Annotated in this window: 42 protein-coding genes and 1 tRNA gene (1 of these 43 only partly in view); 32 read left to right on the plus strand and 11 right to left on the minus strand. The window is 59.4% G+C overall.

What is annotated here, in order from left to right; translation table 11 throughout:
- The 4 genes from HMPREF2604_RS03680 to HMPREF2604_RS03695 form a co-directional block, all read right to left on the minus strand.
- Window positions 1-262: the start of an ABC transporter substrate-binding protein gene (locus tag HMPREF2604_RS03680; RefSeq protein WP_070563306.1), read on the minus strand. Its footprint begins 620 nt before the window's first position; only the first 262 of its 882 coding nucleotides appear in the window; the start codon lies at window positions 260-262; the stop codon falls past the left edge of the window.
- Window positions 263-265: 3 nt separating this feature from the next.
- Window positions 266-1081: a DUF368 domain-containing protein gene (locus HMPREF2604_RS03685; RefSeq protein WP_070563069.1), complete on the minus strand. Its 816-nt coding sequence runs from the start codon at window positions 1079-1081 to the stop codon at window positions 266-268.
- A gap of 136 nt (window positions 1082-1217) precedes the next feature.
- Window positions 1218-1493, minus strand: coding sequence for a hypothetical protein (locus HMPREF2604_RS03690; RefSeq protein ID WP_070529889.1), 276 nt, complete (start codon window positions 1491-1493; stop codon window positions 1218-1220).
- A gap of 67 nt (window positions 1494-1560) precedes the next feature.
- Window positions 1561-1634, minus strand: a tRNA-Leu gene (locus tag HMPREF2604_RS03695).
- A 91-nt stretch (window positions 1635-1725) separates the two neighbouring features.
- Between HMPREF2604_RS03695 and polA the strand changes: the two genes are divergently transcribed.
- On the plus strand, window positions 1726-4377 hold the full coding sequence (gene polA / locus HMPREF2604_RS03700) for a DNA polymerase I (protein ID WP_070563309.1): 2652 nt from the start codon (window positions 1726-1728) through the stop codon (window positions 4375-4377).
- Between the two features lie 3 nt (window positions 4378-4380).
- Here the strand turns inward: polA and HMPREF2604_RS03705 are convergent, their stop codons facing one another.
- Both HMPREF2604_RS03705 and HMPREF2604_RS03710 read right to left on the minus strand, forming a co-directional pair.
- The gene (locus HMPREF2604_RS03705) at window positions 4381-4851 is read right to left on the minus strand and encodes an RDD family protein (protein WP_070563312.1); all 471 of its coding nucleotides are present in this window, start codon (window positions 4849-4851) and stop codon (window positions 4381-4383) included.
- A gap of 61 nt (window positions 4852-4912) precedes the next feature.
- Complete coding sequence (locus HMPREF2604_RS03710; RefSeq protein WP_070563315.1) at window positions 4913-5653, minus strand: class I SAM-dependent DNA methyltransferase; 741 nt, start codon at window positions 5651-5653, stop codon at window positions 4913-4915.
- A 241-nt stretch (window positions 5654-5894) separates the two neighbouring features.
- Between HMPREF2604_RS03710 and rpsA the strand changes: the two genes are divergently transcribed.
- Complete coding sequence (gene rpsA / locus HMPREF2604_RS03715; RefSeq protein ID WP_010190105.1) at window positions 5895-7355, plus strand: 30S ribosomal protein S1; 1461 nt, start codon at window positions 5895-5897, stop codon at window positions 7353-7355.
- A gap of 115 nt (window positions 7356-7470) precedes the next feature.
- Entirely contained in the window at window positions 7471-8073 is a 603-nt protein-coding gene (coaE, locus tag HMPREF2604_RS03720) for a dephospho-CoA kinase (RefSeq protein WP_070563081.1), read from the plus strand.
- 39 nt (window positions 8074-8112) lie between these two features.
- Here the strand turns inward: coaE and HMPREF2604_RS03725 are convergent, their stop codons facing one another.
- Window positions 8113-9489: a DUF4185 domain-containing protein gene (locus HMPREF2604_RS03725; protein ID WP_070563084.1), complete on the minus strand. Its 1377-nt coding sequence runs from the start codon at window positions 9487-9489 to the stop codon at window positions 8113-8115.
- 104 nt (window positions 9490-9593) lie between these two features.
- On the opposite strand from HMPREF2604_RS03725, the gene HMPREF2604_RS03730 reads away from it, so the two are divergent.
- The 4 genes from HMPREF2604_RS03730 to HMPREF2604_RS03745 all read left to right on the plus strand — a co-directional run bounded on the left by HMPREF2604_RS03730 (window position 9594) and on the right by HMPREF2604_RS03745 (window position 13282).
- Entirely contained in the window at window positions 9594-9956 is a 363-nt protein-coding gene (locus tag HMPREF2604_RS03730) for a DUF4259 domain-containing protein (protein WP_141746419.1), read from the plus strand.
- 88 nt (window positions 9957-10044) lie between these two features.
- A complete protein-coding gene (uvrB, locus tag HMPREF2604_RS03735; RefSeq protein WP_070529903.1) occupies window positions 10045-12138 on the plus strand; it encodes an excinuclease ABC subunit UvrB in 2094 nt (697 codons plus the stop codon).
- A 114-nt stretch (window positions 12139-12252) separates the two neighbouring features.
- Window positions 12253-12699 carry a universal stress protein gene (locus tag HMPREF2604_RS03740; protein ID WP_070523204.1) on the plus strand — a complete coding sequence of 149 codons (447 nt, stop codon included), beginning with the start codon at window positions 12253-12255 and terminating at the stop codon, window positions 12697-12699.
- Between the two features lie 142 nt (window positions 12700-12841).
- Window positions 12842-13282, plus strand: a complete 441-nt coding sequence (locus tag HMPREF2604_RS03745) for a universal stress protein (RefSeq protein WP_010190091.1) — start codon at window positions 12842-12844, stop codon at window positions 13280-13282.
- 85 nt (window positions 13283-13367) lie between these two features.
- Here HMPREF2604_RS03745 and HMPREF2604_RS03750 read toward each other — a convergent pair whose 3' ends face one another.
- From HMPREF2604_RS03750 to HMPREF2604_RS03765, 4 genes are all read right to left on the minus strand, one after another.
- On the minus strand, window positions 13368-14384 hold the full coding sequence (locus tag HMPREF2604_RS03750; RefSeq protein ID WP_070563090.1) for an App1 family protein: 1017 nt from the start codon (window positions 14382-14384) through the stop codon (window positions 13368-13370).
- Between the two features lie 10 nt (window positions 14385-14394).
- On the minus strand, window positions 14395-16635 hold the full coding sequence (locus HMPREF2604_RS03755; protein ID WP_070563094.1) for a HelD family protein: 2241 nt from the start codon (window positions 16633-16635) through the stop codon (window positions 14395-14397).
- Between the two features lie 141 nt (window positions 16636-16776).
- Window positions 16777-17700, minus strand: coding sequence for a DoxX family protein (locus tag HMPREF2604_RS03760; RefSeq protein WP_070563097.1), 924 nt, complete (start codon window positions 17698-17700; stop codon window positions 16777-16779).
- Window positions 17701-17795: 95 nt separating this feature from the next.
- Window positions 17796-18398, minus strand: a complete 603-nt coding sequence (locus tag HMPREF2604_RS03765) for an MBL fold metallo-hydrolase (RefSeq protein WP_070529910.1) — start codon at window positions 18396-18398, stop codon at window positions 17796-17798.
- A gap of 76 nt (window positions 18399-18474) precedes the next feature.
- Between HMPREF2604_RS03765 and uvrA the strand changes: the two genes are divergently transcribed.
- From uvrA to tyrS, 25 genes are all read left to right on the plus strand, one after another.
- Window positions 18475-21312, plus strand: coding sequence for an excinuclease ABC subunit UvrA (gene uvrA, locus HMPREF2604_RS03770; RefSeq protein ID WP_070563100.1), 2838 nt, complete (start codon window positions 18475-18477; stop codon window positions 21310-21312).
- Window positions 21312-22292: a serine hydrolase gene (locus tag HMPREF2604_RS03775; protein ID WP_246818364.1), complete on the plus strand. Its 981-nt coding sequence runs from the start codon at window positions 21312-21314 to the stop codon at window positions 22290-22292. Before uvrA ends, HMPREF2604_RS03775 begins: the two co-directional genes overlap by 1 nt.
- 206 nt (window positions 22293-22498) lie before the next feature.
- Complete coding sequence (gene infC / locus HMPREF2604_RS03780; protein ID WP_083299163.1) at window positions 22499-23068, plus strand: translation initiation factor IF-3; 570 nt, start codon at window positions 22499-22501, stop codon at window positions 23066-23068.
- 36 nt (window positions 23069-23104) lie between these two features.
- Window positions 23105-23299: a 50S ribosomal protein L35 gene (gene rpmI / locus HMPREF2604_RS03785; protein WP_010190075.1), complete on the plus strand. Its 195-nt coding sequence runs from the start codon at window positions 23105-23107 to the stop codon at window positions 23297-23299.
- A gap of 56 nt (window positions 23300-23355) precedes the next feature.
- Window positions 23356-23739, plus strand: coding sequence for a 50S ribosomal protein L20 (rplT, locus tag HMPREF2604_RS03790; protein ID WP_005323264.1), 384 nt, complete (start codon window positions 23356-23358; stop codon window positions 23737-23739).
- A gap of 205 nt (window positions 23740-23944) precedes the next feature.
- Window positions 23945-24421, plus strand: a complete 477-nt coding sequence (locus tag HMPREF2604_RS03795; RefSeq protein ID WP_070563108.1) for a TM2 domain-containing protein — start codon at window positions 23945-23947, stop codon at window positions 24419-24421.
- 124 nt (window positions 24422-24545) lie between these two features.
- Window positions 24546-25346, plus strand: a complete 801-nt coding sequence (locus HMPREF2604_RS03800) for a TrmH family RNA methyltransferase (protein WP_070563113.1) — start codon at window positions 24546-24548, stop codon at window positions 25344-25346.
- A 97-nt stretch (window positions 25347-25443) separates the two neighbouring features.
- On the plus strand, window positions 25444-26490 hold the full coding sequence (pheS, locus tag HMPREF2604_RS03805; RefSeq protein WP_070523173.1) for a phenylalanine--tRNA ligase subunit alpha: 1047 nt from the start codon (window positions 25444-25446) through the stop codon (window positions 26488-26490).
- A gap of 29 nt (window positions 26491-26519) precedes the next feature.
- Entirely contained in the window at window positions 26520-29036 is a 2517-nt protein-coding gene (gene pheT, locus HMPREF2604_RS03810) for a phenylalanine--tRNA ligase subunit beta (RefSeq protein WP_070563116.1), read from the plus strand.
- A 173-nt stretch (window positions 29037-29209) separates the two neighbouring features.
- Window positions 29210-29662, plus strand: a complete 453-nt coding sequence (locus tag HMPREF2604_RS03815) for a hypothetical protein (RefSeq protein WP_070529922.1) — start codon at window positions 29210-29212, stop codon at window positions 29660-29662.
- A gap of 193 nt (window positions 29663-29855) precedes the next feature.
- On the plus strand, window positions 29856-30899 hold the full coding sequence (gene argC, locus HMPREF2604_RS03820; RefSeq protein ID WP_070563324.1) for an N-acetyl-gamma-glutamyl-phosphate reductase: 1044 nt from the start codon (window positions 29856-29858) through the stop codon (window positions 30897-30899).
- An 84-nt stretch (window positions 30900-30983) separates the two neighbouring features.
- Window positions 30984-32141 (plus strand): bifunctional glutamate N-acetyltransferase/amino-acid acetyltransferase ArgJ, encoded by a 1158-nt coding sequence (gene argJ, locus HMPREF2604_RS03825; RefSeq protein WP_070523160.1) that lies wholly within the window; start codon window positions 30984-30986, stop codon window positions 32139-32141.
- Between the two features lie 18 nt (window positions 32142-32159).
- Complete coding sequence (gene argB / locus HMPREF2604_RS03830; protein ID WP_070523157.1) at window positions 32160-33095, plus strand: acetylglutamate kinase; 936 nt, start codon at window positions 32160-32162, stop codon at window positions 33093-33095.
- The gene (locus HMPREF2604_RS03835) at window positions 33092-34270 is read left to right on the plus strand and encodes an acetylornithine transaminase (RefSeq protein WP_070523154.1); all 1179 of its coding nucleotides are present in this window, start codon (window positions 33092-33094) and stop codon (window positions 34268-34270) included. The genes argB and HMPREF2604_RS03835 overlap by 4 nt, the downstream gene beginning before the upstream one ends.
- A complete protein-coding gene (argF, locus tag HMPREF2604_RS03840) occupies window positions 34267-35184 on the plus strand; it encodes an ornithine carbamoyltransferase (RefSeq protein ID WP_070563327.1) in 918 nt (305 codons plus the stop codon). The genes HMPREF2604_RS03835 and argF overlap by 4 nt, the downstream gene beginning before the upstream one ends.
- Window positions 35185-35188: 4 nt before the next feature.
- The gene (locus HMPREF2604_RS03845) at window positions 35189-35674 is read left to right on the plus strand and encodes an arginine repressor (RefSeq protein WP_010190051.1); all 486 of its coding nucleotides are present in this window, start codon (window positions 35189-35191) and stop codon (window positions 35672-35674) included.
- A 75-nt stretch (window positions 35675-35749) separates the two neighbouring features.
- The gene (locus HMPREF2604_RS03850) at window positions 35750-36964 is read left to right on the plus strand and encodes an argininosuccinate synthase (RefSeq protein WP_010190050.1); all 1215 of its coding nucleotides are present in this window, start codon (window positions 35750-35752) and stop codon (window positions 36962-36964) included.
- 32 nt (window positions 36965-36996) lie between these two features.
- A complete protein-coding gene (argH, locus tag HMPREF2604_RS03855; protein WP_010190047.1) occupies window positions 36997-38421 on the plus strand; it encodes an argininosuccinate lyase in 1425 nt (474 codons plus the stop codon).
- 213 nt (window positions 38422-38634) lie between these two features.
- Window positions 38635-40152: an amino acid permease gene (locus HMPREF2604_RS03860; protein ID WP_070563330.1), complete on the plus strand. Its 1518-nt coding sequence runs from the start codon at window positions 38635-38637 to the stop codon at window positions 40150-40152.
- A 26-nt stretch (window positions 40153-40178) separates the two neighbouring features.
- Entirely contained in the window at window positions 40179-41216 is a 1038-nt protein-coding gene (locus HMPREF2604_RS03865; protein WP_070563332.1) for an ornithine cyclodeaminase, read from the plus strand.
- 173 nt (window positions 41217-41389) lie between these two features.
- A complete protein-coding gene (locus HMPREF2604_RS03870; RefSeq protein ID WP_070523136.1) occupies window positions 41390-42544 on the plus strand; it encodes a hypothetical protein in 1155 nt (384 codons plus the stop codon).
- Complete coding sequence (locus tag HMPREF2604_RS03875) at window positions 42545-44113, plus strand: vWA domain-containing protein (protein ID WP_070563335.1); 1569 nt, start codon at window positions 42545-42547, stop codon at window positions 44111-44113.
- Window positions 44114-44148: 35 nt separating this feature from the next.
- Entirely contained in the window at window positions 44149-44748 is a 600-nt protein-coding gene (locus tag HMPREF2604_RS03880; RefSeq protein WP_070523128.1) for a hypothetical protein, read from the plus strand.
- A gap of 11 nt (window positions 44749-44759) precedes the next feature.
- Window positions 44760-44948, plus strand: a complete 189-nt coding sequence (locus tag HMPREF2604_RS03885; protein WP_070523125.1) for a Trm112 family protein — start codon at window positions 44760-44762, stop codon at window positions 44946-44948.
- A 75-nt stretch (window positions 44949-45023) separates the two neighbouring features.
- Window positions 45024-46283 (plus strand): tyrosine--tRNA ligase, encoded by a 1260-nt coding sequence (gene tyrS / locus HMPREF2604_RS03890; RefSeq protein ID WP_070523122.1) that lies wholly within the window; start codon window positions 45024-45026, stop codon window positions 46281-46283.
- Window positions 46284-46600: the final 317 nt, after the last annotated feature.

The following is a 46600-nucleotide window of genomic DNA, read 5'->3' on the forward strand; positions in this document are numbered from 1 at the left end:
CGACTGCATTGGCCAAGTCCATTTCAAGACCGATGAGTGAACCATCGGAATCCTTGAACTCGAAAGGCGCAAACGGTGGGTTTGTGCCTACGGTGAGGACCCCATCTGCGTCCTGGTACATCGCGGCGATCTCGGGTACTTCGTCCACGTTAGGCTCTGACCAGCCTTCTGGCAGCGCCGGCTCCTCGTTGGTGACGCAACCGGAGAGGGCAACAGAGGCCAGCGCCCCGACGGCGCCCACGACGGCCTTCTTCTTATTCATGCTTTAACTCTCTTGATAACTTGCGGCTTTGCGCCTATCCACGACGATGAAAATGGCGACGATAATGCCGCCGAGCGCGAACATGAGCAGGATAAGCGGTGTGGAAGCATCCTGGTCCGCGCCCCACGGCCACAATGCGCGAAGTGAGCCCAGCATAAAGCCGGCCATGGCGGCGAGGGTCGGATCGCGGTGGGTATCGAGTAGGTAATTCAAAATCTTGACGAACGCGGCAAGGCCGCACACCGCGCCGAGGGCGAAGACGCCTACGACGGTCATGTTCCGGTCAGAGACCGCGCCGATGACCGGCTGGTAGAGGCCCATTGTCAGCAAGATGAGTGAGCCCGAAACGCCTGGGAGAACGAGCGCGCAGACGGCCACCATGGCCGCCAAGAACACCACAATCAGGCTGGGGTCTTCGACGGGAGTTGAAGTAAAGCCGGTAACGAAGAAGATCGCGACGGTAGCGATGATGAATGCAGCGATGGACGCGGGGGTAAACCGCGACATCATGCTAATTGGAACGATGATGGACACGGCGACCATGCCGAGGAACAATGCGCGGGACAAGGACACTTGCCCTTCCACAAAGTTGTGGAGCAACGTGGAAAAACCGAAGACGGCAAGGAACATGCCGGCGGCGACTGAGACGAGGAAGCCCCATTCAACCTTTTTGAAACGGCCGGAAATGAGATCATTGGCGTTGTGCAAAGCGCGTTCATAGATGCCTACGATGAGCGCGACGGTGCCTCCGGAAATTCCGGGGACCAGCTCGGCCATGCCAATGAGGGCGCCGCGAATGGCGTTAAGAATATAGTGCATAAACCGAAAGTAACGTTGACAGTCTCCTCGGTGGGGATGCCGTGCCGAGGGAGAGGAATGAGCAGATGACTCCTTATTCTCTCATTGTGCGACGTGCTTATGCAAACTATTCAGACCATAGAAGGTTATACGTTGACTACATCGGCAAGCGCTTTGCTACTTCGCCATAGATTGAGCCCAAGATGGCGAAGGCGGCGAGTCCTACGAGACCGTCGAGAAGCACGGTGTAGAAGGTATTCAACTGCGGGTCATCGGAGGAGGCTGCGGACTTGCGCAGCTCCTGGTAATAAGAGGAGCCTTCCACCTTGGAAGAAACTTCCTTGTCGGTGCTGGATTCCGCAGCGGTAGCAACAGTGGTACCGCCCAGAGTAAGGGCGGCTGCGGTGCTCAAGGCAATGATCGTGCGACGCATGATGACGGGTTCCTTTCGGTTGAAAACACTAATACCCCACAACATTCTCTGTTGCGGGGTGGAATTGTGCCCCTGGTGAGACTCGAACTCACACTACACGGGTTTTGAATCCGTTGCCTCTGCCAATTGGGCTACAGGGGCGCACAAGCAACGATACTAGCGCAGCTGACCAATGGGAACCTAATTGCCTGCCTAAGGGCAGCGTCGGTGCTGATTGGCGCAACACGTTAGGATGGGCCGGGTGACTACTTCTCAGCCCCGACTCTTGCTCATCGACGGCCACTCCATGGCCTTCCGCGCATTTTATGCACTGCCCGCGGAGAACTTTTCTACCTCGGGCGGGCAGCATACGAATGCGGTCTACGGATTCCTTTCCATGCTGGCGAATATCTTGGCGGAGGAGAAGCCGGACTTCGTCGCGGTAGCCTTCGACGTGGGCCGCAAGACCTTCCGCACGGAGATGTTCCCCGACTACAAGGCACAGCGCGAAGCCGCCCCGGAAGAGTTCCGGGGGCAGGTTGAGCTCATCCGTGAGGTTTTGGAGACGCTGGGAATCACTACGCTGTCGCGCGAGAACTTCGAGGCCGATGACATCGTGGCTACGTTGTCCACGCAGGCGGGCGCGGACTATGAGACCTTCCTGGTCACCGGTGACCGCGACTATTTGCAGCTTGTCGACGACTCCACGACCGTCCTCTATCCCATGCGCGGGGTGTCCAAGCTGCATCGCTTTACTCCAGAGGCAGTGGAGGAGAAGTACGGTCTGAGCCCGCAGCAGTACCCAGACTTCGCGGCCCTGCGTGGTGACCCCTCCGATAACTTGCCCTCCGTGCCAAAGGTGGGGGAGAAGACCGCCACGAAATGGATTACCCAGTATGGCTCCCTCGATAGCCTTATCGAGCATGCCGAGGAGATCAAGGGAGTGGCGGGCCAGAACTTCCGCGACCGCATCGAACAGGTCAAGCTCAACCGACAGCTCACTCAAATGGTGACGGATATGGACCTGGAGGTGGGCCCTGCGGATCTGGAGTTTAAGGGAGCAGTCGCTAGCGAGGTCGCGGCTCGCTTCGACGAGCTGGAATTCGGCACCAACCTGCGCGAGCGGGTCCTCAACGCCGTCCCGCACGACGCCGCCGCGGAAGCCGCTGCGGCTGAGGAAACCCCGGACGTGACGGTGACCGTGGTGGACACACCGCTGGCTGAATGGCTCGAGGGTAAGGAAGACGTAGCAGTCTTCGTACAAGGTGATGGGACCCCGGGCGCGGGTGATGCTGCAGCACTGGCACTGGTCGATTCCTCCTTTGAGGGGCGCCAGATTGAGTTAGCAGATCTCGATGCTAAGGACGACGCCGCGCTGGCCGCGTGGCTGTCATCAGACGCGCCGAAATACCTACACGAGGCAAAGGCCGCCTGGCACATGCTGGCCGGCCGGGGGATTAAACTGCGCGGAATTGCACACGACACCGCCCTTGCCGCTTACCTCTTGCGTCCGGGTCAGCGCACGTATGCGTTGACGGACGTGTACCAGCGCCACCTACAGAAGTCCCTCGGCGCGGCCACGGAGCAGCTCTCCATCCTTGATGAGAACCCTCTGGTGGATCAGGCTGCTGCCATTATGGAGTTAGCGGCAGAACTAACGCGTCAACTCCAGGAGATTGACTCCTTCGAGCTCTATACCGACCTGGAGTTGCCGCTGGTCAACATCCTTGCCCGCATGGAGGCCGCCGGTATTGCAGTCGACAGGGATGTCTTAGAAACTCAGCGCGATGCTTTCATTGAGCAGGTCAATGAACAGGAACGCGCCGCCCGCGAGCTGGCCGGTGATGATTCTCTCAACCTGAATTCCCCGAAGCAGCTGCAGTCGGTGCTCTTCGATACCTTTGACATGCCGAAGACGAAGAAGACCAAGACCGGCTATTCCACCGCGGCTAAGGAAATTGAGCAGCTTGCTGCAACTCATCCGCACCCCTTCTTGGATCACCTGCTGGCCCACCGCGAGTATCAGAAGATGAAGACAACGCTGGAAGGTCTCATTAAGACCATTCAGCCGGATGGCCGCATCCACACCACGTTTAACCAAACGGTGACTTCGACGGGCCGTCTGTCTTCGACGGAACCGAACCTGCAGAATATTCCGGTGCGCACTGAGGCAGGACGCCAGATCCGTTCGGCTTTTGTGGTCGGCGAAGGCTTTGAGTCCTTGATTACGGCCGACTACTCCCAGATTGAGATGCGTGTCATGGCGCATCTCTCCGCAGACCCCGGGCTCATCGAGGCCTACCGCGAAGGCGAGGACCTGCATAACTACGTCGGATCCAAGGTTTTCGATGTACCGGTGGATGAGGTCACCTCGGAGCTGCGCCGCCGAGTCAAGGCTATGTCCTATGGCTTGGTCTATGGACTTTCCGCTTTTGGCCTATCGCAGCAGTTGGGTATCCCAGCGCGTGAGGCTAAGGAGATTATGGAGAGCTACTTTGAGCGTTTCGGCGGCGTGAAGCGCTACCTCGACGAGGTGGTGGCGCAGGCCCGAAAGGATGGCTATACCTCCACGGTCTTCGGGCGCCGCCGCTACCTACCGGAGCTGAACTCCGATAATCGTGTTGCCCGTGAAAATGCGGAGCGAGCAGCTTTGAACGCACCCATCCAGGGGACCGCAGCAGACATCATCAAGGTTGCCATGATCCGCGTGGATAAGGCCCTTGAAGGCATGGCCTCGCGCGTGCTGCTCCAGGTCCACGATGAGCTTGTCGTGGAGGTGGCTCCCGGGGAGGCAGAAGACGTACAGCGCATCCTAGAGCGCGAAATGGACAAGGCTATCGAGTTGACTGTTCCGCTCGAGGTGTCCGTTGGCGTGGGCAAGAACTGGGATGCCGCAGCGCACTAGAGGTTAGGTCAAGCCCACCGCGCGCTCGTCCTCGGTGGGCGTGCGGCGCTCGACCAAACACCCGGCGAGTAGGTCGAAGGGGGTTTGGCCCAGCACAAGGACGCTGAGGCCAAGGATGGCCAAGATGGTTGCCTCAACATAGGGGAGCCCTGTCAGTGCAACAAGAGTAAGGAGTAGCCAGCTGTTGCGAATTGCTGCGCTGGCGATTCCGGGATGCTCAGCAATGACTTCTAGCTTCAACGACCACTTGCCCAGAGAAGTGTGCTTAATTGACTCCGCCCACACCCGGTAGACGTAGAAGACGAGGGCGAGCGCGATGATGTCGTAGATAGCTCCTGCTCTGCCGCTCAATACTCCGTCGGTGCTGAGGTTGATTGCCCATTTGATCACCACGATGACAGCGGCGGCAAGGAAGGCGTCAATCCACCAGGCCACCGTGCGGCGCAGAAAAATCCCGAGGCGTTCTAAAAGCATGGCTGCCAGCTTAGTTCGCTGCGGGCGGCACACTCCGCACCAGGGTGGGCAGGCGTCCGGGCTATCGTGCTTCGCACACGAAGATGGCGGTGCCGGGGAAAATTACACCTCGTTCTGGAGACCACTGGCCCCACGTGATGTCGAGGCCCTCTGGCCACTCGGGTTCGATGAGGTTGCAAATCTCGAAGGAACCGCGAACCTGTAGTGCTCGCACCCAATCACCCATCGTGCGGTGAAACTCGGCATAGCTAAGCTCACCGTTGGCATCCTGTTCGAGGTAGGCGCGCTCAAAATAGGACAGCTCTGCTGTGAGGTTCTGGGGATCGTCGGGGAAGACCCAGCGCATTGGGTGCGGCACAGAAAAGACAAAGCGTCCACGTGGGCGCAGGACACGGTGGACCTCGCGCAGCGCCGCGTCCAGGTCTCCTACGAAGGGCAAGGCTCCGAAGGCGGAGAAGACGACGTCAAAGGACCCGTCGCGATAGGGAAGCGCTAGGGCATCAGCTTGGGCTAGCGGTAGCTCGGGCGCGGCATGGGAGAGCATTCCCGACGAGAGATCGAAACCCGTCGCAAAGCGCGTGCGTCCTTGCAGCCATTGCGTGCACGGCGCGGAGCCGCAACCGAGCTCGAGAACGGTGGCGAAGGAGACGTCGCCAAGCAGCTGCGCCTCAGCCTCATGCAGCATTTCCGGGCACCAGTAGAAAGAGGATAGGTACTCGGGGTGTTCCGCGTGGTAGGAATCGGCGTCACGATCCCAAAAATCGCGGTTGGCAGAGGATGCCGAAAACGCTGCTGCAGACATTCTTCCTTTCCCAATTCTTTTTCCATGGCGCATTTGCCGTTTTAGCTGCGAGGATGTAAGGTTGTACGGGCGTGTCTATGACTCGGGACGCGCTGGGCTACTGTAGGAGAGCTCGGCACGGCTGCGAGTCGGGATTGAAATCCATCTTAAGCCTTGCGCATTCGCGCTGCTTAATGACGCTTTTCAAGAGACGCGTAACTGTCCAATTACGATCTCCTACGTTTATTCGGAGCATAACTACATGCCAACTTCTAACACCCCTCAGGTTGCGATCAACGACATCGGAACCGCAGAGGACTTCCTCGCAGCTGTCGACGCCACCATCAAGTACTTCAACGATGGTGACATCGTCGAGGGCACCGTGGTCAAGGTTGACCACGACGAGGTCCTGCTCGACATCGGTTACAAGACCGAGGGCGTCATCCCGTCCCGCGAGCTCTCCATCAAGCACGACGTCAACCCGGATGAGGTTGTCGAGGTCGGCGACGAGATCGACGCACTTGTTCTCACCAAGGAGGACAAGGAAGGCCGTCTGATCCTGTCCAAGAAGCGCGCACAGTACGAGCGTGCTTGGGGCGCCGTCGAAGAGCTGCACGCCAAGGAAGAGCCGGTCACCGGTACCGTCATCGAGGTTGTCAAGGGTGGTCTCATCCTGGACATCGGCCTCCGTGGCTTCCTTCCGGCATCCCTCGTTGAGATGCGCCGCGTCCGCGACCTGGAGCCGTACATCGGCCAGGAGCTCGAGGCCAAGATTATCGAGCTGGACAAGCAGCGCAACAACGTTGTCCTGTCCCGCCGTGCATACCTCGAGCAGACCCAGTCTGAGGTCCGCTCCGAGTTCCTGCACCAGCTGCAGAAGGGCCAGGTCCGCAAGGGCGTTGTCTCCTCCATCGTCAACTTCGGCGCCTTCGTCGATCTCGGCGGTGTCGACGGCCTGGTTCACGTTTCCGAGCTGTCCTGGAAGCACATCGACCACCCGTCCGAGGTTGTCACCGTGGGCGACGAGGTCACCGTCGAGGTTCTCGACGTCGACCTGGACCGCGAGCGCGTGTCCCTGTCCCTGAAGGCAACCCAGGAAGATCCGTGGCGCGTCTTCGCCCGCACCCACGCTGTGGGCCAGATCGTTCCGGGCAAGGTCACCAAGCTCGTTCCGTTCGGCGCCTTCGTTCGCGTCGAGGAGGGCATCGAGGGCCTCGTCCACATCTCCGAGCTGGCTCAGCGCCACGTGGAGGTTCCGGACCAGGTTGTCAACGTTGGCCAGGAAGTCATGGTCAAGGTCATCGACATCGACCTCGAGCGTCGCCGCATCTCCCTGTCCGTTAAGCAGGCAGACGAGGACTACACCGACGAGTTCGATCCGTCCAAGTACGGCATGGCTGACTCCTACGACGAGCAGGGCAACTACGTGTTCCCGGAGGGCTTCGACCCGGAGACCAACGAGTGGCTCGAGGGCTACGACGAGCAGCGCCAGGCTTGGGAGGCTCGCTACGCAGAGTCCGAGCGTCGCTTCAACCTGCACACCGCTCAGATCGAGCGCAACCGTGCTGCAGCCGCTGAGGCCGCCGAGTCCGCTGCCAACTCCAACTACTCTTCCGAGTCTCAGGATGCAGCTCCGGCATCCGATTCTCAGGCAGAGGTTGGCGGCTCCCTCGCTTCCGACGAGCAGCTTGCTGCTCTGCGCGACAAGCTCGCTGGCAACTAAAAGCTAAGTCCTCTCGGATAGGCTCCGCCGTTTAGTCCGAGACGATCTAGTTCTTGCAGAAAGGCCGCTTCTCCCCGCTGTGGGAGGGGCGGCCTTTCGCGTATCCTAAGCCGGTATGAAACTCATTGGCCTCACTGGCGGAATCGGCAGCGGAAAATCGACTGTAGCGCAGCTTCTCGTGCGCCACGGCTGGGAATTAGTGGATGCCGATCAGATAGCCCGGGACATTGTTGAACCGGGTCAACCAGCGCTCACAGAACTGGCGCAGGCTTTCGGGGAAGACATTCTCCAAGAAGACGGGAGCCTGGACCGGGGGTTGCTAGCTTCCCGTGCCTTCTCTAGTCGCGAGAAGACCGCTGTGCTCAACTCGATTACGCACCCGCGCATTAACGAGGAAACCCAAGCCCGCTTCGACGAAGCGCGGCAAGCCGGTGCGGATTTCGTGGTCTATGACATGCCACTCCTCGTGGACAAAGGACTCCACAAGGATATGGACGCCACCATTGTTGTTGACGTTGACGCAGAGGAGCGTGTGCACCGCCTGGTGGCATACCGCGGGCTGGATGAGGAGGACGCACGCCGCAGGATCGCGGCGCAGATTCCGGACGATGTGCGGCGTGCTGCCGCTGATTTCATCATTGACAACAACGGCCCCCGCGAAGCACTGGATGAGCAGGTCGAGGGGGTCGTCGCCAAGCTCCGCGCCCGCCTAGGTTAGGCACGCAACTTCCTAGCAACAGTTTTCTGGCAGAAGCTCCTAGCGCGTTGCTACGACGTCAGAGACTGCGATGTGGTCGTTGTTTTCCATGTCCTCGCCCACGAAATCAAGGTCAGTGCGCATCAGCATGGTGTTGTAATCGTGCCACGATGTCAGCGTGTAATACAGGTGCTGGTCATCCTGGTCTGGCAGCACGAAGGGCGCGTACGTGTCGTTGAGTGGCTCGCCGCTGACAACCTCGGTGGTCTTCGCGCCCACAAGCATGCGGCGCGGCGACCACGGTCCTTCGGGGCTATCTGCGGTGCGCATGACGATGCCCTCTCCCTCCACTCCATACATGGTGACGTACTTGCCCAAGTAGTGGTTGTAGGCCACGGAAAGCTCGGAGACTTTGCCATCGAGCACCTCGGTGGCCCGCGCGGGATCCTTCACCCATGAGCCATCTGAGTAGTAGCTGAAGGCATCTTCGTTGGGGAATTCAGATTTCAACGCGCGGGATAAATATGCCGGGCCACGGCGGCCGTTTCCGGTGGAGTAACGGTAGATATAGTCGTCGTGCTCGATGAAGGCCGATTGCTGCAGCTTTTCGAACCCTGGGCGGTAGTTTGCGCCGCCGGGAATGGGAGCGTTCGTCCCGTGGCTAGCGTTAGTGCGTGTGGCCTCCGGTACCGCGCGCCACGTGACTCCGCCGTCGGTCGACTTCACGGTCCCACCAAAGTTGGTTGACCAGCCGGTTTTCGGGTCGTGCCAAGAGCGCACGGACATGTAGTCGATGTAGTGCACGCCGTCGACCACGATGCCCGCTGTGGGGATGGTGGTGCGCTCGCCGTTGGTATCTTGATCTCCCACCTTTTGGGAGGGGATGAACTCCTTTGCGCGGCCATTGGCGGACCATCCGGAGTTAGTCAGCGCCTCCTCCAGACGTAGGCCATCACCGTAGTCGTGGTCGCTCGTGCGCAAGAGGAGGTTGGAACGCCACCCATCACCGTCGCTCGAACAATCCATGGAATCGCCGAAGACGTAGTAGGAGCGGCCCGCGTTGTCAGAGTAGGCAATGCCGAGGTCGGTTCCGGAAATGTCGAATTTTTGGTCGGTGCGGTTCGGGGAACCGGAACCGGTGATGAGCTGCATGATTTGTGTCGGTCCGCCGGTGATTTGGCGCTGGTTATAGTTGCTGCGCTGTGGTGCTGCGGAGTCACCTGAACTGCTCGAACGGGAGGAGCTCCCCAGCAGCGCGTCGAGCCCTCCTAGCGAAGAGCCGCCTCCCGGCCCGGAGGCCTCGGGCTTCGACGTGAAGCTACCGGACTTCGAATAGGCCGTACACGGAGAAGCTTGGGCGGTGGGCGTGTGGGACACGATAGCGACGGGCACGAGACCGGCGATGGTCATTGCGCTGGCGAGGGAACGAAACTTCATGCCAGCCGATTCTAAAGGAGAGCGGCAACTTTTAAAGCATATGGTGGCTAAAATTTACCTTGTGCTCGCGCACCGTTCATCTTGAGTGCTTAATCTGCCCCTCCATGGGAACCTGGGACGTTGGGCCTTTTGATAATCACGCCGCGTGCGAAGTGCTCGCGGAAATTCGTGATGGCTCCTTCGACCTCGACACGTTTAAGAAGAGCTGCGTGGATTCTCCCATCGATGTTGACGACGCCGAGGTCGTCATCGCCTTAGGCGCACTGGCGACGTCCCCGGCGGACAAACTTCCCGCTGGAGTCAGTGTCGAATCCGTTAAAGCGCTGCGCACGCCGCAGACTCGGGCCTGGCTGCGCCAGAAAATTAACACAGCGATGGAGCCCAATAATTCCCCGATTTATGCTCTGTGGGAAACCACGGGTGAGTTAGATCTGTGGCTGCGCACGACGCGTGCTGTATTGCCCTAAACCGTTCTCTCTTGCCTCACACAGTGGCTGGGTTGTTGACCTGCCGGGACCTAGCAGGTTTAGGCTTCGGCGCGTTAGACTGGTCGGCATGGCTTTTGCTGCTGAACACCCTATCCTGCCGGTCTCGGAACACCGTCCTGTCGGTGAAATCGAACGGCGCTCGGCCGATTTTCGTGTTGAATCAGAGTACCAGCCCGCCGGCGACCAACCCGCCGCCATCGCGGAACTGGATGAGCGGCTGAGCCGCGGCGAGCGCGACGTCGTCCTCATGGGTGCCACGGGTACCGGTAAATCCGCTACTGCGGCGTGGCTCATCGAAAAGCAGCAGCGCCCGACACTCGTGATGGCGCCGAATAAGACGCTGGCGGCCCAGTTGGCAAATGAGCTGCGCCAGCTCCTCCCGCACAACGCCGTTGAGTACTTCGTTTCTTACTACGATTACTACCAGCCGGAAGCCTATATCGCGCAGACGGATACCTATATTGAGAAGGACTCCTCGATTAATGAGGACGTGGAACGCCTGCGCCACTCCGCCACCTCGGCGCTTCTTTCCCGCCGTGATGTTGTCGTTGTGTCCTCTGTGTCCTGCATCTATGGCTTGGGCACGCCGCAGTCCTACCTCGACCGCTCAGTCGTGCTGGAGGAAGGGGAGGAGATTGACCGCGATCGCTTCCTGCGCCTGCTCGTGGATATCCAGTACGAGCGCAATGACGTGGGTTTTACGCGCGGAACCTTCCGCGTCAAGGGCGATACCGTGGATATCATCCCCGCCTATGAGGAGCGTGCGGTGCGCATCGAATTCTTCGGCGATGACGTGGATGAGCTCTACTACATCCACCCGTTGACGGGCGATGTTCTCGAGCGAGTCGACGAGGTGCGAATCTTCCCCGCGACTCATTACGTGGCGGGTCCAGAGCGCATGGCGCGGGCCATCGAGGACATCAAGGAAGAACTTGCGGAACGCCTCGCCGAGCTGGAGAACCGCGGCAAGTTGCTCGAAGCACAGCGCCTGCGAATGCGCACCGAATACGACCTCGAGATGATCGAGCAGGTGGGCTTTTGCTCCGGCATTGAGAACTATTCGCGCCACGTCGACGGGCGCCCTGCCGGTTCGGCGCCGGCGACACTCTTGGATTATTTCCCGGAGGACTTCCTTACCATCATCGATGAGTCCCACGTGACCGTCCCGCAGATCGGTGGCATGTTTGAGGGTGATATGGCCCGTAAGCGCAACCTCGTGGAGTTTGGCTTCCGTTTGCCGTCTGCCGTAGACAACCGGCCACTCACCTTTGATGAGTTTGAGGAGCGCGTGGGGCAAACCGTCTACATGTCGGCCACGCCTGGTGATTTTGAAATGACGGCCTCCGGCGGCGAGTTCGTCGAACAGGTCATTCGCCCCACCGGCCTGGTGGATCCCAAGGTGACGGTCAAACCCACCAAGGGCCAGATCGATGACCTCATCGATGAGGTCCGCGCCCGCACCGCTAAGCAGGAGCGTGTATTGGTCACCACCTTGACCAAGCGCATGGCAGAAGACCTCACTGATTACCTTCTAGAGCATGGCATCAAGGTGCGCTACCTCCACTCGGATATCGATACGCTGCAGCGCGTGGAGCTACTGCGGCAGCTGCGCTTGGGTGAATTCGATGTGCTCGTTGGTATTAACCTGCTGCGCGAGGGCCTCGACCTTCCCGAAGTCTCACTCGTCGCTATTTTGGACGCAGACAAGGAAGGCTTCCTGCGTTCCACCACTTCGCTCATCCAGACAATCGGCCGCGCCGCCCGAAACGTGTCCGGTGAGGTCATCATGTATGCGGACAAGATTACGGACTCGATGCAGGAAGCCATCGAGGAGACCGAGCGCCGCCGTGAAAAGCAGATTGCCTATAACAAGGAACACGGTATCGACCCGCAGCCATTGCGCAAGAAGATCGCTGACATTTTGGATCAGGTTTACGACAACGCCGATGAGCAGGAGCAGGGGGCGGACCCCACGGCAATCGTCGAGAAGCCCGATGTGTCCTCCATGGCTGCCGACGAGGTGCAGGCGCTTATCGACGACCTGACGACCCAAATGCGCGAAGCCGCCCGAGAGCTTAAATTCGAGCTGGCGGGGCGCTTGCGCGATGAGATCGCGGACCTGAAGAAGGAACAACGTGGACTCAAAGAGGCCGGGATTTAACAGTCTGGGTCGGCGTACTGAAACCTCGTTAGTGCACTGGGCGGGTAACACCACACTCAGTGTGGGCAGCCGTGCCATACTGTTAGGGATTAACCACTAGTTATAAGGAGAATCATGCTGAGCTACAACGTCATCGCCGTGGGAACCGATGGATCACCGACATCCCTGCGTGCCGTCCGTTCTGCCGCATCTATGGCGCGTGCTTATGATGCGACGTTGATCATCGTGTCTGCTTTCTACAACCACTCCGGTTCGATGCTCGGCGCACCGAACGCAGAGGACGCCCGCGTGCCCGTTGTCAGCGAGGAAATGTCAGAGAATTTCCTCAACAATGCCGCGGAGATCGCGCACGGCGAGGGTGCGAAGCGCATCGAGATCATCGCTAAGTCTGGCGACCCTGTGAACTCACTCATCGAGGTGGGCAAGGACTATGATGTCGACTTGTTCGTGGTGGGTAACAAGGGAATCCATTCAGTTCGCGGCCGGGTATTCGGTTCCGTTGCGACGGAGCTAACCCGTAAGGCCCACGCGGATGTTGTGGTGGTCAACACCACTGAGTAAGCGCCGGACCCAGTCGGGTGCACAGCACACGCGCTGATCGACGCGAACACGCCAGCGTTGTTAGACTAGCGGGTGCGCAAAAGCTTTTAGAATTTTGTTTAGCGGTGGCCTCAAGGTTGGGGCCCAGCGAAGAAAGGTCATCATGAGCGATTACAACAAGATCGTGGTCGGTACCGACGGTTCCAAGTCCTCCCTGCTCGCAGTGGAGCGCGCCGCCAAGATCGCCGCAGCCTTCGATGCCACCCTCATCATCGGTTGCGCCTACTACGAGAACCAGGAGCAAGCCTCCAAGACACTGCGCCAGGATTCAGTGACGATTCTCGGTGATGAGAAGGCTCAGGCCAACCTCGCCTCCGGCAAGGAACACGCAGAGAAGTTCGGCGTGACGAAGGTGGAGACCGCTGTGCGTCCGGGCACCCCGGTTCAGGCTCTGATGTCCATCGTCAACGACAACAAGGCTGACCTGCTCATCGTTGGTAACCGCGGAATTAATTCCTTGACCGGCCGTCTGCTCGGTTCGGTTCCGGCGGATGTCGCGCGTCAGTCTGATTGTGACGTCATGATCGTCCACACCGTCAACTAAGCCTTCTCGGGCTACGGTACGCACACGCCCCAGAAACTTCTTCGTCGGAAGTCTCTGGGGCGTGTTTGCGCGTTGTGGTGCTTTTCTAAGAGCCGAACCGAAGCTTGCGATAGGCGCGGGCGAGGGCGTTACCGTCGGCGCCTTGAATAAGCGGGATATCGAAAGAAGACTCTTTGTTGACCTTGACTAAGGGAGCAAGCGAGCCATGGGAGAGCAGCTGCTCTTGTGGCGTGAGGTTGCGTATTGCTAGCGCTGCCACACGGTTGGGATGCTCCGCCGCGGCGTCGGCATAAGTCAGAGGATCGTGTTGCCCATCATCACCGATGAGAAGCCAGCGCAATTTGGGGAAAGCAATGAACAAGTTGCGCAGTTGGACACGCTTGTGTTCTTGGCCATTGCGGAAAAGACCGGTGGGCGTTGGGCCCCAGTCGGTGAGCAACAGTGGGCCACGTGGGAAGCCGTTCTCCGCCATGAAATTGACCAAGGTGTCATAGGTATTCCACGCACCGGTGGAGAGGTAGACGAAGGGAACCTCTGGGTGCTGTTGAGAGATCTCCCGGTAGAAACTGGCCATGCCTTCGACGGGGGTTCGCGTATTGGTGCGCTTTACCCAGGAATTCCACGCTGCAATCATGGCTCGCGGCAGCCAGGTCACCATGATGGTGTCATCGATATCGCTGACCACACCGAATGTCGTGTCTTTGTCCACTATGAGGACTTCTGCGCTCACCTCGTCTGCGCCTTTGGCGCGGATGGTGACGTCGTGCCAGCCAGGTTCTAGCCCGTGGTCATGGACGAGGACATCGATGTAGCCGTTGTCATTCGTGGTGCCCGGCACCGTCTTACCGCCAACTGTTACTTCGACCTCGTGGTGCGTGACCTGGATGGTGAAGAATTGGCGGTATCCGCGTTGGGTCCACGTATCGCGTTCCTCAGCCTTGGGATCGTGCATGAGCACGCGGCCGAGCACGTGGACAAAGTCCTCGTTGCCATAGCCGGCGTAGCCAGTAATGCTGGGTTGCCACCCTTTGCGCGCCGAGTGCTTGAGTGAGAATGCATTCGCGGTGGATTCGACTTTGCGGGCGATATCGGAAAGTGCCATGCGCACCAGACTAACCGAAAACCTCCGCGTAACGGCCGGCGATGGTCAAGGACTGTGTCGCGCGCGTGAGGGCCACATAGAGGTTGTGCAGACCTTGCGGTGATTCTGCCACGATGTCATCCGGGTTGACTACGGTGACGTGGTCAAACTCTAGCCCCTTGGTGTGCTCAACGTTGGCCGCAGTGATCACAGCCCGCAGGCGCCCTTCATCATCCTGGAAGGTAGCTGGCTCAAGGTCGTCCGTATCATCGCGCCAGATGACGTCCACGCCGTCGCGAACAGCGATACCCGGCGTCGCTTCGGGGTTGATGGATTCCAAGAGTTGATTGGCCAATTCGGTAATTGGGCGCGGGGTGCGGTAGTTGACGCTTAACCCGTGAAGCCGAAAGCGCTCGCCGACGAACGGCTCGAGCGTGTCCGCCCAATCATCGACGCCGGCAGGGGCACCGGTCTGGGACGTGTCGCCCACGAGAGTCATCCACCGCGAGGGGCTACGGCGAAAAATCATGCGCCATTCCATCGGGGTGAGTTCTTGGGCCTCGTCGACGATGACGTGCCCGTAGGCCCACGTGTAGTCTTCACGGGCGCGCTGGGCGGTGGTGCGGGAGTCCCGAACCTCGTGGCGTCGAGCGAGGTGCTCGGCGTCGATGACGTCGTGGGCAGAGAGAATCTCCGCTTCGAACATGTCGTCATCGTTGTCGGTGGAATCGGAAGAGCTCAGGATATCGAGTGCGTCTTCTGCCTCTGCGACTTGCTCACGCCATTCTTTTTCTTCGGCGACACGTTCTGCTTCGGGGTCGGGCATGCCGATGAGAACCGCAAGTTCGTCGAGAAGCGCGGCGTCGGAAGGCGCCCAAGCTCGGCCGTCCTCACGGTAGAGCGCACTGCGGGTTTCATTATCATAGTCGCCGGCCGCCGAATCGATGCGTTCGGTGCTGCTGAGGAGATCGGCGAGGACATCGGTGGGTGTCAGGTGGGGCCAGAACTCGTCGATGAGCTCTAGCACCTGGGGTTCTTCCGCGAGGTCGTCGTGGAGCTGATCCACATCCGCGCGGGAGAGCAGGTTGTTGCCGCCGAGAGGGTCAGCGCCAATGCGTTCAGCCATCTGCTGGGCCAGTGACTCGGTGAGGTGTTCCGCAAACGCTGCCTGGGCATCGTTGTGTGGTTTGCGCGAGCGCCGTGCACGCGTCCGTGCTGCCTTGACCATCTGTGGGTCCACGGTGAGCTCGAGCCGATCGATCTCGAGCGTGCGCGATTGTTCCGGCAGGCGTTGATAGTCTTTCACCGCGTTGCCGAGGATCTCCACCATGGCCGCGGAGCCTTTGATTTCGCGCGCGAGCAGGGACTCAGGGTGAGTAGCCTCAATGCCGGGGAAGAGAGAAGAGATGGTAGAAAGCACAACGCCGGTTTCACCAAGCTCCGGAAGCACCCGGGAAATATACTCCAGGAAGGTGGAGTTGGGACCCACGATGAGCACACCCGTGGCGGCCAGTTGTTCGCGGTAGGTGTAGAGCAAATAGGCCACACGGTGCAGTGCCACCGCCGTCTTGCCGGTTCCTGGCCCGCCTTCGACCACCATGACGCCGCGCGTGCTGTCACGGATGATTTCGTCCTGCTCCCTCTGAATGGTTTCCACAATGGAAGGCATGTGCCCAGTGCGGGCCTGTTGCATGACGTGGTGGAGGGCGGACTCACTGGCAACGTCGCTGCTGTCGGTGTGTGACTCGCCTTCGAGGACTTCGTCGCTGATTCCGGTTACCGTGCGCCCAGTAGTCCTGATGTGCCGGCGGACGTGGACTCCCTCGGGGTGCGCGGTGGTGGCAAGGTAGAAAGGTCGCGCCATCGGGGCGCGCCAATCCAGAAGGAGCGTGCGGTAATCCTCCTCGCGGGCATCGAGCCCCATGCGGCCGATATAGCGGCGGTCTAGTCCCTCCGGGGTGGGGTTATCACCGGGCGCATCAATGTCGATGCGCCCAAAAACCAGTCCGAGTTGGGCGATGTTTAGACGGTCCAGCTTGGCCTGCAACCCGTGGTACTCGGTTTCGCGGCGCACCAGAGCATCGGCATCCGGGGTATGCGGATCGACAGCAGCCTGTACCTCATTGAGGCGCTCATTTGCGGCGTGGACCTCGTTATCGAGACGCGCAAAAAGGCCATCGACGTAGGCTTGCTCACTGGCAATCTCGGTGTGCGGATCGTTTGCTTGAGCACTAGGGTTTGCGGTGCGAGGCACGGATGAAGATTCAGACACAAGGCTCCTTGGGCGCGTTTGAAGGCTTCTCCTGGGTGGAAAAGAACAACGGCCCAGCATACTAGCTGAGCCGTTGTTGTCTCCACCGCTTCCATGTATCACGGTGCGTTGCGGGGCTATCCGCAACTTTAGGCGACGTGCTTAGAGGCGGTCACCGAACTTCTTGAATGCCTTATCGAGCTTCTTGGATGCTTCCTTCTGCAGCTTTTCCGCGCGCTTGCGAGCCTTCTTCTGGGCGCGCTTGCTATCAAGCGAATCGGCCTTGGCCAGGGCCGCGTCAGCGCGGTCCTGCGCCTTGCCGGCCGCCTTGACGAGGCCCTTGCGAGCGGTAGCGGAGTTATCACGGGCTGCGTCGAGCCAGTCATCCTTGTTGTCCTCAATGAACTCGCGCGCGGTCTCGGCGGTGTCTTCCATGAAGGTGCGTGCGGACTCGAGGAAATCGCGTCCGGTGGACTCCCAGTCATCGCGGTTGTCCTCGACGTAGTCCTTGGCGGTCTCGAGCCAGTCATTGGCCTTGGCCGTGACATCAGAAGAAATCTCATTGGCGCGGGTGGAGAAGTCCTCCGCAAACTTCTGCTGCTCGGACTTGCCCGGCAGCGCCTGCTGGATCTTCTTGTTCGCGCGCTCGGAAGCCTTGGCAGCGCGCCAACGCACAGATGGCTTACCTTCGGTGTCCTGGGTGACGATGGCCAGGGCGCCGAGCAGAGCGGTGTTGGTAATGAAGCCGTTGCGCTGTGCTTCCTTTTCTTCCTTGGAATCTGCGGTCCAGAAAGCATTTCCAACCAAGTTGGGGACGTGAGTCAGCGCCAGCACAGCAGCGGAGGTGCGCGGTGCCTTGCCCAGCGCCAAGCTGGTGCCCGCGGCGGTCTTTGCGCCGCCGAGCGCGCGGGTAACCAGCTCGGGGTCGTTAGGGATGTAGCCTGCGTACTCGCGCGGCAGCACCTTGCGCAGGCGCTTGAGCACGGACTCGGTGTCCGCGACGTGCTCCGAGGTGTTGCGGAGCGTATCCACACCATCCCAGATGAACACGGAGGCCAGCATAGGACGGGCAAACTTACGAATCATGACGTGCTCCATTCGATAGATCTGTAAAGACGTTCGTCACACCATAGTACGCGGGTTAAACAACTGCTGCTGTGAGGGCAGCAGTTAACACGTCGTTACCAACGGCGCTCCCACCACTCGTCCAGATGCGGGCGCTCTGTGCCAAGCGTTGTGGGCGCTCCGTGTCCAGGGCGGACGATCGCTTCGTCGGGGTAAACATCAAAGAGCCGCTGCGTGACATCCTTGTACAGGCGCACGAAGTCACCTTCCGAGGTGGTTTTCCCCACGCCGCCGGGGAAGAGGGAATCGCCGACGAAGAGGTTGGTGACACCGTCAATCTCCGCTGCAACCGCTGCACCGCCTGGAGTGTGTCCGCGCAAAATGATGACGGGTAGGTCGAAGCCGGCAAAAGGCAGGGTATCGCCATGCTCGAGCTCCACGTCGACGGGCGCGGGCAGGGCAGGGGAGTCGAGGAAAGAGGCATAGTGCACGGCGCCGGTTGTGTCCAAGACTTCTTTCAATGCACGCACGTGGTCCCAGTGGCGGTGGGTGGTAAGCACGGAGGTGATCTTTACTCCGTTATCTGCGGCTAGAGAAAGAAGCGCGGGGGCGTCAGCGGAGGCGTCGATAAGCAGCGCTTCTTCGCCCGCACACAGTAGGTAGCAATTGTTGTTCATGTCGGACACGGAAATTTTATGAAGCTCAAGCGCGTTGTTCATAAGTCCAACCATACGGGTACATTCTGATTGAGAACTCTCTGAACACACATACATTTGTGTAGGAAGGCAGCAACTAGTGGCTGATCGTTTGGTCGTACGAGGTGCGCGTGAGCACAACCTCAAGGGCGTGGATATCGATATTCCGCGCGACAAATTGGTGGTGTTTACCGGCCTATCTGGCTCGGGCAAGTCCTCGCTTGCTTTCGACACCATCTTTGCCGAGGGCCAGCGGCGCTACGTTGAGTCCTTGAGCTCCTATGCGCGCATGTTCCTTGGCCAGATGGATAAGCCGGACGTTGAGTTCATTGATGGGCTTTCTCCGGCGGTGTCCATTGACCAAAAGTCCACCAACCACAACCCGCGCTCAACAGTGGGAACCATCACCGAGATCTATGATTACCTGCGTCTGCTCTTCTCCCGCGCGGGCACGGCGCACTGCCCTCAGTGCGATGCCGTCATTGAGCGTCAAACCCCACAGCAAATCGTGGATGAGGTTTTAAGCCACGAGGAGAAGCTTAAGTTTCAGGTCCTCGCACCGGTTGTGCGCCGCCGTAAAGGCGAGTTCGTTGACCTCTTCGCGGACCTCGCGGCGCAGGGATATTCCCGCGTCCGGGTGGATGGTGAGCTCTACCAACTCAGTGATCCGCCCAAGCTGAAGAAGCAGATTAAGCATGACATCGACGTCGTCGTGGATCGCTTGCAGGTCAAGGCTTCCCAAAAGCAGAGGCTGACGGATTCCGTGGAGACTGCTCTGCGCTTGGCTGATGGCCTGGTAACCCTGGATTTCGTCGACAGGGAGGAGCTCACTCACACCTACTCGGAGAAGGCTGCCTGCCCCAACGGCCATACGCTGACCATTGAGGAATATGAGCCGCGCGCCTTTTCCTTCAACGCACCTTTCGGTTCCTGCCCGGTGTGTGACGGTTTGGGCACCCGCCTTGAGGTTGACGTTGATCTGTTGATCCCAGACCCGGATGCTCCGGCTGTGGAGGCCATCCAACCGTGGACGTCGAGTCCCAATGCGAGGTACTTCGTCAAGCTCGTCGAAGGCCTAGCGAAGGCCCTCGACTTCGATCCCCGCACACCGGTTTCTGAGTTGACTGAGGAGCAGCGTCACGCCTTGATTTATGGCACTGACGTGGAAGTCAGCGTGCGCTACAAGAACCGCTATGGCCGCCAACGCAATTGGTCCGCGCCTTTTGAAGGTGCCATCGGATTCCTGGAGCGCAAGCTTGATCAGGCTGATTCCGAATCGCAGAAGGACCGCCTGCTTCAGTACACCCGTCGCGTTCCTTGTAATGCCTGCAACGGCACGCGCCTCAAGCCCGAAATCCTGGCGGTGCGCTTGGCCTCGACCGCTCACGGTGAGCAGTCCATCGCGGGCCTGACGGCGCTGTCCATCGAGGAGGCAGCAGAGTTCCTCGACTCGCTCGTTCTGGGCCACCGCGAGGAGATCATCGCTGGTGCTGTACTAAAGGAAATCCAGGCGCGCTTGCGCTTTCTTCTCGACGTCGGTCTGAACTACCTCACCCTCGACCGCGGCGCCTCCACGCTGTCCGGTGGTGAAGCGCAGCGCATCCGCCTCGCCACACAGATCGGTTCCGGCCTAGCGGGAGTTCTCTACGTGCTCGATGAGCCCTCCATCGGCCTACACCAACGCGATAACCAGCGCCTCATCGCCACGTTGAAGCGCTTGCGCGATATCGGAAACACCTTGATCGTGGTGGAGCACGATGAAGACACCATTCGGGAGGCGGACTGGCTTGTCGACGTCGGACCGCGCGCCGGCGAGTACGGCGGAACGGTGGTCTATCAGGGTGAACCCGCCGGTATCGAAGCCGTGGAGGAATCGCTCACTGGGCAATACCTCTCGGGCAAGAAGAAGCTCGCTGTCCCCGATACGCGCCGTGCGATCGATCCTGAGCGCATGCTCAAGGTGGTCGGCGCCCGCGAGAATAACCTCAAGGGCATTGACGTGGAGATCCCGCTGGGTGTCCTCGTCTGCGTCACAGGTGTGTCCGGCTCCGGCAAGTCCACCGTGGTCAACCAGATTTTGGCCAAAACCTTGGCCAACAAGCTCAATCGCGCCCGCCAAGTGCCGGGGCGAGCCAAGCGCGTCGAGGGCGTGGAGCACCTAGACAAACTCGTGCAGGTGGACCAGAGCCCTATCGGGCGCACCCCGCGCTCAAACCCAGCGACGTACACAGGGGTCTTCGACAAGATCCGCAACCTCTTCGCGGAAACCCAGGAGGCCAAGGTTCGCGGCTACAAGCCGGGCCGCTTCTCCTTCAACGTCAAGGGCGGACGCTGCGAAGCGTGCCAAGGTGACGGCACCATCAAGATTGAGATGAACTTCCTGCCCGATGTCTACGTGCCCTGTGAAGTATGCGAGGGTGCACGCTACAACCGCGAGACCCTGGAGGTTCTTTTCAAGGGCAAGAACATTGCTGAGGTCCTCAACATGCCGATTTCAGAGGCTGCAGAGTTCTTTGAGCCCATCACCTCCATTCACCGCTACCTCAATACCTTGGTGGAGGTGGGCCTTGGATACGTCCGCCTGGGCCAAGCCGCTACAACACTTTCCGGCGGTGAAGCACAGCGCGTGAAGCTGGCATCTGAGCTACAAAAGCGCACGAATGGGCGCACGGTCTACATCTTGGATGAGCCGACGACGGGCCTGCACTTTGAGGACATCCGCAAGCTCATGCTCGTCATTCAGGGTCTGGTGGATAAGGGCAACTCCGTTATCATCATCGAACACAACCTGGACGTCATTAAGGCCGCGGATTGGATCGTTGACATGGGCCCCGAGGGCGGCTCCGGCGGCGGTACCGTCGTGGCTCAGGGCACACCAGAAGATGTGGCACAGGTGGAAGGCTCCTATACGGGAGGGTTCCTCAAGGAGATGGTGTGATGGTAGGGCAGAAGCTCACGCACGCGGCTGCGCTGACTCTCGGTCTTGCCGTGGCTACAACTGCGGCGGGCTGTTCTGCCCCGGATAGGGACGCAGTGCAGGAAGCTCCAGAAACATCTAGTGAGGGGGTTAAGAACAGCTACGGCCTCGATGCGGAGCTGCGCGCCGTCGTCGCAGACGTCGAAAGTGAGTATGACGTTCAAGCTGGAGTGTCAGTGGCGGATCAACAGGCAACATTCAACGCTGGACTAAGGGGTGAAGAGCCTGCATGGTCAACCGTAAAGGTGCCGATCGCCATCGCGGCTTTGCGCGACGAGGCTAGCCCTGAGCTTGTGGACCTCGCCATTAAGGAATCGGACAACGATGCCGCCTACGCACTGTGGTCCCACGTTCGTTGGACCGAGGGGGACGCGGGAAGCGCAGTCAAGGCTCTCTTGAAGGAATATGACTCATCCGGCGAATTTGAGGAACCATTTGGATATTCCACGTGGTTGCTCGAAGAGCAGGCCAAGTTTGGCGCACACTTGCCGTGTATCCCCGAAGCCGCGCAGGTTTATGACGCGATGGATGACATCGTGGAATGGCAAGACAATGGACTCGACCGCCTCCCGCATACCCGGGCCAAAGGCGGCTGGGGGCTTTCCGAGGAGGACAACGGGTATACCCATCGCCAGATTGGGGTGCGGGAAACCGAGGGGGCCGGTAAGGATGCCGATGGCGCGGTGGGATTGGCCATTGAGGTCACCATGCCCGGCGACTACGCCGAGGAGGCTATACCCGCTCTTAACTTGCTTGCTGCAGGCGTAGACCGTGTTGTCACCGAGGCGCTGGGGGAGGGCGCGCTAAAGCCCTTGGTTGGTTGTGCGCGGCCTGGCGCAGCGCCGAGGGCTGAGGAGGCGTCGGCAAGCGCAGCGTCGAAGAGACAAGGTGCGTCGGCCGAACCAACAACTAACTCACCTGCTCGCCGATTTGGTGATTGATGCATGTGGTGTTAGAGTAGTGCGCACTACCGCCCGTAGCGCCTCCTCCAGGAGGTACTTGGGCCGCAAGCGGAGTTTCTCCCACCTGAGGCCGCGTAGGAATCACCATTCCAACGCAGGATAAAGGTTAAGAGTAGGCGCCACGCGGTGGTGCGTGCTTGAAAAAGAAACTCCCGGATGCCACTGGCGCCGGGATTTATTCGTTTGTGGCCTCGGTAGGCACACTACTAGCCCCACAATCGAGGAGAACCACAATCAGCGCTGAAGCTCGCATTAATGAGCGCATCCGAGTACCCGAGGTCCGTCTTGTTGGCCCCGGTGGTGAACAGGTGGGCATCGTCCGTACTGACGATGCTCGCAAGCTCGCGTACGAAGCGGATCTTGACTTGGTCGAGGTTGCACCGAACGCGAAGCCGCCCGTAGCCAAGATCATGGATTACGGCAAGTTTAAGTACGAGCAGGCCCAGAAGGCCCGCGAGTCCCGTAAGAATCAGCAGCAAACTGTGGTGAAGGAACAGAAGTTCCGTCCGAAGATTGATGATCACGATTACGAGACGAAAAAGGGCAACGTGGTGCGCTTCCTGGAGAAGGGTTCCAAGGTAAAGGTGACCATCATGTTCCGTGGCCGCGAGCAGTCGCGTCCGGAGCTGGGTTTCCGCCTGTTGGAGCGTTTGGCTGACGACGTCGCAGAGGTCGGCGTTGTGGAGTCGCGTCCCAAGCAGGATGGTCGCAACATGACCATGGTTCTTGGACCCGTCCGCAAAGGCAAGAAGTAGACCACGCTCCACTTAGGATTTAAGGATTTAATTCTCATGAAGCAGAAGACTCACAAGGGCACCGCCAAGCGCATCAAGGTGACTGGCTCCGGCAAGCTGCGCCGCGAGCAGGCTAACCGCCGCCACCTCCTGGAGGGCAAGCCGTCCAAGCGCACCCGTCGTCTGAAGGGCACCGAGGACGTCGCCAAGGCAGACACCAAGCGCGTCAAGCGCCTTCTCGGCCGCGCATAGTCAGCGCCGAAACTCCCATCCCCACACACTCACAATCAAGATAAGGAAGTATTACTGTGGCACGAGTAAAGCGCTCAGTTAACGCCAAGAAGAAGCGTCGCGCAATCCTGAAGTCCGCTAAGGGCTACCGCGGCCAGCGCTCCCGCCTTTACCGCAAGGCCAAGGAGCAGTGGCTGCACTCCATGACTTACGCTTACCGCGATCGTCGCGCCCGTAAGTCCGAGTTCCGCAAGCTGTGGATCCAGCGCATCAACGCTGCTGCTCGTATGAACGACATCACCTACAACCGCCTCATCCACGGCCTGCGCCTGGCTGAGATCGAGGTTGACCGCAAGATCCTCGCCGAGCTTGCAGTTAATGACTTCGAGGCTTTCTCCGCACTGTGCGAGGCTGCTAAGGCTGCACTTCCGGAGGACGTCAACGCTCCGAAGGCTGCCTAAGCACCGCGCGTAGACGCCAGATGCACCCACCGCCCCTGATGAAGGGACGGTGGGTTTTGTCGTTGCGGGAGTAATGCCCGCAAGAACCCTTAAGCCCTGCTTCTCCCGAGGGATTGTGTTACATTGCACAGTACTGTCATGAGAGCCGCCTGCCCTTAGTCCTTGGGGCTGGCCAGAGATACATGGTGTGAAGGAGAGAAGAGAAATGACCAACCCGAACAACGCTTATCAGCCCAATGGCGACGCTTTTGACGGCGCTTCTAATGGAGGACAGCCGCAACAGGCAAACCCCTTCGGATCTTCGAGCGACCAGTACGGTTATAGCGCGGCCCCCTATGGTGGTTCGCAGCAGTCCCACAACGTTCCGGCACAGCAGGGCGCTTACCAGTCACACTATGGCCAGCAGCCACAAGCCGCAGGAGAGCAAAAGTCATGGGTAGTAGCACTGCTCTTGTGCTTCTTCTTGGGAGAATTGGGAGTTCATAACTTCTACCTCGGCCGCACGAAGCGCGGTATGTGGCAGCTGGCCCTTGCGATCATCGGCATTATTACCTCCTTCATCATCATTGGTATTTTCCTCGTCGCTGGATTGGTGATCTGGAAGTGGGTCGAGCTGGTGTTCATCGCCGGTGGTTTCTCTAATTACGATAAGGACGCAAACGGCGTACCGCTGAAGAAGTAACCGCGCGCAGAGAGCAGTAACTGCGCGCAGAGAATCGCGGAGAACTCTTATCCCGCTTGCCCGCCCGAACGTGGTGGGCAAGCGGGACTTTTCAATGTGAAGCTCGGTCGGTACCGTCACATACATGGATCTGGATTTCTCCTCTGCTTTTACCGAACGCACGCCGCGCGTAGTCAATGCGGCCAAGCTGCACCGCGCGGCCAACCGTCGTAAGGCGGAGCGCTTCATCATCGAGGGCGAAAACGCTGTGGACGCGGCGGTGTCCACGGGAGCGGCGACCGACGTCTTCGTGACGGAAAGAGCCGCCGAGCGCTTCGCCCACATCGTGCAAGCCTGCGGATATATGGACGTCTATGTCCACCCCATCACGGATAAGGCGGCCAAGCACCTGTCTGATACCGCGACGAGCACCGGGCTCTTCGCCGTGTGCCGCCCCGTCCTGTGGAGCGCCGGCAAGATTCTGGCGGGCAAACCACAGCTGGTCTCAGTCCCAGTGCTGACGTCTGAGCCTGGCAACGCAGGTACCCTGATTAGGACTTCGGACGCCATGGGGGCGGACGGTGTCATCTTCGCCGGTGAGGCGGTCGACCCTTTGGGCTGCAAGGTCGCGCGCGCGTCGGCGGGGTCGCTGTTTCATGTGCCCGTTGCTCGCGATCCCAACATCAAGGACGTCCTGGGCAAGCTGCGCTCTTCCGGGATGCAGGTGCTAGCCACGGCTGCTGATGGTGAAGTAGATCTAGCTGAGGCAGATCTGAGCCAACCCACCGCCTGGTTATTCGGTAACGAAGCACATGGACTGGGCGAGCTCTTGGATGAAGCTGACATGCGTGTGCGCATTCCGATTCTTGGGCGTGCAGAGTCACTCAACCTGGCTACGGCCGCCAGCATTTGTCTTTATGAATCAGCCAAGCAACAGAACAGCTAGCTCTGCTCTGTGACTAGGGCTGGTGGCCACAGTAGTCGTTAAGCACGGTAAGATAGCTCGCGTTAGTTTTTGTGCGAGAAGAAGGTAATCAAGGCACGTGTCCGATACACCTCAGATCGAATTGACCGAAGAGGCCCTGGGGGCCGCCGCGGAGAAGGCCATTGCCGCCTTCGAGGCTGCATCCGACCTCGACGAGCTCACCTCCGCCCGCCGCGAACACCTTGGTGACGGTGGCTATATTCCGCAGGCCCGCCAGTCGCTGGGCCAGTTGCCCAAGGATCAGCGCAAGGACGCCGGTCGTGCCGTAAACATGGCCCGCGGCAAGGTGGAAAAGCGCTTTGCACAGATTCGTGAAGTGCTGGAGCAGGAGGCTCGCGCCGCTCAGCTGAAGGCGGAGAAAGTCGACGTTACCGTCCCCACCACGCGGGCGCAGACTGGTGCTTTGCACCCTATTACCGCGTTGTCGGAGCGCATCGCCGACATCTTCGTGGGCATGGGCTGGGAGATTGCCGACGGCCCGGAGGTTGAGGCCGAGTACTTTAACTTTGATGCGCTGAACTTCAAGCCCGATCACCCTGCGCGTACGTTGCAGGACACTTTCCATGTGGGCAAGGAAGGCTCCAAGCAGGTCTTGCGTACGCATACCTCGCCGGTGCAGGTACGCACGATGCTTGAGCGAGACGTACCGCTGTACATCGCTTGCCCGGGTCGCGTTTTCCGCACCGACGAACTCGATGCCACCCATACTCCGGTCTTCCACCAGGTGGAGGGCCTAGCAGTGGACAAGGGGCTGACCATGGCCCACCTTCGCGGCACCCTGGAGCACCTAGCCAAGGTTCTTTTTGGCCCCGAGACCACCACCCGCATGCGCGTGAACTACTTCCCGTTCACCGAGCCCTCGGCCGAGGTCGATGTGTGGTTCCCGAATAAGAAGGGCGGCGCCGGCTGGATCGAGTGGGGCGGCTGCGGCATGGTCAACCCCAACGTTCTGCGTGCCGTGGGCATCGACCCCGAGGAGTACACAGGTTTCGCCTTCGGCATGGGCCTTGAGCGCACCTTGCAGTTCCGCAATGGTCTGACCGATATGCGTGACATGGTTGAAGGCGATGTTCGCTTCACCCTGCCCTTCGGCGTGCAGGCATAGGAACCCAGAGAAAGGATAGAGAGAAAACAATGCTTATTTCCCAAGACTGGGTTACCCGCATCCTGGGCACCGCGAATTCCGGCTGGAGCGTACCTTCCGAAGAGTTGGACTCCGGCTTTGTTCGCGTTGGTTTTGAAACCGAGGGATTTGAGGCCCTCCCAGAGACGACCGGCCCGCTGGTCATTGGCCAGGTCGTCGAGATTGAAGAGCTCACGCAGTTCAAGAAGCCAATCCGTTATTGCCAGGTCAACGTTGGCCACGCAAATGGCACCGGCGAGCTGCAGGGCATCATCTGTGGTGCCCGCAATTTCCGTCTCAATGACTATGTCGTGGTCTCCCTCCCAGGTGCTGAGCTGCCCGGCGGCTTCAAGATTGCTGCCCGCGAGACCTATGACCACATCTCCAACGGCATGATGTGCTCCGCCGCTGAGCTCGGCTTCGGCGACAAGGCCAACGGCATTATCGTTCTAGGGGACGAGGTGGCGGACAAGGTTGGCGAGGACGCCCGCCCCATCATCGGTCTGGCTGATACCGCCTTCGACGTCAACATCACCCCGGATCGCGGCTACGCCCTCTCCGCGCGTGGTTTGACCCGCGAGGTGGCTTCGGCGTTTGACCTCACCTTCCCGGACGTGGCTCAGGACCCGAGCGCGGCCGGTGTGGATATCTCGGCTGTTCCTCAGGCACAGGGCGCGTTTATCGACGTTGACCTGCGCGAGGAAACCAAAGCCCAGCGCTTCGGTCTGCGCAAGGTCACCGGTATCGACCCCGCTGCCCGAACTCCATTTTGGATGGAGCGCGAGCTCATGTTGTCCGGCCAGCGCAGCGTCAACGTGGCCACCGACGTCACGAACTACGTCATGCTGTTGCTGGGTGCCCCGATGCACGCCTTCGATGCCAATGTGATCAGCGGCAACCTCGTGGTGCGCAATGCCGCAGAAGGGGAGAAGTTCGAGACCCTAGATCACGTCAAGCGTGAGCTGTCGGCTGGTGACGTGGTCATCTGCGATGACAACGGCATTCAGTCCCTCGCCGGTGTCATGGGCGGTACGACCTCAGAGATTTCCGATGAGACCACGGATGTCTACTTCGAGTCCGCCATCTGGGATCCGATCACCGTGGCCCGGACCTCTCGCCGCCACAAGCTCTCCTCTGAGGCGTCCCGCCGCTTCGAGCGCGGCGTCGACCCGGACATTGTTGAGGTCGCCCTCGACGTCGCCTGCGCGCTGCTGCAGCAGATTGCTGGCGGCACCATCGAGGCTGGCAGGACGCTCGTGGGAGACGTCGCCAAGCGCGAGCCCATCACCCTGCGTACCGCCAAGCCCAGCGAATACGCCGGCGTGGAGTACTCCCGCGACACCATTATCCAGCGCCTGCACGAGGTGGGCTGCGACGTCACCGACAACGGTGATGAGCTGCAGGTTACCCCGGCGACGTGGCGCACGGATATCTCCATGGACGTCGACCTCATTGAGGAAGTCCTGCGCCTGGAAGGGCTAGAGGACATTCCCACTATGCTGCCGACCCCGGCAGGCGGTCGCGGTCTGACGCCGGCCCAGAAGCGCCGCCGCGCTATTGGCCACGCTTTGGCCTATGCCGGTTATGCCGAGGTCTTGCCGGCGCCGTTTATCCCGAACGACACCTTTGATACATGGGGCTTGGACAAGGAGGATCCGCGACGTAAGACTGTGGCCGTGCAGAATCCTCTCGAGTCCGACAAGGCCATTCTTTCTACGACGTTGCTCCCGAACCTTCTTGAGGCCATCGCCCGCAACGTGGCCCGTGGCCGAAGCGACCTTGCCCTTTTCGGTCTCCAGCAGGTGGCTTTCAAGCGCGCTGATGCGTCGCCGATGCCTTCGGTGGAGTCCCGCCCGGAGGAGTCCGTCGTGGCTGAGCTTTTGGAGTCCCTGCCTCTGCAGCCGCTGCACGTGGCTACGGTTGCTACCGGCAACATTGAGCACGAAGGTCCGTGGGGGACCGGCCGCGCGTATAGCTACGCAGATGCGATCGAGTCTGCGCGCCAGGTGGCTCGTTCCGCTGGTGTTGACGTTGCAGTTAAGGCAGCCGAACAGCTTCCGTGGCACCCGGGTCGCTGTGCCGCAATTGTCCTCGCCGATGATGAAGAGCAGGTCGTGGGCTATGCGGGTGAGCTGCACCCGCAGGTTCTTGAAGCTTTGGAGCTTCCTGCACGCACGTGTGCAATGGAGCTCGATGTCTCAGCACTGCCGTTGGAGGAGAAGTTCCCGGCACCTGTGTTGTCTTCCTTCCCGGCCCTGCACCAAGACATCGCTTTGGTCGTCGATGATGCCACCCCGGCTGAAGAGGTTCGTAAGGTCGTTGAGGAGGGCGCCGGTGAGCTGCTGGAGTCCGTGGAGCTTTTCGACGTCTTCCGCGGCGAGCAGCTTGGTGAGGGCAAGAAATCCCTTGCCTTCCAGCTTCTTTTCCGCGCTGATGACCGCACACTGACTGATGACGAGGCGAACCAGCATCGTCTGGCCGCTGCGGAGCTGGCTCAGCAGCGTCTCGGCGCACAGATGCGGGCTTAGCCTATCGACATCTCTTAATCCATCAACCCGGTTCACCCCGCAGGTGGGCCGGGTTTCCCTTTGCGCAAGCGTGCGAAGGCGTGGGGAAAGATCCCCCAGCGCTGGTAGGTGTGTGGTTTAGCTCATAGCCTCAGAGGGGCAGCGTTTCCAACCCCGAAAGGATTGTCTACACCATGCGTCTGTTGTCCCGCCTTACCGCCACCGCCGCCGTTGTCGGTGCACTCACGATTGCCCCACATGCCTCCGCCGACCTATCACAAGGCTTCTCCAATGCCGACGGCACCGTCAACTGTGAAAGCGCGAATATCGAAGGAACCTACGTAGCATGTCTGTCCGAAGGCGCACGAGCTACCAGCCCGCAGTGCAACCCGCCAGGCCAACTGGCACCGCGTTTTATTTACCATGCAGGCCGCTCTAAGGCTGACTGCTTTAACCAAGGGCTTACGACCACGAACTTCAAGCGCCTCCAGCCAGGCCAAGTTCACCAATTCAATGAAGTCACCGCTATCGCCGATGCGCAGGGCGGCATCCACTTCGTCGGCCCACAGGGCTACCTAGGCTACGCAGGAAAGAAGGCCGTATCTGGTTCGGAAGGACTGGGGGACGTCTCTTCCCGCGTCATGTAGTCCAAATACAGCCCTCGTTTCATAAAAGGGCCCGGAGTTAGCCGGCCCCGCGTCACTCCTATTTCCTCATCCACAGCTCGGATTCTCGCACTATACCGCGAGAATCCGAGCTTCGTCGTTCATGGAATGAAGAAATATCGCGGCTGTTTTTGAATAACATACGGCCGACTGCATTATTTGCTAGGGTGGCTGCATGAGTATTTCAGTAGCAATCGCCGGAGCCACAGGTTATGCAGGGAGCGAGATTCTACGCCTCTTGCTGTCGCACCCAGCGTACCTTTCAGGTGATCTGCGCATTGGCGCGCTCACGGGGCACTCCAATGCTGGCCAGCGAGTCTCCGAACTCATGTCGCATCTGCCGCAGTTGGCAGACCGTGTCATCGAGGACACCACCCCAGAAGTCCTCGCCGGCCATGACATCGTATTCCTCGGTTTGCCGCACGGGCATTCGGCGGAGATTGGCCGTCAGCTGGGGGAGTCCGTCACCGTCATCGATTGTGCCGCCGATTTCCGCCTCCGCAACAAAGAAGATTGGGATGCATTCTATGGCGGTGAGTATGCCGGCGCGTGGCCCTACGGGATCCCGGAAGTTCCCGGCAACCGCGAGAAGCTCCAGGGCAGCAACCGCGTCGCTGTTCCAGGGTGTTTTCCCACCACGATTACCCTGGGGGCCCTTCCTGCCGTGGCGCAAGGGCTAATTGAGCCGGACCTGTCCGTCATCGCGATTACCGGTGTATCCGGAGCCGGTAAGAAGGCCTCCGTAGCTCAGTTGGGCGCGGAGACAATGGGCAACCTCAAGGCCTACAAGCCGGGTGGCACCCACCGCCACACCCCGGAAGTACTGCAGAACCTGCACCCCTTTACTCAGGAGCCGGTGTCCGTGAGTTTTACTCCAGTGCTTGCCCCTCTGCCGCGCGGCATTTTGGCCACGATTACGGCGCCGCTGAAGGGGGGCGTCGACAAGCGCCGTGTTGCCCAGGCTTTCCGTGAGTTCTACGCCGACGAGCCATTTTGCCTTGTGCTTCCGGAAGGCCAGCAACCGCAAACCCAGAACGTGGTGGGCAGCAACATGGTTCATATTCAGGCACACGTGGATGAGCGCGCTAACCGTCTTGTCATCACTGCGGCTTTAGACAACCTATGCAAGGGCACCGCCGGCGCGGCCGTTCAGTGCATGAACCTCACCTTGGGCTGGGAGGAAACTCTGGGCCTGCCGCAGGCAGCCGTCGCCCCCTAGATAGCCAAATACTCGCCCGCGCGTTCCTCGCGCCACCCAATCCCGCTGGAACTGTAGTTCCGCTAAGACAAGGAGAAACTAGAAATGATTACTGCACCCGCCGGCTTCCTCGCTGGCGCCACGACGGCTGGGATTAAGCCCTCCGGAAAGCCGGATATGGCCCTTGTGGTCAATCAAGGTCCCAACTTTGATGCAGCCGCAGTGTTTACCCGTAACCGCGTGGTGGCCGCTCCCGTGAAGCTTTCCCGTGCAGCAGTAGCGGACGGTGCCATCCAAGCCGTCATTTATAACTCAGGCAACGCGAATGCCTGCAACGGCGTGCAAGGGGACAAGGATGCGGCGGCGATGGTAGCCGCTGTCTCCGAGCACACAGATATCCCCGCAGCCAACATCGCGGCGTGCTCGACGGGTCTTATCGGAGAGCTGCTTCCCATGGAGAAGGCATTGGCCGGTATTGAAGCGGTTGCCGGGGATCTCGGTTCTGATGAATCGCACGGTCAGGCCGCCGCGGAGGCAATCATGACCACCGATACCGTGGTCAAAGAATCGCTCTTTAAGGCCGAGGGCTGGAGCATGGGCGCCATGGGCAAGGGTGTGGGCATGATGGCTCCCTCTCTGGCCACCATGTTGGTATGCGTGACGACGGATGCCGTGGCCTCTCCACAAGCCCTGCACTCCGCCCTGCAGACCGCTAGTGATCAGACCTTCAACACGCTTGACGTTGACGGCTCGACCTCCACCAATGACACGGTCATCATCCTGTCCTCTGGCGCTTCCGATGTTGAGCCTAGCCAGGAAGAGCTGGATGCTGCTGTTCTGGCGGTGTGTTCCGATATCGCGGATCAGCTCCAGGCAGATGCCGAGGGTGTGACCAAGCGCGTGAAGATCACGGTCGAAGGAACCTCCACCGATGAACAGGCGCTGAACGCCGCGCGCACCTTGGGGCGCGACAACCTTTTCAAGTGTGCGATGTTCGGCTCGGATCCCAACTGGGGTCGCGTGCTCGCCGCAGTTGGCATGGCAGAGGCTGATATGGATCCGGAGAACATCTCGGTGTTCTTCAATAACCAGGCTGTGTGCGTTGGGTCCACCGGCGCGCCCGGCGCGCGTGATGTTGACCTTTCCGGGGCTGACATTGACGTACGCGTTGACCTAGGTACTGGTGGAAGCGGTACCGCTTTCGTGCGCACCACCGACTTGTCCCACGACTACGTGGAAATCAACTCCGCGTACAGCTCCTAAGAGAAACAGGGAGGAAAGATGATTCAGGGACTCAGCAATGTAGACCGCGCTACTGTGCTCGCGGAAGCCTTGCCGTGGCTGCAGCACTACCGCGACAAGATCGTCGTCGTGAAGTACGGTGGCAACGCGATGGTGGATGACTCGCTCAAGGCCGCCTTCGCCGCCGACATGGTTTTCCTGCGCACCGTGGGCGCTAAGCCCGTGGTGGTGCACGGCGGGGGCCCGCAGATCAATGAGATGCTGGGCAAGCTGGGCATTGAAGGAGAATTCAAGGGCGGTTTCCGCGTGACCACCCCGGAAATCATGGATGTGGTTCGCATGGTTCTTTTCGGCCAGGTGGGTCGCGGTCTGGTGAATCTCATCAACTCCCACGGTCCCTACGCCGTGGGAACCTCCGGTGAGGACGCGGGTCTGTTTAAAGCCCGCAAGCGGTTTGTCGACGTCGACGGCGAGCCCACCGATATCGGCATGGTGGGAGACATCGTCAGCGTCGATCCCTCCGCCGTCATGGACATCATCGAGGCTGGACGCATTCCAGTGGTCTCGACTATCGCTCCCGGAAATGACGGCGAGGTCTACAACATCAACGCGGATATCGCAGCCGGTGCATTGGCACGAGCACTGGGTGCTGAGCGCCTTGTCATCCTCACCAATGTGGAGGGCCTGTACACCGACTGGCCCAATCGCGATTCACTGGTGTCGAAAATTGAGGTCGACAAACTCAAAGCCCTGCTCCCAGGCCTGGATTCGGGCATGATTCCGAAGATGGAGTCCTGCCTTATGGCTGTCGAGGGAGATGTGAGCGCCGCCCACGTCATCGACGGGCGTATCGCCCACGCCGTGCTACTAGAGCTGCTCACTACGGGCGGCATCGGCACGATGGTGCTGCCCAATGATTACAACCGTGAGGACTACCCAGAAGGCACGATCTTTAGGAAGGACGATAAGAAATGACCGCGCAGACCACACTGACGCAACGGTGGGGAGAGGTGTTAAGCAACACCTACGGCACCCCACCCGTGGCCATCGTGTCCGGCAAGGGCGCCACGGTGACCGATGAAGACGGTAAAGAATACATCGATATGCTCGCCGGCATTGCTGTGAACTCGCTGGGCTATGCCCACCCGGCCATCGTCGAGGCGGTCAGCGCTCAGGTGGCGACCGTTGGGCATGTCTCCAACCTCTTTGCCAGCAAACCCGTCGTCGAGGCTGCGGGCAAACTCCTGGAGAAGGTGGGGGATAGCGACGCCCGTGTCTTCTTCTCCAACTCCGGAGCGGAAGCCAATGAGGCTGCCTTTAAGCTGGCGCGCTTGACCGGCCGCCGCCGCATCCTCGCCGCGCACTACGGTTTCCATGGCAGGACGATGGGCTCTCTCGCTATGACCGGGCAACCTGCCAAGCGCAAGGCCTTCGAACCTTTCCCAGGCGGAGTGGAGTTCTATACCTACGGCGACATTGACTACTTGACCACCTTGGTGGAACAGAACCCGGAGGATACCGCCGCCATCATCTTGGAGCCCATTCAGGGGGAGACTGGTGTGATACCCGCGCCCGATGGATTCCTGCGCGCCGTGCGGGAGCTCTGTACCAAGCACGGGATCCTCATGATTGTCGATGAGGTGCAAACTGGTGTGGGGCGCACCGGTGATTTCTTCGCTTTCCAGCATGAGGGCGTTCTTCCTGACGTCATCACCATGGCTAAGGGCTTGGGCGCGGGTATGCCGATCGGCGCCACCATTGCCCGTGGTCAGGCAAAGGATCTCTTCACCCCGGGTTCCCACGGCACGACCTTCGGCGGCAATCCCGTTTCCTGTGCGGCGGCAGCGACGGTGCTGGAGCTTGTCGACGCCCCCTTCCTCGCCGACGTCGCCCGTAAGGGGGAGTGGCTACGCGCCGAGCTAGCTAAATCTCCGGCTGTGCAGTCTGTGCGTGGCCGAGGGCTTATGCTAGGAGTTGTATTAAATAAATCGGTGGCTAAGGACGTTGTGGCTGCAGGCTTGGACCACGGTCTCATCCTCAACGCCCCAAGCAGCGAGGTCATGCGCTTGACCCCGCCGCTAGTGATCACCGATGAAGAACTCACGCAAGCAATCGATCGCCTGCATAAGGTACTGGAGGAAATAGGATGAGCGTGCGCCATTTCTTGGCAGATGACGACCTCACAGCGGAGGAACAGGCAGAGGTCTTGGACCTTGCCTTGAAGCTGAAGAGGGACCCCTTCTCCGAGCGTCCGCTGGAGGGCCCGAAGTCGGTCGCGGTTCTTTTTGACAAGACGTCGACGCGCACGCGATTCTCCTTCGAGGCGGGAATTGCTCACCTGGGCGGGCACGCCATCGTCACGGAGACAAAGTCCACGCAGATGGGCAAAGGCGAGACGTACCAGGACACCGCTGCTGTTCTCTCCCGGTTTGTCGAGGCAATTGTCTGGCGCACCTACGCGCACCAAAACCTGCTAGAGATGGCTGAAACCGCGACGGTACCCATCGTCAACGCTCTGTCCGATGACCTGCACCCGTGCCAGATCCTGGCGGATTTGGTGACCTGCCGCGAGAATTTCGGTGACCTGGCTGGCCGCAAGGCCGTCTACCTGGGTGATGGCAACAACAACATGGCCAACTCCTATATGTTGGGCTTTGCCACCGCGGGCATGGAGATGACGATCATTGCGCCGGAAGGTTTCCAGCCGCAGCCGGAGTTTGTGGAACGTGCCCGGAAGCGCGGCACGGTGACCGTGACTGATTCTCTCGAGGCCGTCGACGGCGCCGACGTTGTTATCACCGACACGTGGGTTTCCATGGGGCAGGAAGATGACGGCAAGGACCGTCGCACCCCGTTCCTGCCTTACCAGGTCACCCCAGAGGTTATGTCCCGTGCCAAGGAAGAAGCGATCTTCCTGCACTGCTTACCGGCCTACCGCGGCAACGAAGTGACTGCTGAGGTGATTGACGGACCACACTCCCGTGTCTTTGACGAGGCGGAGAACCGTCTCCATGCACAGAAGGCGCTGCTCGTGTGGCTTCTTGCAGCTCAGGAGGAGAACTAAGCGAATGACGACAACCCCAACGACGCGCAATGCCCGCCAAGCAAAGATCTTGGAGATTCTTGACCGCACACGGGTCACGAGCCAAGTCCAGCTCTCCGAGCTCTTGCTCGATGAGGGAATCGACATCACGCAAGCCACCTTGTCGCGTGACCTCGATGAGCTGGGCGCCAAGAAAGTAAAACGCGATGGTGGCCGGTCCTTCTACGTGGTGGGCGGCGAGTTGGAGCAATTCGAAGACCAGCTCAACGGTCCGCGCGAGAAGCTGCGCCGCATGCTCGATGAACTCGTGGTCTCCCACGATTTCTCCGGCAATATCGCGATGCTCCGCACGCCCGCGGGCGCTGCCCAGTACCTAGCATCCTTCATTGATCGTGTGGGCCTGCCAGATGTGGTGGGTTGTATTGCAGGCGATGACACCATCTTTGTCCTAGCGCGTGAAGGACTAGGAGGCCGTGAGCTTGCAGAAAAGCTCACCAGCCGCGGCATTTAACATTTATACGTAAGTCTGTATAATATAAATCAGTTCAATTTTTAGCACCTGTCTGTCTTAAAGGAGCAAACTACTATGACTGCACGCGTTGTGCTTGCCTACTCTGGCGGTCTGGATACTTCCGTCGCCATTCCCTACTTGGCCAAGATGACCGGCGGCGAGGTTATCGCTGTGTCCCTTGACCTTGGTCAGGGCGGCGAGGATATGGAATCTGTGCGCCAGCGTGCTCTCGACTGCGGTGCTGTCGAGTCCATCGTTGTCGACGCAAAAGATGAGTTCGCAGAAGAGTACTGCTTGCCCACCATCAAGGCGAACGGCATGTACATGAAGCAGTACCCGCTGGTGTCTGCTATCTCGCGCCCGCTCATCGTCAAGCACCTTGTAGAGGCCGCTCAGGCCCACGGTGGTACCCATGTTTCGCACGGCTGCACGGGCAAGGGTAACGATCAGGTGCGTTTCGAGGTCTCCTTCCGCGCATTGGATCCGGCACTGGAAATCATTGCGCCGGCGCGTGACTACGCCTGGACCCGCGATAAGGCCATTGCCTTCGCTGAGGAAATCAACCTTCCGATCGAGCAGTCCGCTGCGTCCCCGTTTTCGATTGACCAGAACGTGTGGGGCCGTGCGGTCGAGACCGGCTTCCTGGAAGATCTGTGGAACCCGCCGACAAAGGACCTCTACGCTTATACCGAGCAGCCGGACTTGGGCAATGCCCCGGACGAGGTGACCATCACCTTTGATAAGGGTGTTCCTACTGCGATCGACGGCAAGCCGGTGACCGTCCTTCAGGCCATCGAGGAGCTCAACCGCCGCGCTGGTGCACAGGGCATTGGCCGTCTCGACATGGTGGAGGACCGCCTGGTGGGCATCAAGTCCCGCGAGGTCTACGAAGCTCCTGGCGCCATGGTGCTCATCAAGGCCCACGAGGCGCTGGAAGATGTCACCGTGGAGCGTGAGCTGGCCCGCTACAAGCGCCTCACGGACGCCCGCTGGTCCGAGGAGGTCTACGATGGTCTCTGGTTCTCGCCGCTGAAGCGCTCCCTGGATGCTTTCACCGAGTCCACCCAAGAGAACGTCACCGGCGATATTCGCATGGTTCTGCATGCCGGCACCGCCACCGTCAATGGCCGTCGCTCTGGCCAGTCGTTGTACTCCTTCGACCTGGCCACCTATGACACCGGTGATACCTTCGATCAGACTGCGGCCAAGGGCTTTGTCCAGCTGCACGGTCTGTCGACGCAGATCTCCAACCAGCGTGACCGCGACGGCGGTTTCCCCACAGGCAAGTAAACCAGCACAGCCAAGGTCAAGATAAGGAAACGATGCACAAGACTAACGAGGGCGCGTTGTGGGGAGGCCGCTTTTCGGGCGGCCCTTCCGAGGCGATGTTTGCCCTGTCCGTATCCACCCACTTCGACTGGGTCCTCGCCCCCTATGATGTGCTGGCCTCCAAGGCCCACGCTAAGGTCCTGCACAAGGCTGGACTGCTGTCCGACGCCGACCTGGACACCATGCTCAACGGCCTGAGCGAATTAGGGGAGAAGGTTGCTTCTGGTGAATTCACCCCGCTGCCGACAGACGAGGACGTCCACGGCGCGATGGAGCGCGGGCTCATCGACATTGTTGGCCCCGAGGTTGGTGGACGCCTGCGCGCTGGACGTTCCCGCAACGACCAGGTAGCCACCCTGTTCCGGATGTGGATTCGTGACGCCATCCGCGATATCGCGCTCCAAGTCACCGACTTAGTGGAAGCCCTGGCTGATCAGGCCGAGGCTCACCCGGATGCCATCATGCCGGGCAAGACCCACTCCCAAGCAGCGCAGCCAGTTCTGCTAGCGCACGAGCTGCTCGCACACGCCCAGCCGTTGCTGCGTGATATTGAGCGCCTCCAGGATCTGGACAAGCGCTTAGCCGTGTCTCCTTATGGCTCGGGTGCACTCGCTGGTTCCTCGCTGCACTTGGACCCGGAGGCTATCGCCGAGGAGCTCGGTTTCGACTCCTCCGCAGAGAACTCTCTGGATGGCACGGCAGCACGGGACTTTGCTTCCGAAACGGCCTTCGTCCTTACCCAGATTGCCGTGGACATGTCGCGCCTATCCGAGGAGATCATCTACTGGTGTACTCCAGAGTATGGCTACGTCACCTTGGATGATGCCTGGTCCACGGGCTCGTCGATCATGCCGCAGAAGAAGAACCCGGACGTACCGGAGTTGACCCGCGGCAAGACCGGCCGGCTCATCGGCAACCTTACCGGGCTGCTGGCAACGCTTAAGGCGCAGCCCTTGGCCTACAACCGTGATCTGCAGGAGGATAAGGAGCCCATCGTCGACTCGGTGGCGCAGTTGAACCTCTTGCTGCCGGCGATGACCGGATTGGTCGAAACCCTGACCTTCCACGAAGATCGCATGCGCGAGCTCGCACCGCGCGGTTTCACTTTGGCCACTGATCTGGCTGAGTGGATGGTGCGCCAAGGCGTTCCTTTCCGCGAGGCTCATGAGGCCTCCGGTGCGTGCGTGCAGATTGCAGAGTCCCGCGGCGTTGACCTGGTGGATCTCACTGATGAGGAATTGGCGGGCGTCGACAAGCGCCTGCTCCCAGAGGTTCGCGAGGTGCTGACCATTGATGGGGCAGTGGCGTCGCGCTCCACTAAGGGCGGCACCGCCGGTATCCGCGTGGTGGAACAGCGCGAAAAGGTTCGCGAGCGTGCTCGTGGCGCGCGCGAATGGGCGCAGATTCCGCTGCGCTAAACCCGCCAGCTTCTTAAACCGCATGGTCCTTATGACCATGCGGTTCTTTTCTTATGTGGGGGTGACGCAGAGCGCTCTTTTCCACTGCACATAGTTGTCGTGCACCACAAAACGGGGGTACACGTGAGGTGTGTCTCATAAGGTTCCTATAACGTTTCCTTAGGGAATGCGAAGCTCCATCGCGTTCCGGATTCGGAAAGGACTATTTTCCTTATGACTGAAACACTTCGGCCGCCCAACACGGAGTCTCATGAGAAAGAGAAAGCGGTCTATGCTTCGGAAGACCACGGTCTCCAGAAGGGGATGAGCAACCGTCAGCTGCAGATGATTGCCATTGGCTCTGCCATCGGCACCGGGTTGCTGCTCGGCACCGGCGGGCGCCTACAAACGGCGGGACCGTTCCTCGCCGTCTTGTACTTGGTGTGTGGATTCTTCGGCTACATCATTCTGCGCTCGCTCGGCGAACTCATCGTGTATCGCCCGAGTTCGGGTTCCTTCGTCTCTTATGCGCGTGAGTTCTACGGTGAAAAGACTGCCTTCGTGACGGGCTGGCTTTACTGGGGAAATTGGGCAGCCACCTTGGTGGCGGATGGTACCGCGGTGGCTATCTACATCAAATGGTTTGGGCAATATACCTCGTGGTTGGACGCGGTTCCGCAGTGGCTGCTCGCCCTCGGCGTCGTATGTAGCATCCTTTTGTTCAACATGCTCTCGGTGAAGATCTTTGGCGAACTGGAGTATTGGTTCTCCATGATCAAGATCGTTGCGCTGATCATCTTCATGGTCGTGGCGATCGGTGTGGTCATACTAGGCCACCCCAACGGTGATCCAACCGGGTTCAGCCTTATTACTGATGCCGGTGGTTGGCTTCCTAATGGCCTGTTGCCTGCAGTAATTGTCATCCAGGGCGTTGTCTTTGCCTATGCAGGCATCGAGTTGGTAGGTACCACGTCGGGTGAGACAAAGGACGTCGAAAAGCATATTCCGCGTGCGGTGAATAGTGTTCTATTCCGTATCGTGGTCTTTTATTTCGGCAGCGTGCTGCTGCTGACCCTGGTTTTGCCCTGCACCACCTACGTCACAGAAGTATCGCCATTCGTGACCTTTTTTGAGTCACTTGGCGCAGGTTATGCTGCGCCTATCTTCCAGCTGGTGGTAATCACCGCTGCGATTTCCTCATTGAATGCCGGTCTGTATTCGACGGGCCGCATCATGTACAACATGTCTACTGCTGGCTCCGGGCCCAAATTCGGTGCCCGCATGTCCAAATCTGGCGTTCCTTATGGAGGCATCGTGATGGCCGCCTTCGTCGGTCTCGCTGGTGTGTTTCTTAACTATGTGGTGCCCGAGATGGCTTTCGAGATCGTGTTGAATCTGGCCGCGCTGGGCACGTTGGCGTCGTGGGCCGCCGTGGCCATGTCGCACATCAAATTTGTGCACCTGGCAAAGAAGGGGCGCTATACCCGTCCAAATTATCGCTCGCCCTTCGGCCAAGCAGGTGATTGGTCTGTGCTTGCCTTCATCGCGGTGGTCATTATCCTTATGGCTTTTGACTACCCAATCGGAACCTTCGCTCTGGCCTCTACGCTGCTTCTCATTCCGGTGTTCGCTGCCATGTGGTTTGCCTGGCGTGAGCGTATCTACACCATCGCGGCGGAGAGGAAGGCCAAGCACCTTCCCACCTCACGCTTCCCAGCCGCGCCGCAGACGGACCTTCACCCGAAGAACTAATACAAGAATCAAGATCGGAGATTGCAATGAACCATGCTGTCAAGTTCGTAGATGTAGAGAATATGGCGCGCTGGATACAGCGTGAGGGAGTAGAAAACATCATTATCGGAATGGTGGACTACCTTGAGGCGGACTACCGCGAATGGGAGCGATTCGACAAAATCGCACGCGTGGCTTCTCACACCCCGTTCGGCGTCATCGAACTCATGCCTACCTCCAATGGCAAGGAGTACTCCTTCAAGTACGTCAATGGTCATCCTTCGAACCCCGCACGTGGCTTTCAGACGGTAACTGCTTTTGGCGTGCTTGCTGACGTCGACAACGGTTACCCCACGTTCGAGGCCGAAATGACTTTGCTTACGGCACTGCGCACGGCGGCCACCTCCGCCATGGTGGCAAAGCACCTAGCCAGAAAAGACTCCAAGCGTATGGCCATGGTGGGGGCTGGCTCGCAGTCAGAGTTCCAGGCCCTTGCATTCCGCGGTGTAATGGGGATCGATGACATCGCTATTTATGACATTGACCCGAAGGCAGTAGAAAAGTTCCAGCGAAACTTGGAGCCATTGGGATTCAACATCACAGCTTGCTCAAGTGTTGATGAAGCCGTACAGGGCGCCGACATCATCACCACCTGCACGGCCGATAAAGCCCAGAACCAAATCCTGGCCGAGCATCACGTCACACCTGGCGTGCACCTCAATGCGGTCGGCGGTGACTGCCCGGGCAAGACCGAGCTAGAGAGCTCAATCTTGGACAAGTCCAAGGTCTTTGTTGAGTTCCCAGAACAGACGCGCATCGAGGGCGAGATTCAACAGAAGCCGGCAGACTTTCCAGTGGTCGAGTTCTACCAGGTACTTACTGGGCAGGCGACGGGCCGCGAAAGCGATGACCAGATCACGCTTTTCGACGATGTCGGATTCGCCATCAATGACTTTTCTGCCCTTCGCTACCTTCGTGATTCTGTAAGAGGCACTGACTTGGAGTCAGAGATCGATATCATTGCCAACCCGGAGGATCCTAAGGATCTCTTCTCATTGGTCGCGAACGTGCCTTCGCTTCTTTAGCCCAATGGTCGGGACAGAGTCGCCGCCCTTTTCTCTGTCCCGCTGTGGCCGCATTGATCTCTGCAGTTCTTATTAAGGCAACCGCTTTCGGATAGCAGCAGCGGGGGACTGCATCGGGGGTGCGCGATCGGTAAGTCGAGCACCATGGCGGAGTGCCTTTTATGATTTAGGTCATGAGTAGCGCACAGCCGGGTGGACGAAAGAAGTCAGTTATCGTAGCCCTCGCCTTCCTGGTTGTCGCTATCGTCTCCGTGGTCGTGGGGCGTGGCTGGATTTCGATGCCCAGCTTTAGCTTTCCCAGTTCGCCCTCCTCGCATCGCGACCTCCTCCACGTGAAGGGTGCCATCAGTCCGGAAGATGAGGAGTTTTTTAAAGCCGCGGAGCAGCAACAAGTATTTGCAGAGGTTGGCATCTCGGTGGCGTATGACGTTTTCTCGCCCCAGGACTTGGTAGAGATTGCTAGCAGGCCCGACCCTGACTATGACTTCGTCATGCCCGTCGTGGATGGCGCGGCACGTGTTGCTGAGACGAAAGATAAATTCACGACCATCACTGGGGCCGACCCCGGCTCGGTGGTTGCATTCTCTACGCCACTCATCGCACTGGTCTATACGGATTTGGTGGGTGATATGGAATCTCAAGGCTTGGTGGTTGACAACGGCGGTAACAAGTCCCTCGATCTTGCAAAATTGAACGAGATGTCAAAGGAAGGCACACGCTGGCGCGATATTAGCCCGTCTTTTGGATCTCCTCGCGTTGTCGATGTTGCGGTTCCCAGCCTCCGCGAATCCAATGCAGCTCTGCAGTATGCCGCCCTGATTCGTTCCGTCGGGGGAGGAGCAGGCGGTGATGATGCCATGCAGCGACTACTCGTCGGTCAAGGACACGGAGAGGCTAGCACGCAGGGAATTTTTGATACCTACCTGCGTCTTGGGAAGGGCGAGATGCCCATGGTGTTGGCCACCGAAGCCGAGTACGTAGCCGAACTTATAAAGCAATCAGATTCTGAGGGCAGTACGAAGCTCAAGGACTACACTCCCTTAGCTCTCGTCCCAGGTGCAATGCTGACCTCCACCGTCGTCCCGCAAACGGAGGAAGGTGAGGCTTTCGCCGCCGCCGTGAGTGACCGTTCAATTCAAGGTGTTGCCGCGATGCAGGGATACCGCACGGAGCCGACCAGCATCTTCGACAAGCTGGTCGCCGACGTGGAGTACAGCCCTCTCCCTCTGCCAACTCAACAACCTCCCACGTCTTGGCAAGACTTTGAAGCCATTCAGCAAGAGCTGGGATTAATCACGGGAAACGAACTCCCGGAAAGGATGATGTGAATGTTGCGATCCCTGAAGGCATTCGTCGCCGTGTCGTGCATGATGACTCTTGCTGCTTGTTCCGCTGTCAGTGGAAACAGTTGGCTCGACGACTCAACCTCAAGCGAGCAAGAGCAAGACGGTGACCTGAAGATTGTCGCCGCAACGGAGCTTGCACCGCTGGAGCCGGTCCTGGAACAGGCCTCCGAGGAGCTCGGCTTTGATATCACCATGACCACGGAGTCAGGCACGTTGGAGAACTCCCGTTCGCTGCAACAAGGAACCTTTGACCGTCACTATGACGCCACGTGGTTCGCCACCAACCGCTACGCCCGCATCATTGGTGCCGATAGCAAGTTGGGAAAGGAATTCAGCGTCGCGCGCTCACCTGTGGCGTTGGGCGTGCATAAGGATATCGCACGCAAGCACGGATGGGACACCACGCAGCCGACCTGGCAGGAGATTTCAGATTCAGGTATCACCTTTGGGATGACCGACCCATCAACGTCGAACTCGGGTTTCTCCGCCTTGTCTGCGGCCACCACCGCTTTCGCGGACACTGGCCGAGCGCTAACGGAGGAGGATATCTACAAGGCTTCGGACAAGGTCCAAGACCTGTTTGGTAATCAGACGCTCACCTCTGGCTCCTCGGGGTGGTTGGCGGATCGCTTCCGCGAGCATCCGGAGCAAGCGGACGCGATTATTAACTACGAATCCGTGCTCTATCAGCTCCAGGACGAAGGCGCAGACCTACAAGTGGTCATTCCTTCCGATGGTGTCATTTCCGCGGATTATCCACTCACGGCCCTTCATAGCTCCCCAGACGATGACGCAGAAGCTAAGGTGCAGGCGTTGGCTGATTGGTTGCGTGATTCTTCCCAGCTGCTGAAGAGCTACCACCTGCGTGTGGACAATTCCGATCTGCCGGGCACCATGTTCGAGCTTCCTTATCCCGCTAACGAGAAGACTGCACAGGCGCTGGAGGCCGCATTCGCCCACGAGCTGCGCAAACCCGGCAACACGTCTCTTGTGCTGGATACCTCGGGTTCTATGGAAGGTGAGCGTATCGAGCTTCTCAAGAGCAGCTTGCGCCCGCTTATCGACGGCTCTGCGGACGGCAATACCGCAGAACAAGGCCAGGTTGCCTTCCGTAACCGCGAGCAAATCAAGCTCATGCCGTACTCGTCCGAACCTCAGCCAGTGACCCGCGCGGTGATGGATACCGAAAACATGGGCTCGGTCAAAGAACTGGCGGATCGAGTAGAGGATTTGCAGGCCGACGGAGAAACCGCCACGTTCGACTCAGTGCTTAAAGCCTTTGATGGGCTGAGCACTGGCGACGGCGATATTGGCACCGTGGTGCTCATGACCGACGGTGAGGTCACTCGCGGCCGAACCTTTGCTCAGTTTAAGGAGGCGTATGAACAGCTCCCACCGGACAAGAAGGATATCCCGGTGTTCGTCATCTTGTACGGTGAAGCCAATGTTCAAGAGATGGAGGAGCTAGCCCAACTCACCGGCGGCAAAACCTTCAACGCCATCGACGGTGATCTGGCCGGGGCCTTCGAAGAAATTCGCGCTTATCAGTAAATCACCCTCTCCATTGTCAAGGAAGGCAGGCATCCATGGACGACGTAACCCCTCGCAAGGTAATTGCCGCAGTTGTAGTGACGGTGCTCGTCGCTGCCTTGCACTTCCTCACTGGCGGCGGCCTGGGATTCCTTTGGCCAATCGTGGCGGCCAGCTGCGGCGCGGCAGCCGGATTTCTCATCCCGCCGGAGAGGCAGGGCAAGGAGCTTCCGGCCCCTCCGGTGTCTGAGGCGGACCGGCTGACCACAAGCCTGAAGAGCACTCGCTACAGCCTGCACCACCGAGACATTCCGGCGCCCGTAGATCGCGCGTGGACGGAGTTCGACGCCTCGGCAACGTGGGTGCTCAACAACTGGGACAGGCTCGATGATGCCCCAAGTCAGCAGTCCCTTGTCCGCGACATGATTGAGGAGCACTCGAGCAGTTTGGTGAAGTCCTATTTAGAAGTAACGGAACTCAACGAGCCCGCAGCGGTCAAAGAGGTAACTGAGGCGCTGGGGATACTCAATCGAGAGATGACGGAGATTCGTGACGCCATTGCCCAGAACTCGGTCCGTGGCCTGCAGGATCACTCCATGGCGCTGAAGCTGCAATTTGGTGGGACCACTCCTTCTGCAGATTCCAAGGAGGTGTAGGGTTGGCGGGTATGAGTCTTGATCCGAAGCTGCTCGACATTTTGGTGTGTCCGCAGGACAAAGGCCCGCTGAACTACCTGGAAGAAGAACAGGTACTGGTCAATGACCGGCTAGGGGTGGCCTATCCCATTGAAAACGGTATTCCCGTCATGCTGGCCGATCACGCAACACCGTGGCCGCCAACTGACGACGATGCCTAAGACGCATCCCGCGAATTTAGTGGTCTTTGCGAACACTTATCCCGTCCAGCCGGAATCGAAGTAAAAGGAGCCTCCATGAACATCATTGATGAGCTGCAGTGGCGCGGCCTCATTAACCAGTCCACAGATCTCGACGCCCTCCGCGCGGCTTGCGAGGAACCCATCACTCTATATTGCGGTTTCGACCCCACGGGTGACTCCTTGCACGCGGGCCACTTGGTGCCGATGATTATGCTGCGCCGTTTTCAAAAGGCCGGGCATCACCCAATCGCCCTCGCTGGTGGCGCTACGGGGCAAATCGGCGACCCGCGGGATGTGGGGGAGCGCTCCATGCTTTCGCAGGAGACCATCAATGAGAATATGGTGGCTATCAAGAAGCAGCTGCGCCAGTTCATTGACTTCGAGGGTGAGAACGCGGCGACCATGGTCAACAACGCGGACTGGACTTCTCAGATGTCTGTCATTGACTTCCTGCGCGACGTGGGAAAGAACTTTTCTTTGAATACGATGCTGGACCGTGACACGGTCAAGCGTCGCTTGGAGTCCGACGGAATCTCGTACACTGAGTTCTCCTACATGCTGCTTCAGTCCAACGACTACGTGCACCTGCATAACGAGCTGAATTGTGTCCTGCAGATCGGCGGTGGCGACCAGTGGGGCAACATCGTATCCGGCGTGGATCTCAACCGACGTGTCAACGGTGCGAAGGTTCACGGCCTTACCGTTCCGTTGGTTACGGACGCCCAGGGGCAGAAGTTCGGTAAATCCACCGGTGGCGGAAAGCTGTGGTTGGATCCGGAGAAGACGTCCCCGTACGCGTGGTACCAGTACTTCCTAAACGCTGGCGACTCTGTGGTCATCGACTACCTGCGTTGGTTCACCTTCCTTGATCAGGAAGAGATTGCTTCCTACGAACAGAAGGTCGCGGACGAACCATTCCGTCGTGAAGCGCAGCGCAGGTTGGCCCAGGAGATGACCACATTGGTGCACGGTGAAGAGGCTACGAAGGCTGTGGAGCTAGCAGCGCAGGCACTGTTCGGCAAAGCTGAGCTCACTGATTTGGACGAAAATACCCTGGCTGGTGCCTTGTCTGAGACCACTGTGGCAGAGATTTCCGCAGGGGAGCCGCGAACCATTGTTGATTTGTTGGTTGCCGCTGGCTTGGCCGATTCGAAGGGCGCTGCCCGACGCACCATCAAGGAAGGTGGCGCGTACGTCAACAACAAGCGCATTGAGTCTGATGAGTGGGAGCCGGACGCTACGGATCTGCTTCACGGTTCGTGGCTTGTTCTGCGACGAGGAAAGAAGAACTTCGCCGGTGCCAAGCTCAGCTAACAACCGGTCTTCTTAGTCGGAGCAGACCATGCCTATCCCGCCGCCTTGTGCGGCGGGATTCGTCGTTTTTCTAGACCTGCGATTCACAACCGGGATAAGAACTGCTCGAAAAAGCATGAATACCTGGGGATTTGTTGTTTGTTGGGGGTGTGCGTATATTTATCGAAGTCGCCGCGAGACGCTGGTGACACGGAGATTAACTCCCAGTTGACAAGGTTTAAACTTGTTTACTAGAGTGTGAACTCCAGCCGCTCAAGACGGTGAATGATAAAGATTCATTGCGCTGAGTGTGCGAACGATGTTTGAGAACTCAATAG

This window comes from Corynebacterium sp. HMSC055A01, assembly GCF_001809405.1.
GTDB classification, from domain to species: Bacteria; Actinomycetota; Actinomycetes; order Mycobacteriales; family Mycobacteriaceae; genus Corynebacterium; species Corynebacterium hesseae.

Excerpts from the sequence above, each read along its gene's own strand:
- HMPREF2604_RS03685 (WP_070563069.1), bottom strand. The coding sequence starts at position 1,081 with ATGCACTATATTCTTAACGCCATTCGCGGCGCCCTCATTGGCATGGCC.
- HMPREF2604_RS03690 (WP_070529889.1), bottom strand. The coding sequence starts at position 1,493 with ATGCGTCGCACGATCATTGCCTTGAGCACCGCAGCCGCCCTTACTCTG.
- polA (WP_070563309.1), top strand. The coding sequence starts at position 1,726 with ATGGGCCGGGTGACTACTTCTCAGCCCCGACTCTTGCTCATCGACGGC.
- HMPREF2604_RS03705 (WP_070563312.1), bottom strand. The coding sequence starts at position 4,851 with ATGCTTTTAGAACGCCTCGGGATTTTTCTGCGCCGCACGGTGGCCTGG.
- HMPREF2604_RS03710 (WP_070563315.1), bottom strand. The coding sequence starts at position 5,653 with ATGTCTGCAGCAGCGTTTTCGGCATCCTCTGCCAACCGCGATTTTTGG.
- rpsA (WP_010190105.1), top strand. The coding sequence starts at position 5,895 with ATGCCAACTTCTAACACCCCTCAGGTTGCGATCAACGACATCGGAACC.
- coaE (WP_070563081.1), top strand. The coding sequence starts at position 7,471 with ATGAAACTCATTGGCCTCACTGGCGGAATCGGCAGCGGAAAATCGACT.
- HMPREF2604_RS03725 (WP_070563084.1), bottom strand. The coding sequence starts at position 9,489 with ATGAAGTTTCGTTCCCTCGCCAGCGCAATGACCATCGCCGGTCTCGTG.
- HMPREF2604_RS03730 (WP_141746419.1), top strand. The coding sequence starts at position 9,594 with ATGGGAACCTGGGACGTTGGGCCTTTTGATAATCACGCCGCGTGCGAA.
- uvrB (WP_070529903.1), top strand. The coding sequence starts at position 10,045 with ATGGCTTTTGCTGCTGAACACCCTATCCTGCCGGTCTCGGAACACCGT.
- HMPREF2604_RS03740 (WP_070523204.1), top strand. The coding sequence starts at position 12,253 with ATGCTGAGCTACAACGTCATCGCCGTGGGAACCGATGGATCACCGACA.
- HMPREF2604_RS03745 (WP_010190091.1), top strand. The coding sequence starts at position 12,842 with ATGAGCGATTACAACAAGATCGTGGTCGGTACCGACGGTTCCAAGTCC.
- HMPREF2604_RS03750 (WP_070563090.1), bottom strand. The coding sequence starts at position 14,384 with ATGGCACTTTCCGATATCGCCCGCAAAGTCGAATCCACCGCGAATGCA.
- HMPREF2604_RS03760 (WP_070563097.1), bottom strand. The coding sequence starts at position 17,700 with ATGATTCGTAAGTTTGCCCGTCCTATGCTGGCCTCCGTGTTCATCTGG.
- HMPREF2604_RS03765 (WP_070529910.1), bottom strand. The coding sequence starts at position 18,398 with ATGAACAACGCGCTTGAGCTTCATAAAATTTCCGTGTCCGACATGAAC.
- HMPREF2604_RS03775 (WP_246818364.1), top strand. The coding sequence starts at position 21,312 with ATGGTAGGGCAGAAGCTCACGCACGCGGCTGCGCTGACTCTCGGTCTT.
- rpmI (WP_010190075.1), top strand. The coding sequence starts at position 23,105 with ATGAAGCAGAAGACTCACAAGGGCACCGCCAAGCGCATCAAGGTGACT.
- HMPREF2604_RS03795 (WP_070563108.1), top strand. The coding sequence starts at position 23,945 with ATGACCAACCCGAACAACGCTTATCAGCCCAATGGCGACGCTTTTGAC.
- HMPREF2604_RS03800 (WP_070563113.1), top strand. The coding sequence starts at position 24,546 with ATGGATCTGGATTTCTCCTCTGCTTTTACCGAACGCACGCCGCGCGTA.
- pheT (WP_070563116.1), top strand. The coding sequence starts at position 26,520 with ATGCTTATTTCCCAAGACTGGGTTACCCGCATCCTGGGCACCGCGAAT.
- HMPREF2604_RS03815 (WP_070529922.1), top strand. The coding sequence starts at position 29,210 with ATGCGTCTGTTGTCCCGCCTTACCGCCACCGCCGCCGTTGTCGGTGCA.
- argC (WP_070563324.1), top strand. The coding sequence starts at position 29,856 with ATGAGTATTTCAGTAGCAATCGCCGGAGCCACAGGTTATGCAGGGAGC.
- argJ (WP_070523160.1), top strand. The coding sequence starts at position 30,984 with ATGATTACTGCACCCGCCGGCTTCCTCGCTGGCGCCACGACGGCTGGG.
- argB (WP_070523157.1), top strand. The coding sequence starts at position 32,160 with ATGATTCAGGGACTCAGCAATGTAGACCGCGCTACTGTGCTCGCGGAA.
- HMPREF2604_RS03835 (WP_070523154.1), top strand. The coding sequence starts at position 33,092 with ATGACCGCGCAGACCACACTGACGCAACGGTGGGGAGAGGTGTTAAGC.
- argF (WP_070563327.1), top strand. The coding sequence starts at position 34,267 with ATGAGCGTGCGCCATTTCTTGGCAGATGACGACCTCACAGCGGAGGAA.
- HMPREF2604_RS03845 (WP_010190051.1), top strand. The coding sequence starts at position 35,189 with ATGACGACAACCCCAACGACGCGCAATGCCCGCCAAGCAAAGATCTTG.
- HMPREF2604_RS03850 (WP_010190050.1), top strand. The coding sequence starts at position 35,750 with ATGACTGCACGCGTTGTGCTTGCCTACTCTGGCGGTCTGGATACTTCC.
- argH (WP_010190047.1), top strand. The coding sequence starts at position 36,997 with ATGCACAAGACTAACGAGGGCGCGTTGTGGGGAGGCCGCTTTTCGGGC.
- HMPREF2604_RS03860 (WP_070563330.1), top strand. The coding sequence starts at position 38,635 with ATGACTGAAACACTTCGGCCGCCCAACACGGAGTCTCATGAGAAAGAG.
- HMPREF2604_RS03865 (WP_070563332.1), top strand. The coding sequence starts at position 40,179 with ATGAACCATGCTGTCAAGTTCGTAGATGTAGAGAATATGGCGCGCTGG.
- HMPREF2604_RS03870 (WP_070523136.1), top strand. The coding sequence starts at position 41,390 with ATGAGTAGCGCACAGCCGGGTGGACGAAAGAAGTCAGTTATCGTAGCC.
- HMPREF2604_RS03875 (WP_070563335.1), top strand. The coding sequence starts at position 42,545 with ATGTTGCGATCCCTGAAGGCATTCGTCGCCGTGTCGTGCATGATGACT.
- HMPREF2604_RS03880 (WP_070523128.1), top strand. The coding sequence starts at position 44,149 with ATGGACGACGTAACCCCTCGCAAGGTAATTGCCGCAGTTGTAGTGACG.
- HMPREF2604_RS03885 (WP_070523125.1), top strand. The coding sequence starts at position 44,760 with ATGAGTCTTGATCCGAAGCTGCTCGACATTTTGGTGTGTCCGCAGGAC.
- tyrS (WP_070523122.1), top strand. The coding sequence starts at position 45,024 with ATGAACATCATTGATGAGCTGCAGTGGCGCGGCCTCATTAACCAGTCC.